The organism is Qipengyuania sp. L-5Y, assembly GCF_056859455.1.
The window spans coordinates 1-57,671 of the sequence record NZ_JBSXOM010000014.1 but is presented as its reverse complement, the minus strand read 5'-3'; the positions used below and the strand labels follow the sequence as shown (position 1 = coordinate 57,671).

42 protein-coding genes and 1 pseudogene (1 of these 43 running past the window's edge) are annotated in these 57,671 nt (G+C 61.7%); 26 read left to right on the top strand and 17 right to left on the bottom strand.

Features of this window, described 5'->3' with window-relative positions:
* Positions 1-538, top strand: the final stretch of a protein-coding gene (locus tag AC13F2_RS00975) for a PAS domain S-box protein (RefSeq protein WP_482964216.1). 3,359 nt of this gene lie to the left of the window's left edge; only the last 538 of its 3,897 coding nucleotides appear in the window; its start codon lies beyond the left edge, outside the window; its stop codon occupies positions 536-538.
* A 47-nt stretch (positions 539-585) separates the two neighbouring features.
* Here AC13F2_RS00975 and AC13F2_RS00970 read toward each other — a convergent pair whose 3' ends face one another.
* Positions 586-1,002, bottom strand: a complete 417-nt coding sequence (locus tag AC13F2_RS00970; protein WP_103024199.1) for a response regulator transcription factor — start codon at positions 1,000-1,002, stop codon at positions 586-588.
* A 164-nt stretch (positions 1,003-1,166) separates the two neighbouring features.
* Here AC13F2_RS00970 and AC13F2_RS00965 point away from each other — a divergent pair, with 164 nt between their 5' ends.
* The 9 genes and pseudogenes from AC13F2_RS00965 to AC13F2_RS00925 all read left to right on the top strand — a co-directional run.
* A complete protein-coding gene (locus tag AC13F2_RS00965; protein WP_301641528.1) occupies positions 1,167-1,766 on the top strand; it encodes a TetR/AcrR family transcriptional regulator in 600 nt (199 codons plus the stop codon).
* A 225-nt stretch (positions 1,767-1,991) separates the two neighbouring features.
* Positions 1,992-3,320 carry an efflux RND transporter periplasmic adaptor subunit gene (locus AC13F2_RS00960; protein ID WP_482964215.1) on the top strand — a complete coding sequence of 443 codons (1,329 nt, stop codon included), beginning with the start codon at positions 1,992-1,994 and terminating at the stop codon, positions 3,318-3,320.
* A 51-nt stretch (positions 3,321-3,371) separates the two neighbouring features.
* Positions 3,372-6,560 carry an efflux RND transporter permease subunit gene (locus tag AC13F2_RS00955; protein WP_482964214.1) on the top strand — a complete coding sequence of 1,063 codons (3,189 nt, stop codon included), beginning with the start codon at positions 3,372-3,374 and terminating at the stop codon, positions 6,558-6,560.
* Positions 6,561-6,571: 11 nt separating this feature from the next.
* Positions 6,572-8,002, top strand: a complete 1,431-nt coding sequence (locus tag AC13F2_RS00950) for an efflux transporter outer membrane subunit (protein WP_482964213.1) — start codon at positions 6,572-6,574, stop codon at positions 8,000-8,002.
* A gap of 221 nt (positions 8,003-8,223) precedes the next feature.
* Positions 8,224-9,519: an acyl-CoA dehydrogenase family protein gene (locus AC13F2_RS00945; RefSeq protein ID WP_482964212.1), complete on the top strand. Its 1,296-nt coding sequence runs from the start codon at positions 8,224-8,226 to the stop codon at positions 9,517-9,519.
* Between the two features lie 4 nt (positions 9,520-9,523).
* Positions 9,524-10,999 carry an MFS transporter gene (locus AC13F2_RS00940; protein ID WP_234003200.1) on the top strand — a complete coding sequence of 492 codons (1,476 nt, stop codon included), beginning with the start codon at positions 9,524-9,526 and terminating at the stop codon, positions 10,997-10,999.
* A gap of 8 nt (positions 11,000-11,007) precedes the next feature.
* On the top strand, positions 11,008-12,480 hold the full coding sequence (locus AC13F2_RS00935) for an MFS transporter (RefSeq protein ID WP_482964211.1): 1,473 nt from the start codon (positions 11,008-11,010) through the stop codon (positions 12,478-12,480).
* Positions 12,481-12,592: 112 nt separating this feature from the next.
* Complete coding sequence (locus tag AC13F2_RS00930) at positions 12,593-13,375, top strand: MFS transporter (protein ID WP_482964210.1); 783 nt, start codon at positions 12,593-12,595, stop codon at positions 13,373-13,375.
* A 12-nt stretch (positions 13,376-13,387) separates the two neighbouring features.
* Positions 13,388-13,846, top strand: a pseudogene (locus tag AC13F2_RS00925) (MFS transporter); the annotation flags it as partial.
* 208 nt (positions 13,847-14,054) lie between these two features.
* Here the strand turns inward: AC13F2_RS00925 and AC13F2_RS00920 are convergent.
* The 5 genes from AC13F2_RS00920 to AC13F2_RS00900 all read right to left on the bottom strand — a co-directional run bounded on the left by AC13F2_RS00920 (position 14,055) and on the right by AC13F2_RS00900 (position 23,018).
* On the bottom strand, positions 14,055-15,287 hold the full coding sequence (locus AC13F2_RS00920) for a TetR/AcrR family transcriptional regulator (protein WP_482964209.1): 1,233 nt from the start codon (positions 15,285-15,287) through the stop codon (positions 14,055-14,057).
* 82 nt (positions 15,288-15,369) lie between these two features.
* Positions 15,370-17,124: a class I adenylate-forming enzyme family protein gene (locus tag AC13F2_RS00915; protein ID WP_482964208.1), complete on the bottom strand. Its 1,755-nt coding sequence runs from the start codon at positions 17,122-17,124 to the stop codon at positions 15,370-15,372.
* The gene (locus AC13F2_RS00910; RefSeq protein ID WP_482964207.1) at positions 17,124-18,302 is read right to left on the bottom strand and encodes an acetyl-CoA C-acyltransferase; all 1,179 of its coding nucleotides are present in this window, start codon (positions 18,300-18,302) and stop codon (positions 17,124-17,126) included. The genes AC13F2_RS00915 and AC13F2_RS00910 overlap by 1 nt, the downstream gene beginning before the upstream one ends.
* Before the next feature lie 294 nt (positions 18,303-18,596).
* Positions 18,597-21,578, bottom strand: a complete 2,982-nt coding sequence (locus AC13F2_RS00905) for a TonB-dependent receptor domain-containing protein (RefSeq protein WP_482964206.1) — start codon at positions 21,576-21,578, stop codon at positions 18,597-18,599.
* A 30-nt stretch (positions 21,579-21,608) separates the two neighbouring features.
* Positions 21,609-23,018 carry a carboxylesterase/lipase family protein gene (locus tag AC13F2_RS00900; RefSeq protein WP_482964205.1) on the bottom strand — a complete coding sequence of 470 codons (1,410 nt, stop codon included), beginning with the start codon at positions 23,016-23,018 and terminating at the stop codon, positions 21,609-21,611.
* A gap of 152 nt (positions 23,019-23,170) precedes the next feature.
* Here AC13F2_RS00900 and AC13F2_RS00895 point away from each other — a divergent pair, with 152 nt between their 5' ends.
* Positions 23,171-24,022, top strand: a complete 852-nt coding sequence (locus AC13F2_RS00895; protein ID WP_482964204.1) for a TetR/AcrR family transcriptional regulator — start codon at positions 23,171-23,173, stop codon at positions 24,020-24,022.
* Here the strand turns inward: AC13F2_RS00895 and AC13F2_RS00890 are convergent.
* Positions 24,019-24,609, bottom strand: a complete 591-nt coding sequence (locus AC13F2_RS00890; protein ID WP_196847856.1) for a TetR/AcrR family transcriptional regulator — start codon at positions 24,607-24,609, stop codon at positions 24,019-24,021. The two genes, AC13F2_RS00895 and AC13F2_RS00890, sit on opposite strands and share 4 nt — an antisense overlap.
* A gap of 158 nt (positions 24,610-24,767) precedes the next feature.
* Here AC13F2_RS00890 and AC13F2_RS00885 point away from each other — a divergent pair, with 158 nt between their 5' ends.
* Entirely contained in the window at positions 24,768-26,261 is a 1,494-nt protein-coding gene (locus AC13F2_RS00885) for an MmgE/PrpD family protein (protein ID WP_482964203.1), read from the top strand.
* Between the two features lie 63 nt (positions 26,262-26,324).
* Here AC13F2_RS00885 and AC13F2_RS00880 read toward each other — a convergent pair whose 3' ends face one another.
* Entirely contained in the window at positions 26,325-27,503 is a 1,179-nt protein-coding gene (locus AC13F2_RS00880; RefSeq protein ID WP_375246138.1) for an amidohydrolase family protein, read from the bottom strand.
* 113 nt (positions 27,504-27,616) lie between these two features.
* Between AC13F2_RS00880 and AC13F2_RS00875 the strand changes: the two genes are divergently transcribed.
* The 5 genes from AC13F2_RS00875 to AC13F2_RS00855 are packed head-to-tail and all read left to right on the top strand — an operon-like array spanning position 27,617 to position 31,591.
* Positions 27,617-28,555 carry an acyl-CoA thioesterase gene (locus AC13F2_RS00875; protein ID WP_482964202.1) on the top strand — a complete coding sequence of 313 codons (939 nt, stop codon included), beginning with the start codon at positions 27,617-27,619 and terminating at the stop codon, positions 28,553-28,555.
* Positions 28,552-29,589 carry a phosphotransferase family protein gene (locus tag AC13F2_RS00870; RefSeq protein ID WP_482964201.1) on the top strand — a complete coding sequence of 346 codons (1,038 nt, stop codon included), beginning with the start codon at positions 28,552-28,554 and terminating at the stop codon, positions 29,587-29,589. The genes AC13F2_RS00875 and AC13F2_RS00870 overlap by 4 nt, the downstream gene beginning before the upstream one ends.
* A gap of 18 nt (positions 29,590-29,607) precedes the next feature.
* Positions 29,608-30,372, top strand: a complete 765-nt coding sequence (locus AC13F2_RS00865) for an SDR family NAD(P)-dependent oxidoreductase (RefSeq protein WP_221598751.1) — start codon at positions 29,608-29,610, stop codon at positions 30,370-30,372.
* Positions 30,369-31,181, top strand: coding sequence for an SDR family NAD(P)-dependent oxidoreductase (locus tag AC13F2_RS00860; protein WP_196847851.1), 813 nt, complete (start codon positions 30,369-30,371; stop codon positions 31,179-31,181). Before AC13F2_RS00865 ends, AC13F2_RS00860 begins: the two co-directional genes overlap by 4 nt.
* An 11-nt stretch (positions 31,182-31,192) precedes the next feature.
* Positions 31,193-31,591 (top strand): VOC family protein, encoded by a 399-nt coding sequence (locus AC13F2_RS00855; RefSeq protein ID WP_482964200.1) that lies wholly within the window; start codon positions 31,193-31,195, stop codon positions 31,589-31,591.
* 56 nt (positions 31,592-31,647) lie between these two features.
* Here AC13F2_RS00855 and AC13F2_RS00850 read toward each other — a convergent pair whose 3' ends face one another.
* Together AC13F2_RS00850 and AC13F2_RS00845 are read right to left on the bottom strand one after the other, a co-directional pair.
* On the bottom strand, positions 31,648-33,270 hold the full coding sequence (locus AC13F2_RS00850) for a carboxylesterase/lipase family protein (RefSeq protein ID WP_482964199.1): 1,623 nt from the start codon (positions 33,268-33,270) through the stop codon (positions 31,648-31,650).
* A 16-nt stretch (positions 33,271-33,286) separates the two neighbouring features.
* Positions 33,287-34,432 carry a dihydrodipicolinate synthase family protein gene (locus AC13F2_RS00845; RefSeq protein WP_482964198.1) on the bottom strand — a complete coding sequence of 382 codons (1,146 nt, stop codon included), beginning with the start codon at positions 34,430-34,432 and terminating at the stop codon, positions 33,287-33,289.
* 281 nt (positions 34,433-34,713) lie between these two features.
* On the opposite strand from AC13F2_RS00845, the gene AC13F2_RS00840 reads away from it, so the two are divergent.
* The 4 genes from AC13F2_RS00840 to AC13F2_RS00825 all read left to right on the top strand — a co-directional run bounded on the left by AC13F2_RS00840 (position 34,714) and on the right by AC13F2_RS00825 (position 40,069).
* Positions 34,714-36,240: a carboxylesterase/lipase family protein gene (locus AC13F2_RS00840; protein WP_482964197.1), complete on the top strand. Its 1,527-nt coding sequence runs from the start codon at positions 34,714-34,716 to the stop codon at positions 36,238-36,240.
* Between the two features lie 150 nt (positions 36,241-36,390).
* Positions 36,391-36,897 (top strand): 2Fe-2S iron-sulfur cluster-binding protein, encoded by a 507-nt coding sequence (locus AC13F2_RS00835; protein ID WP_196847847.1) that lies wholly within the window; start codon positions 36,391-36,393, stop codon positions 36,895-36,897.
* Positions 36,897-37,883, top strand: a complete 987-nt coding sequence (locus AC13F2_RS00830; RefSeq protein ID WP_482964196.1) for an FAD binding domain-containing protein — start codon at positions 36,897-36,899, stop codon at positions 37,881-37,883. Before AC13F2_RS00835 ends, AC13F2_RS00830 begins: the two co-directional genes overlap by 1 nt.
* A complete protein-coding gene (locus AC13F2_RS00825) occupies positions 37,880-40,069 on the top strand; it encodes a xanthine dehydrogenase family protein molybdopterin-binding subunit (protein ID WP_482964195.1) in 2,190 nt (729 codons plus the stop codon). Before AC13F2_RS00830 ends, AC13F2_RS00825 begins: the two co-directional genes overlap by 4 nt.
* Positions 40,070-40,186: 117 nt before the next feature.
* Here AC13F2_RS00825 and AC13F2_RS00820 read toward each other — a convergent pair whose 3' ends face one another.
* Entirely contained in the window at positions 40,187-40,555 is a 369-nt protein-coding gene (locus tag AC13F2_RS00820; protein ID WP_482964194.1) for a PilZ domain-containing protein, read from the bottom strand.
* Between the two features lie 182 nt (positions 40,556-40,737).
* Between AC13F2_RS00820 and AC13F2_RS00815 the strand changes: the two genes are divergently transcribed.
* Together AC13F2_RS00815 and AC13F2_RS00810 are read left to right on the top strand one after the other, a co-directional pair.
* A complete protein-coding gene (locus tag AC13F2_RS00815) occupies positions 40,738-40,959 on the top strand; it encodes a hypothetical protein (protein WP_222827889.1) in 222 nt (73 codons plus the stop codon).
* Positions 40,960-41,036: 77 nt separating this feature from the next.
* Positions 41,037-41,210 (top strand): hypothetical protein, encoded by a 174-nt coding sequence (locus tag AC13F2_RS00810; RefSeq protein ID WP_482964193.1) that lies wholly within the window; start codon positions 41,037-41,039, stop codon positions 41,208-41,210.
* A gap of 274 nt (positions 41,211-41,484) precedes the next feature.
* Here the strand turns inward: AC13F2_RS00810 and AC13F2_RS00805 are convergent, their stop codons facing one another.
* From AC13F2_RS00805 to AC13F2_RS00780, 6 genes are all read right to left on the bottom strand, one after another.
* Complete coding sequence (locus AC13F2_RS00805; protein WP_482964192.1) at positions 41,485-42,960, bottom strand: tryptophan halogenase family protein; 1,476 nt, start codon at positions 42,958-42,960, stop codon at positions 41,485-41,487.
* 20 nt (positions 42,961-42,980) lie between these two features.
* Positions 42,981-45,008 (bottom strand): glycoside hydrolase family 97 protein, encoded by a 2,028-nt coding sequence (locus AC13F2_RS00800; protein WP_482964191.1) that lies wholly within the window; start codon positions 45,006-45,008, stop codon positions 42,981-42,983.
* Complete coding sequence (locus tag AC13F2_RS00795) at positions 45,005-46,630, bottom strand: alpha-amylase family glycosyl hydrolase (RefSeq protein WP_482964190.1); 1,626 nt, start codon at positions 46,628-46,630, stop codon at positions 45,005-45,007. The genes AC13F2_RS00800 and AC13F2_RS00795 overlap by 4 nt, the downstream gene beginning before the upstream one ends.
* Complete coding sequence (locus AC13F2_RS00790) at positions 46,627-48,456, bottom strand: alpha-amylase family glycosyl hydrolase (protein WP_482964189.1); 1,830 nt, start codon at positions 48,454-48,456, stop codon at positions 46,627-46,629. The genes AC13F2_RS00795 and AC13F2_RS00790 overlap by 4 nt, the downstream gene beginning before the upstream one ends.
* Complete coding sequence (locus AC13F2_RS00785; protein WP_482964188.1) at positions 48,453-49,958, bottom strand: tryptophan halogenase family protein; 1,506 nt, start codon at positions 49,956-49,958, stop codon at positions 48,453-48,455. Before AC13F2_RS00785 ends, AC13F2_RS00790 begins: the two co-directional genes overlap by 4 nt.
* Positions 49,959-50,074: 116 nt before the next feature.
* Positions 50,075-52,831, bottom strand: coding sequence for a TonB-dependent receptor (locus AC13F2_RS00780; RefSeq protein WP_482964187.1), 2,757 nt, complete (start codon positions 52,829-52,831; stop codon positions 50,075-50,077).
* A 304-nt stretch (positions 52,832-53,135) separates the two neighbouring features.
* On the opposite strand from AC13F2_RS00780, the gene AC13F2_RS00775 reads away from it, so the two are divergent.
* The 3 genes from AC13F2_RS00775 to AC13F2_RS00765 all read left to right on the top strand — a co-directional run bounded on the left by AC13F2_RS00775 (position 53,136) and on the right by AC13F2_RS00765 (position 57,206).
* Positions 53,136-54,173: a LacI family DNA-binding transcriptional regulator gene (locus AC13F2_RS00775; protein ID WP_103023861.1), complete on the top strand. Its 1,038-nt coding sequence runs from the start codon at positions 53,136-53,138 to the stop codon at positions 54,171-54,173.
* A 116-nt stretch (positions 54,174-54,289) separates the two neighbouring features.
* Positions 54,290-55,822 carry an MFS transporter gene (locus tag AC13F2_RS00770; protein ID WP_482964217.1) on the top strand — a complete coding sequence of 511 codons (1,533 nt, stop codon included), beginning with the start codon at positions 54,290-54,292 and terminating at the stop codon, positions 55,820-55,822.
* Entirely contained in the window at positions 55,815-57,206 is a 1,392-nt protein-coding gene (locus AC13F2_RS00765) for an alpha-amylase family glycosyl hydrolase (protein ID WP_482964186.1), read from the top strand. The genes AC13F2_RS00770 and AC13F2_RS00765 overlap by 8 nt, the downstream gene beginning before the upstream one ends.
* Positions 57,207-57,671 lie beyond the last annotated feature (465 nt).

Here is a 57,671-nt window from a genome sequence, read left to right as displayed (position 1 = left end):
AATGGACGTGCAGATGCCGGGAACGGACGGGCTAACTGCAACCCGCGAGTTGCGTAATCGCGGTTATGGCCCGCAGGACCTGCCGATCATCGCGCTGACCGCCAATGCCTATCCCGACGATATCGCCCGGTGCCGGGCAGCCGGAATGCAGGCGCATATCGCAAAGCCGTTCTCGTATCGCGACCTCACCAGCAATGTGGAACGGTTTGCTGACAAGGCGGGGCGGATGGCGGCCGAGCCCGGCGTTTCGATCGATCCCGGTGTCTCGAACACGGCGCGGCTTCGCGATCGCTATATCAAGCGCAAGAACGACCTGCGTGAACTGATCAGCGCCATCGACGACAGCAATGTCGAAGAGCGCTGGCCCGAACTGGCGAGTGCCCTGCACCAGATTGCAGGCGTGGCCGCCTATTTCGGTGATGCGCATTTCGGCTCACTGGCGTCGCAAATCGAGCATGAGCTGGGCGAGGCGGGCGAAGCGGAAAGCCGCCTGGTGCTCGTCTCGCGCAGCCTGGCGGTTCTGGACGAGGCGGCCTGAAGGTGCGGGGGCAGGCCCGCCCTGCCCCGGAACATCAGGCAATTGGATCAGATGGCGCGGGCGCCGGCAGGCCTTTTTTCGAGTGCCTTGCGATCATGTGCTTCGGTCAACAGCACGTCGACCGTTGCGAGGAGCTTCTTCGGATCGAAGGGCTTGCGCATATATTCGTCGGCCCCGGCATACATGGCGAGGTCTTCATCGGATGCGCTGACGCGCGCGGTGAGCATCAGGGCCGGGATTTCCCAGAGATCATAGTCGATGCGCATCTGGCGAACGATCTGGACCCCGGTCATGCTGGGCAGGCTGCAATCGAGGATGACCATGTCCGGGCGCTTGGCCCGGATGACGTCGAGCGCGGCCGCCCCATCCTGAACCACACCCACGGCGTGTCCAGCCTGAATGAGAGTGTCCCGCACGATCTCGGCGACGATCTCGTCATCTTCAGCGACGATTATCCTGGGCATGCAGCATCTCCTTACTTGCGTAAGCGCTAGCAACAATATGGTATAGCAGATGCTTAGGCGCCCTACGGGAATACACGTGCACATGCGGTAAAGCTGCGCTCAGCGGACCGGCGCCGGGCGCGAAACGCCTTGAAAACCGGCGCGCATTTTCTATACTCTACGGTATGGAAAAAGTCGCAAGCCGAGGACGTCCCAGAGAATTCGATACCGAGCTGGCCCTTGGTGCGGCGCTGCGCGTGTTCTGGGCCAAGGGGTACGAGGGCGCTTCGCTTTCCGATCTCACCGACGAAATGGGCATAACGCGGCCCAGCCTCTATGCCGCTTTCGGCAACAAGGAAGCGCTGTTCCGGCAGGCGCTCGACCTCTACGAACGCGACAAGCTGACCTATATCGGCGATGCGATCGAGGCGCCCACGGCACGCGCCGTTGCCGAGCGCCTGTTGATGGGCTCGGTGGATGCCGCAACCACGGGCGACTGCAAGGGCTGCATGGGCGTGATCGCCTCGGTTGCCTGCCAGAGCGTGGAGCCTTCGATCAGGGACGATGTGAATGCACGGGCGGAATCCTCCCGGCGGGCGATCATCGCGCGGATGCAGCAGGCGATCGACGCCGGCGAATTCCGCGTAGCGACCGAGGCGGAGGCGATCACGCGCTATCTGCTGGCCATCATGCAAGGCATCTCGGTCCAGGCCCAATCGGGTGCAAGCCGCGAAGAGCTTTTGCAAGTTGCTGATTCTGCATTACTTTCCTGGCCGTCTGCATAACGGACATCTCAATCTGCGAAAATAATATCGGTCGGTACAGAAAAATACCTTGACCTGAACGCAGCATTACATACTTATCGGTACAGATTGTTGGTCGGGCCGACTCCCGTCGGTCACGCGTGATGATATGTGCACGCCCGATCCCGGAATAATTGCGAGTTCAATTTCGAAAGCCGCGCTTTCGAAAGCGATGTCGTGCGGCATAACAAGATCAGGGAACAGCGTATGTTCGATACCCCCTTCGACAGGTACCATGACGAAGCAGCGGCAGAGCGCCGCGAGCAGGAGCAGTTCGACGAGCGCGAACAGGACGGCGGCTACGATCCGGCCGAGGTGACGGCACGCCAGCCGAAGTCGCGGTTGATGCGCGTGTGGATCGGCGTGCTGATCGTCCTCGCCGCGATCACCGCGTGGTGGGTCCTGGGCGGCGGCGCACCTGCGCCTGCAGCAGCCCCCCTGCCCGTGGTCACCGTGGCGACACCGCTGCAGAAGGAAATCACCGAATGGGACGAATTCGTCGGCCGCTTCGAAGCGAGCCGCCGTGTGGAGGTTCGCCCGCAGGTGTCGGGGCAGATAACCGCCATCCACTTTACCGACGGCCAGTTCGTCCGGCAGGGTGCGCCGCTGTTCACGATCGATGCGCGAACCTATCGCGCCTCGCTGGCGCAGGCGCAGGCACAGGTCGCTCAAGCCATGACGGCGCTTGCCCTCTCGCGCGACAATCTGGCCCGTGCGCAGCGCCTTGTCGAGGACGACGCGGTTGCCGCCAACGAAATCGACCGGCTGAAAGCGGAGGTGCGCAATAACGAGGCCGGCCTCGCCGCGGCACGGGCGCTGGTATCGGCCCGCGCACTGGACGTGGGGTTCACCACGGTCCGCGCGCCGATATCCGGGCGGATTTCCGATCGCCGGGTCGATGCAGGCAATCTGGTGTCGGGCAGCGGCGGTTCGCAGGCCACCCTGCTGACGACCATCAACGCCGTCGATCCGGTCTATTTCGAATTCACCGGATCGGAAGCCTTGTTCCTGAAAGCCCAGCGCGAAGGGCTGGACAAGGGTACGCCCGTGGAAATCCGCCTGCAGGACGAAACCGAATATACCTGGCACGGCAAGCTCGATTTCACCGACAACGGGCTCGACGATGAATCGGGTACGATCCGCGCGCGCGCACTGGTCGACAATCCCGACGGATTCCTGACGCCCGGCCTGTTCGGCCAGATGCGGCTGGCCACTGGCGGCACGCACAAGGCGATGCTGGTTCCAGATACCGCCATCACGACCGACCAGACACGCAAGCTGGTTCTGGTGGTGCAAAAGGATGGAAAGGTCGCCGCACGCTCAGTCGAGCTCGGCCCCCAGATCGGCAATCTGCGGGTGATCGAGAGCGGCCTGAAGCCGACCGAGAAGGTGGTGATCAAGGGCGTCCAGATGGCCATGCCCGGTCAGCAGGTTTCCGCGCAGCAGGGGACCATTGCCCCCGCCCGTGCCGAGACACGCATGGCCAAATCGCCACCGGCAAAATTCCGCGCTGCGGCTGCGACCTTCGCCGAATAACCGGCCCGGTTTCCGCCTGACCAATCCGCAATTCACACCCGAGGTGCGTCCATGCGACTGTCACGTTTCTTCATCGATCGACCGATCTTCGCCAGCGTGCTGGCTGTCCTGATCACGCTGGTCGGAGCCATTTCATATTTCTTCCTGCCGATCAGCCAATATCCGGATATCGTCCCGCCGACGGTGACGGTCACAGCCGTCTATCCCGGCGCATCGGCGGAAACGGTTGCCGATACGGTCGCCAATCCGATCGAGCAGGAAATCAACGGCGTCGATGGGATGCTGTACCAGTCCAGCGAATCCACAGGCGATGGACGCATGACGATTACCGTCACCTTCGCGCCTGGGACCGATCTGGATGATGCGCAGGTGCTGGTGCAAAACCGCGTCGCCATCGCCGAGGCCCGGCTGCCCGAAGAAGTGCAGCGGCTCGGCATCGTGACGCGCAAGACGACGCCCGACTTCCTCATGGTGGTCAATCTGGTGTCGCCGGACGGGTCGCTCGATCGCGAATATATCTCGAACTACGCCCAGACGCGGATCAAGGATCAGCTCGCCCGGCTCGAAGGGGTCGGCGATGTGCAATTGTTCGGGCAGCGCGAACTGGCAATGCGCGTCTGGATTGACCCGGGCCGCGCCGCCGCCCGCGGCCTGACCGGCAGCGACATCGTGCGCGCACTGCGAGCGCAGAACGTGCAGGTCGCAGCCGGCACGCTGGGGCAGCAGCCGAGCCCTGAAAGCGCCTTTCAGCTCAACGTCGAAACGCAAGGCCGCTTCACCGATCCATCGCAGTTCGGTCAGGTCGTCATCCGCACAGATGCGCAAGGACGCCAGATCCGCGTCAGCGATGTCGCCCGCGTGGAAATCGGTGCGACCGACTACGCCACGTCGGCTTATCTGAACGACATGGATTCCGTCATCTTGCCCGTATTCCAGAAGCCGGGTTCCAACGCTTTGGAGGCGGCCGAGGGGGTCAAGGAAACGATGACCCGCCTTTCGGAATCCTTCCCGCAGGGGATGGAATACCGCATTGTCTACAATCCGACCGAATTCATATCGCAGAGCATCGACGCCGTCCTGCACACATTGCTGGAAGCGATCGTGCTGGTAGTCCTGGTGATCGTGGTGTTCCTGCAGAAGGCCCGCGCATCGATCATTCCGGTGCTGGCGATACCGATTTCGCTGGTGGGGACTTTCGCCGTGCTCGCCATGCTGGGCTATTCGCTTAACAATCTGTCGCTTTTCGGACTGGTGCTGGCGATCGGAATTGTCGTCGACGATGCCATCGTCGTGGTCGAGAATGTCGAGCGCAATCTGGAACAGGGGTATTCCCCTCTCGAAGCGGCGCGCCGGTCCATGGACGAGGTCGGGACCGCCCTGATCGCCATCGTCCTGGTGCTGTGCGCCGTGTTCGTGCCCACCCTGTTCATGGGCGGATTGTCGGGCGAATTCTACAAGCAGTTCGCGGTTACGATTTCGGCTGCGACGGCAATTTCCCTGTTCGTGTCGCTGACGCTCTCGCCGGCCCTTTCGGCCCTGCTGTTGCGTCCACATGAAGATCTGCCCGCCGATGCACCGCGTTGGCGGCAGGGGCTGGACCGTGCCGGACAGCGGTTCAACAATGCGTTCGAACGGTTCAGCGACTGGTACGCCCAGCTGACAGCGCGGCTGGTCGCCATGCCGCGCAGGATGATGGCGGCCTACGCGCTGCTGATCGGCCTTACCGCCCTAACGCTCAGCGCGACGCCAACCGGCTTCATTCCGCAGCAGGATCAGGGCTATTTCGTGTCCGTCATCCAGCTCCCGCCCGGGTCGTCGACCACGCGAACAGATGCCGTGATGAAGCAGGTGGCCGAGCGCGTCCTGCCGATCGAAGGCATCAAGGGCACCGTCATGCTGTCGGGCTTCGACGGCACGACGCAAACGCAGTCCGCAAGTTCGGCGGCCGCCTATTGGGTGCTCGACGAATTCGAGAACCGCAAGGGTAGCGGCAAATCGATCGACGAACTTATCGCTGCCGCGCAAGCCGCCACTGCGGACATCAACGAAGCACGCCTGATGATCGTCAAACCGCCCGTAATCCAGGGGATCGGTTCGGCGGGGGGCTTTCGCATGATGCTGAAAGCGGATTCCGGCCAGGGCTATCGCGACATGCAGCAGGTCGCCAATGAGGTCATTGCCAAGGCGAATGGTCAGGAAGGTCTGGCCGGTGTCTATACATTCTTCGACACGGGCACGCCCCGCGTGAAGACCGATATCGACCGCGACAAGGCCCAGATGCTGGGCGTGGCCCCGGCAGACATTTTCGATACGCTTTCGGTCTATCTCGGCAGCGCCTTCGTCAACGATTTCAACCTGCTGGGCCGCACGTACCGAGTGACCGCACAGGCGGAGGCGGACTATCGCGACGATGTGAGCGACATTGCCGGGCTCCATGCCCGCTCGGCCAATGGATCGATGGTTCCGCTCGGCTCGCTTGCGACGTTTACGGACACCACCGGGCCGTACCGCGTATCGCGCTACAACCTCGCCCCTGCCGTGGCCATCGATGGCGATACGGCGCCGGGCGGATCGACCGGTCATTCGCTGATGACCATGGAAAAGGTCGCGTCGACGACGGTTCCGCAAGGCTATTCGACCGAGTGGACGGGCATTGCATATCAGCAGGCCACCACCGGCAATACGGCGGCCTATGTCTTCGGACTGGCGGTTCTGCTCGTCTTCCTGGTGCTGGCCGCACAGTACGAGAGCCTGATCATGCCGCTGTCGATCATCCTGATCGTGCCGATGTGTCTGCTGGCGGCAATGGCCGGGGTGAACCTGATGGGCATGGACAACAATGTGCTCACGCAGATCGGCCTTGTCGTCCTGATCGCCCTGTCCGCGAAGAACGCCATCCTGATCGTTGAATTCGCCCGCCAGGGTGAGAAGCTGCACGGCCTTTCGCCCGCGGCTGCCGCAGTGGAAGCTGCGCGCACCCGCCTGCGGCCGATCCTGATGACCAGCTTCGCGTTCATCCTGGGATCCGTCCCGCTGGTAATTGCCACTGGCGCCGGGGCGGAACTGCGCCAGGCGCTGGGTACGGCGGTATGTTTCGGCATGCTCGGCGTCACCGGGTTCGGACTGGTTTTCACTCCCACTTTCTATGTGGTCTGCCGCGTACTGGGCGACCGCGTGGCCGAGCTGCGCAGCCGCTGGAGCCGAAAGGCACCCGGCCTGACCGTGCAGCCAGCCGAATAGGACATTTCATCATGGCATATCGCACCTTCATCCTTTCCGCCGTTTCCGCGCTTGCCCTGTCGGGCTGCGCGGTGGGGCCGGATCGCGTCTCTCCCTCCCCCCCGTCCCCGAGCGCGACTTCCGGCCCCTTCCTTTCCGCCCAAACCGATATCGTGACCGCCAATCCGCTGCCGCAGGACTGGTGGCGGCTTTACGAAGACCCCGTGCTGGACGGACTGGTTGCAGATGCGCTGGCCGCGAATACCGACATCCGGCAGGCGGTAGCGCGGATGGACCGCGCCCGTGCTGCCCTGCGCGGTGCGCGATCGGACCGACTGCCGACCGTCGGCCTGACCGCATCAGCCGCCTATTCCAGAACACCGGAATTGGAGACGCCCCCCGGAGCCGATCGGACGGGTACCGGCATTTCGCTAGGTGCTGATGTGTCTTATGAAGTCGATCTGTTCGGGCGGGTCAGCGGACAGATAAGCGCGTCTCGTAACGATCTGGCTGCGGCGCAAGCGGACGCCGATGCGGTGCGGGTCATGGTCGTAGCGGATACTACGCTGGCCTATGCCAATGCCGCCAGCGCTGCCGCGCGGATCGACGTGGCGCGATCGATCGTCGCCCTGCTCGACGACAGCCTTCGCCTCACGCGGCGACGCCACGAGGTGGGCATGGCAGACGGGCTGGCAGTCGCCCGTATCCAGAGCCTTCGCGACCAGCGGGCCGCCACCATCCCGGAAATCGAGGCGCAGCGCAGCGCCGCCCTGTTCGCGCTGGCGACGCTTACCGGACGCACACCAACGGAATTGCCCGCAATTTCGGGCGAGCGCTCGATCCCGCTCGAGATAGCTGCCCCCTTGCCCGTTGGCGACGGCACACAATTGCTGGCGCGCAGGCCGGATGTCCGCGCGGCAGAGCAGCGGTTGCTTGCCGATACCGACAGGATCGGGGTTGCCCGCGCCGATCTCTATCCGCGCATAACGCTGGGCGGTTCGGTCGGATCGTCCGCATCCAGCGTGAGCAATTTGTTTTCCGGCGGTCCGCTCGGGTTCATCCTGGGACCGTTGATCGATTGGGTCTTCCCCAACCGCGAACCGGTATTCGCGCGCATCGATGCCGCCAAAGCGGACGCGCGCGGATCGCTCGCAGCATTCGACGGGGCGATCCTCAATGCCTTGCAGGAAACCGAAACCGCCCTGTCCCGATATGCCGGGGCAATCGAGCGGCGGCAGTCTCTGGAACAGGCGATGCAGGCAGCGACCAAGGCGGCACGCATTACCCGCGCCCAGAACCGCGAAGGCGTTATCGATTCGCTGGATTTGCTCGATGCGGAGCGCACGCTTGCCGAAACGCGGGCCGAACTGGCCGATCAGGACGCGCTCGTCTCGAGCCGCCAGATCGATCTGTTCCGCGCTCTGGGCGGTTCATGGTCGGCCGAGCGGGAGACGGCATCGTGAACCTGAAGGCATTGCTGCGCCTGCATGCGGACGCTTTTCGGGCAGGCGCCGTGGGTTTCGGGGCGACCACCATCATCCTGCTGGTGACGTTGCTGTAGGTTTAGTGAGCGCCGGGCAAAGGTAATCACTGCTGCCCGGCGATCATTGCCTTGCCCCGATCTGAAAACTAGGTATGCTTGCAGGCGAACGCGCAAAAGTGCGTCGGTTGGGAGTATGTTTGCATGGCCTGGGATTTCGAGACCGATCCTGAATTCCAAGAAAAGCTCGACTGGATGGACGGATTCGTCCGCGAGAAGGTCGAACCGCTGGGCCTGCTGGGCATCCATCCCTATGACGTGGAGAACCCGCGCCGCAACAAGCTGGTCCGCCCTCTTCAGGAAGAGGTGAAGGCCAGGGGACTGTGGGCGTGTCACCTCGGCCCGGAGCTTGGCGGTCAGGGTTATGGTCAGGTCAAGCTGGGCCTTATGAACGAGATCCTCGGTGGTGCGAGTTTCGCCCCGATCGTGTTCGGCTGCCAGGCGCCCGATACCGGCAATGCAGAGATCATCGCCCATTACGGAACGCCCGAACAGAAAACACGGTATCTGCAGCCGCTGCTCGAAAACGAAATCGTTTCGGCATTCTCCATGACCGAACCGCAGGGCGGATCCGATCCGACCAATTTCATCACCAAGGCCGAACTCGACGGCAACCACTGGAAGATCAACGGCGAGAAATGGTTTTCGACCAACGGTCGCTGGGCGGAATTCCTCATCGTCATGGCGGTGACCGATCCCGATGCTCCCCGTCACGAACGGATGAGCATGTTCATCGTGCCGGTCGACACGCCGGGGGTCGAAATCGTCCGCAACGTCGGCGTCTATGGCCAGGAAGACGGTTCGGAAAGCTATGTGCGCTACACCGACGTGCGCGTGCCGGCGGATCATCTTCTGGGTGAACAGGGCGGTGCTTTCGCCATTTCGCAAACACGCTTGGGCGGTGGGCGCGTGCACCACGCCATGCGCACCGTCGGCAATTGTCGCCGTCTGCTCGATGCGATGAGCCGGCGTGCTGTCAGTCGCAAGACGCGGACCGGCACGATCGCCGATTACCAGGCGGTCCAGATGCAGATTGCCGACAGCTATATCGAGCTGGAACAGTTCAAGCTGTTCGTCCTGAAAACCGCGTGGATGATCGACAAATATCAGGATTATCGCAAGGTCCGCAAAGACATAGCCGCGATCAAGGCGCTGATGCCCAAGGTCTATCACGACATCGCGCACCGCTGCATCCACATCCACGGATCGCTGGGCGTATCCAATGAAATGCCGTTCGTCGGCAGCCTTATCGGTTCGATGGTCATGGGCATCGCCGATGGACCGACGGAAGTGCACAAGGTCACCGTCGCCAAGCAGCACTTGCGCAAATATCGCGACGTCGCCGATCCGATGTTCCCCGATTACTCGCTCATAGAGCGCCGGGCCAGGGCGCGGGACATGTACGACCCGCTCGAAGAACTGGTGGAGGCGGCGGAGTAAGCCGGTGCCGACGCCAGCGATGACGCGCGGACAGCGCCTGAGCTATGGTTTCGGGGCAGTGGCGAACGGCGTCAAGAACGCCGCCTTTTCCACCTATCTGCTGCTGTTCTACAATCAGGTGCTGGGGGTCCCGGCATCCATCGTTTCGACCGCGATCGCGCTGACGTTGCTGGTCGATGCAGTGGCCGATCCCTTCATCGGCCGCTGGTCGGACATGACCCGATCGCGGATCGGGCGCCGGCATCCGTTCATACTCGGATCCGCGCTTCCGACGGCAGTATTCTTCATCCTGGCATGGTTTCCGCCCGCCGGGCTGACCGACATCCAGATGGGTGTCTGGGTATTCGCCATCGCGGCCCTGACGCGCACCTCGATCAGCGCGTTCGAAATCCCCTCCAGCGCCATGAATCCCGAACTGACCGACGATTATGCCGAGCGCACGAAGCTGTTCGGCCTTCGCTACTGGTTCGGATATGTCGGGACCTTCGGCTTCACCGCCTTTTCCCTTGCCGTGTTCTTCGTTGCCACGCCCGAATTCGCCCGTGGCCAGCTCAACCCGGAAGGCTATGTGAAGTTCGCATGGCTCGGCGGCGCTCTCATTTTTGCCGCCATTCTGGTGTGCGGCTTTGGAACGCTCAGCCGCGTGCCGCATCTGCGCCAGCGCGACGAACCCGGCGAAGGCGCCACGCCGACGTCCCATTTCAAGGAGATGTTCAGCGCGTTCAGCAATCGCGGCTTCCTCGCGATCTTCGCATTCGGCGTCTGCAAATACACTGCCATTGGGCTTTACGCCGCAACGACGCTGTATTTCGGCACCTATGTCTTTAAACTCGGTGCAGGACAGCTGGCCCTGCTGACGTTCGACAGTCTGGTCGCTGCAACGATCGCTGCGCCGTTCGCCCCGAAATTCTCGCGCTGGCTGGGCAAGCGCAACACATCGATGTTCATGGCGATAGGTGGCATTCTGCTCGGCCTTTCGCCACTGCTGCTGACTTACCTCGACCTGTTCTTCCAGCCGGGCGATCCGATGCTGCTGCCCACGCTCTTCATCATCGGCGCAGTCTACGGTGCCATGATCGCGACCTCGCTAATCAACACCTCTTCCATGCTGGCGGATGTGGTGGAAGATCACGCCGTGCGGACCGGCCAGCATACCGCAGGGGTGTTCTTCGCAGCGTCCAGTTTCATGCAGCAATGTTCGACCGGCCTCGGCATCATGATGGCAGGGATCGTGCTCGAACTATCCGATTTCCCGACCGGGGTGGACGTCGACCAGGTGACGGTGGCGATGCAGAAGAGCCTGCTGATCCACTACATACCGGCATCCGGCGGTTTGTGGATCATCGGCGCGCTGTTCCTGCTGCTCTATCCCATCACAGAGGCCAGCCATCGTGAGAACGTCGATCGCCTGAAGTCGCGCGAGGCGCAGGCCCGAGAGCAAGCCATCCGCGATGGCGCATTTGGCTCCCCCGCCAGGTAAGGAAAATAATGATCGCAGATCGCCCAGCCCCCAAACTCGGGCTATCGACCAAACTGTTCTATGGCTTCGGTTCGGTTGGCTACGGCGTCAAGGACGTCGCCTTCCGCTCGTTTCTTCTTCTGTACTACAATCAGGTCATCGGCATCCGCGCCGATCTGGTGTCATTCGCAATCCTCGTCGCATTGTGCGTCGATGCGATTTCCGATCCGATCGTGGGGCAGTGGTCGGACACGGTCCGGACCAAATGGGGCCGACGCCACCCCTTCATGTTCCTGAGCGCGATCCCGGCCGCGGGCAGCCTGCTATTCCTGTTCTTCCCGCCCGAAGGGATGAGCGAGATGCAGACCTTCTGGTACATTCTCGTGGTCGGCTGCTGCGTCAGGACCTTCATAACCTTCTTCGAAATTCCGAGCAGCGCTCTCGCCCCCGAACTGACCAGCGATTACGACCAGCGCACTTCGATCGCCAGTTTCCGCTATTTCTTCGCCTATCTCGGCGGCGTCGGCATGGCGTTCCTGACCTTGCTGGTCTTCCTCGCGCCAACGGCGGAATATCCGGTCGGCCAGCTCAATCCCGAAGGCTATCGCCTTTTCGCGGTTGTCGGTGCGGCCATCATGTTTGCCGCAATCCTCATCTCCAGCCTGGGAACGCTGCATCGGGTCAAATACTTCCGCATGCCGCCTGCGCGTGAGAAGATCGGCCCCATCCGCACTTTGGTGCAGATGAAGAGCACCTTCGCGCACAAGGGGTTTCTGGCGATCGTCGCCTTCGGGGTGCTCAAATACACCTCCGTCGGCATGACCTCGGCGCTGAATATCTATTTTGGTACGTACCTGTGGGGGCTCAATTCGGCCCAACTGGCCGTGCTGACCATAGATTCGCTCACCGGGGCATTCCTTGCCCTGTTCATCGCGCCATGGGCTTCGCGTAAAATCGGCAAGCGCAACGCGGCGTTCGGCCTTGCCATCATTGCTGTGATATTCGGCAGCGCGCCCTACGTCCTGCGTCTTACCGGCAATTTCTTCGACAATGGCGATCCCCTGCTGGTGCCGGCCCTATTTGCATTTTCGACCGTGTTTCAGATGTGCGGCGTTTCGTCGGCAGTCCTGACCCACGCAATGGTCGGCGATGTCGTCGAAGAAAGCCAACTGGCCACCGGGCGCCGCAGCGAAGGCCTGTTCTACGCGGCGAACACGCTGATGCAGAAAAGCACGTCCGGGATCGGCGTGTTCGCTGCGGGCATGCTGGTTGCGTTCGTTGGCATCGTACCGGGAATGGAACCGGCCACCATCGATCCTGCCATTCCGCGACTTCTGGCCACCGTTTACGTGCCCACATTGATCGTGCTTTATATCGGCGGGGCGGGGTTCCTGTTCGCCTATCGCATCGACAGGACCACGCACGAAGCCAGCCTGGCCGAACTCGAGAAACGCGACCGCGCCGCTGCGAGCAATGCCGACGACATTCCGGATCCATCGTGAGGGTCGGGCAGATGGCTGGCACGGGCATTTCGCTCCAGGGTGAGTACTGACACTGGACCCGCTGGAAAATCCCGAAGGGCTGGAAGATCTGCGCACCGTGCAGCAGCGTGCGATGGCGGATCACGCGCGGTTCGTAGACGAAAACCTCAAGCGTAATTACCGCGCCAACTTCATTCATGGCGTTCTGGGGATGACCGGCTTTCGCCTGATCTATGCGCCCACCATCATTCCCGCCTATCTGTTGCTGCTCACGGGCAGCACGGCCGCAGTCGGCCTTGGCTCGGCGCTGCTGCAACTTGGCGCCACCATCAGCCCGATCGCCAGCGGCGCCCGGATAGAGCATCGCAGCCACATCCTGCCCTACGCCATCCGCGTCGGTTCCATGATGCGGCTGATGATCCTGGGCCTTGCGCTCACGGGATATTTCCTGACCGGCAATGTCCTGCTCTTTGCGACCTTTGCATGTTTCCTGATGCTGGGCTTTTTCACCGGTGCGCAGCGGGTCGCGTTCCAGATGCTCATGAGCAAGCTGATACCGATACGGCAACGCGGGCGGTTGCAGGGGTACCGCAATTTTGCCGGCGGCCTGATCGCCGCCGTTCTCGCCTGGGCGGCAGGCAATTATCTGATCGCCGACGAATGGCTAGGGAATGGCTACGCCACCACCTTCCTGTTTGCCTTCCTGCTGACCAGTGCAGGGCTCATCGTGCTCAAAACCATGATCCGCGAACCTGCCGCGCCCGCATCGCGCCCTCAGATGCCGATGAGAGAGCGCATCCGGCAGTTTCCGGAACTGTTGCACGACCGCGATTTCGCGTGGTTTCTCGTCGTCCAGTGCTTTGCCACCATGGCCCGTGTCGGCGCACCTTTCTGGACGATCTATGCCGGGACCTAGCTTGGCCTCGATGGGGCGCTGATCGGCGGCCTCAGCTTCGTGTTCCTCGGATCGGATACGGTATCCAACATCTTCTGGGGGCCGCTGGGCGATCGCTGGGGCTTCAAGATCATCTACGTATTTGCTCTGGCAAGTTCGATCCTCGGGGTCACCACGCTCATTATCGGCAATTCAGCCGTTCCCATCTATGCGGCCTTCGTCCTCCTTGGCGTTGGCGGATCGGGTTGGATGCTCGCGTCAACGACGATGGTTCTGGAATTCGGCAATGTCGAAGATATCCCGATGCGGCTCGCATTCGTGACGACGCTGGAAGGCGTAATCGCAGCGACCGGCCCCGTCCTTGCCGGAGTGCTCGTAGCGACCAGCGGCTTCAAGCCTCTGTTCGCCATTGTCCTTGCCGCGGTGGTAGCGGCCCTGATATTTCTGATCTGGAAAGTACGAGAGCCCCGCCACCGGGAGCCCGCGATCTAGGCCGCGACATATTTGGCGAGGAGCAGACTTTCCATCGCTCTGCGTCGCCCCAACCTCTCCCGACTTACTCGGACTGCTCGCCTGAATTGGTCATTTTCTCGACGATGGACCGTCTTTGTATCGGACCCGTTGCATCCGTCCGGCTTGTGTAAAGACCGGCAAGATAGGCGTGAGCAGGAAAGGCTGATCTTCGCGCTCTACTGACCGATTAAGAACTTCCCGCCAGCATGCCTTCGCTGAGCACGGACAGGTAGGTCCTTATCGCCTCCGCGCGATCCTCGAAACGCGATGCCCAGCGGCGCGCTTCATAGGCACCGTTGAGTGTCGACATGATGATCTGGCTGGCCACCAGCGGATCGATCGCTCTGACGGAGCCGTCTTCGAAGCCATCGATCAGAAAGCCCGCGAAGCGCCGGGCCAGACGGTTCGAGCGCATCACCACGTCCGTCTTGTGATCGCTATCCAGCGCCTGAAGAGCGGTCGTTCGCAGCAGCGGCATGGGATCGAAGAACTGAAGGTCCATCAATTCGTTGAGGACACTGCACAGCTTCGTCCAATATGAACCAGGCACGTCGTGACCGGCCATCTGAACCTTCGACAGGCGGTCATAGCTGCGCTGGAAGCAATCCATCACCAGATCGTCCTTCGCATCGTGATGATGGTAGAAACTGCCCTTTGTCACGTTCAGCGCTTCGGCAATCCTGTTGACCGATGCCCCGCGATACCCGCGCTCGTTGATCATCAGCGTTGCAACGCGGAGAAATTCATCGTTTTGCGATGGCGCGGCATCTCCATCGCTGCGCCAGCCGCCATCGGGCAGTGGGGACGGCGCCCATTCGCCCTTGCTAGCCGGAATGCCGTTGCAGAGGATTTCGACAATCTTCTGTTCGACGCGCGGGAAGTCGAGCACGGAATATCGCCGCGACCAGACGGGCCACCACAGCATCGCCTCGATCAGGATGTGCGAACGCGCGGAATAGAGTGCCCGTTCGGCTTCCGTAGCCGGGTCACCAAAGAACATCCTGACATCCTGCACGACATCGCGATATTTCTGGAGCAGTTCGTCCTGCTGTTCCTGATCGAGCGAGCGGATTTCCGACAAGGCCGCGATGAGACCGTGTTCCCCGCGGCGGATGCGGTCCCGCAACTGCACATGAAGCTTCACGAACTTGGCGATCCGCTCGCGCGGCGTCGCCTCCGCCAGTGCCTCTTCTGCCGTCGCCTTCATCAAGGCGATGGTTTCGGCATAAACCGCAATGATCAGCTGGTCCTTGCGCGGAAAATAATAGGTAACGCTGGTCGCGTTGAGCCCGATTGCGCGCGCAACCTTGGTCAGGGTGGTCGCCTGGACGCCGGTTTCGTTGATGAGCACAGATGCCGCGTGAACGATCGCGCTGCGTTTTTCGCCAAACTTCTTCGTCACATCGGGCTTCTTTGCCATCCAATTCCCCACCTCAACCGCTTACAGCAGGTACCGCTGCCCGTCCAATGGGGCAGGCGCGGCAATCCTCAGCGAATGTTACCTATGTCTCGAAGAAGCTTGAGAGTTCCTTTTTGAGTATCTTTCCGTTCGCGTTGCGAGGCAGCGTGTCAGGCGTGAACGCGATCCTGACCGGGACTTTGAACTTGGCGAGGCGTTCTGCCACCCACTCCTGCAATTCGGCCTCGCTCGCCTGCATTCCCGGCGCTAGGTGGACGACGGCCGCCGGCTCTTCGCCGAGTTGCTGATGCGGCAAGCCGATCAGGGCCGCGTCGGTCACGGCCGGGTGGTCGTAGAGCACATTCTCCACTTCGGATGAGTAGATGTTCTCGCCTCCGCGGATGATCATATCCTTCGCGCGGTCTGCGATATAGCACCAGCCTTCTTCGTCGAGGCGGGCAAGGTCGCCGGTCTTCACCCAACCGTCGACGAAGGTTTCGGCAGTGGCTTCGGGATTGTTCCAATAGCCTTTGACTACCATCGGACCCCGGGCCCACAATTCGCCGATTTCGCCTGTCGCTAGTTCGCGGGATCCGTCTTCGCTCATGATCTTCAGATCGGCCACTGCTACCGGCGGGCCGCAGCTGTCTGGGCGGTTGAGATAGTCTTCCGACGAATGGCCGGTCACCGTGGCCATCGTCTCGGTCATGCCCCAGCCATTGCCGGGCAAGGCTCCGAATACTTCCCGGATCTTGCGAACCAGTTCAGGCGCAGCGGGCGCCCCGCCATAGGCGATCGCCTCGATACTGGAGAGGTCGTAATTCTTGCGTTCGGGATGTTCCAGCAATTGCCATGCGATTGTCGGCACACCGCCAGTCGAACTGACCTTCTCGCGTTCGATTATCTTGAACGCTTCGACCGGATCCCACTTGTACATGTAGACCATCGTATTGCCTGCAGCGATATTGCCCATCAGCCCGGCAGAACACGCGGTGACGTGGAACAGCGGGATGACGGTCAGACCGGTCTTTGGCTGCGGTTCGGGCAATGGCTCGCCGCGCCTCAGAACCGCGCAACCGGCATTGTAACCGCTCGACAGGATATTGGTGCAAAGGTTGCGATGCGTGCCCAGTGCTCCCTTGGGCCGCCCCGTCGTGCCGCTGGTGTAAAAGATGGTCGCATCGTCTTCGGGCAGGATTTCGACGTCGGGGAGGGTCGCCTGAGGCAGGGAAGCGTATTGCTTGGGTGTCCCGATCACCGATTCCAGCGTGTCGGCCCCGTTCAGTGGGTGTTCGGCACGCGTAACAAACGTATGATTGACACAGGAAAAGTCGTTCCGCCGGTCCTTCAGGCGGTCCCAGCGCTCTTCATCGCATATAAGCAGCTTGGTACCGGAGTTGGAAAGGCCGAAAGCCAGTTCATCACCGGTCCACCAGGCATTCAGTGGCACGCAGATCGCGCCGATCGTTATGGCGGCGAAGAAAACCACCGGCCATTCGGGCAGGTTGCGCATCGCCAGCGCAACCCGATCGCCCTTCTTCACGCCCCGCGCCTGGAATTCGTGCGCCAATCTTGCGACAGCACGAAACCAGGCATCGTATGTCATGCGCTCGTCTTCATAGATGACGAATTCGCGCGCACCATGCGACTGTCCAAGCAGAGCGATCGCGCGCAGATTGGGCGGCGCGTTCTTCCATGTGCGAAGCCGTACGCCGCGGATGTCGACCTCTTCCATCTCGAAGCGCATGCCCGGTGCGGTAAGGATCGCCTTGCATTCAGCCCTGCTGCGCGCTGGCCAGTTCGCCGGTGGAACCCAGCCGATCGCCGACGCGAGGTCCTGTTTTGCTTCCGTCGCCATCACAGCACCTCGAACAGGCCGGCTGCGCCCATGCCGCCGCCGACGCACATCGTCACGACGACATATTTGACGCCCCGCCGTTTGCCTTCGATCAGCGCATGGCCGACACAGCGTGCGCCGGTCATGCCGAACGGATGGCCGATCGAGATCGACCCGCCATTCACATTGAGCCGATCGTCCGGAATGCCGAGCTTGTCGCGGCAGTAGAGCACCTGCACCGCGAAGGCCTCGTTAAGCTCCCACAGGCCGATATCCTCGATCGACAGATCGAAACGTTTCAGCAGCTTGGGGATCGCGAATACCGGCCCGATGCCCATCTCATCGGGCTTCGTACCCGCCACCGCCATACCGACATACCGGCCGAGAGGTGCGAGCCCCCTCCCCTTGGCGACTTCCGCTTCCATCAGCACACTCGCAGCGGAACCGTCGGCAAGCTGGCTCGCATTGCCAGCCGTGATCGAATAGCCCTCGCCCATGACGGGGTCGAGCCTTGCCAACCCTTCGATGGTGGTGTTGGGGCGGTTGCAATCGTCCATCGCAATGGTGACGTCCTGCTGCGACACCTCACCCGTTTCTCGGTCCTTCACGTCCATCGTAGTCGACACTTCGATGATCTCGTCGCTGAACTTGCCCGAAGTCTGCGCCGCCGCCGTACGCTGTTGGGATTGCAGAGAATAGGCATCCTGATCCTCGCGCGAGATGCCATACCTTTTGGCGACCACTTCGGCAGTGCCGATCATCGGCATGAAAATATCCGGATGCATGCGCAGTAGCTCTTCATCACGCGCTGGCTTGGCGGTGTTGTTCCGTATGGCGGTGATCGATTCAATGCCGCCGGCAACGCAGACATCCATCCGGTCCACGATGATCTGCTTTGCTGCAGTAGCAATTGCCATCAAGCCGCTGGAGCATTGGCGATCGATCGTCATACCCGCGACATCGACCGGAAGGCCCGCGCGAAGGGCAATCTGGCGTCCGATATTGAACCCCTGCGCCCCACCCTGGCTGGCCGCTCCCATGACTACGTCTTCGATCTCGTCGCCATTGATCCCCGCGCGCGCGACCGCGGCCTCCACGCTCCAGGCACCGAGCTGGACCGGATGGGTTGCGTTGAAGGCACCGCGGATGGATTTTGCAAGAGGAGTACGTGCGGTAGACACAATGACAGCATCGCGCATTTTTCAGATTCCTTTCCCGTTATAGCCATGAGGCAATTTTCAAACGGGATAGCCGCATTTACCCGCCGGACGCAAGCGCACACCGCCAATGTCTAAAATATTGGTATGGGCTCTTTTGAACCAAGTGCCTGAGGCGCGATCTTAACGGTAGAATATGTGGTACGCATTGAAGTTTGAGCATTTGCTTAGGCACGATGGCCAACAGCCTGCCTTCCGGCTCCACCAAATAAAAAGGGGCGGACAGCCTCAAAGCCCCCCACCCCTTTCCGAATTTTCGCTTCTGGGAGAGAAGGATCAGAAGCGAACTTTTGTACCAAGCCTGAATGTGCGTCCGATCGCAGATCCGATGAATGGATCGTATCCGTATTCCAGACGCGCGCCTGCGGGGTCGCGATCGAAGAGGTTCTCGATGCCCCCGTTGAGCGTGACGTCGAGGCCACCCAGGTCGAGTTCAACCGATGCGAGCAGATCGTGCTGCATGAAGCTGCCGATGCGACGGCCGAAGTTGGTGCCCCCGAACTCTGTGACAGCACAGGGATCGATCAGCGCACCCGTATCCCGGTTATAGCAGCGGTTGTCGTCGACACCGCTGATATAATTCACATTGTATGTCAGGGTGACCGGTTCGAAACCGAGCGAGGCAAAAGCGTTGCCGCGCCATTTCGAGACCGTCCCGGGGTCGCGGCCGTAATTGGCCCAGCCGGATGCCTCGTAACCGTTATCGAACTGCAATCCGTTGAACTCGAATGCGTCGAACTTGTATTCGAGCACATAAGTCGCATTCGCGCCGAAATTGAATACAACGTCACCGAAATACCGCTGATAGTTCAGCGTGAAATCCAGACCGCGGGTCGTCACATCGGGCCCATTGACCGTTTGCGTGCGAATTCGGGCGATATCCCGAGCAATGGTCACGCCTTGGGTGCACTGACCGCCCTGGAACGTGATATATTGAGTGAACGGGCTTGAGCAATCGACCAGCTGAGTGCCCGACGTACCGGGCGCGACCGCATTGGCAATCTGCTGGAACGGCAGATCGGCGAACTGGCCTTCGAACTCGTAAGTCCAGAAGTCGACGCTGAAAGTCAGGTCTCCAGCCGACAACACGGCTCCGATGTTATATGTGAGCGCTGTTTCCGGGTCGAGGTCCGGATTGCCGCCGGAATCGGTTGCGCGATATTCGTTATTGATCGCGTTGATACCGGTGACAAAGCTCGCTCCGGATGGGCTCAGATCTCCAGGCAACGGCCCACGGAAGGTCGTTCCGATAGAACCGCGGAATGCGAGAAAATCGGTTGCCTGCACCCTTGCGGAGAATTTTGGATTGATGGTCGATCCAACCGGATTGCCGTAATCTTCAAACCGCACCGCACCGACAAGTTCGATGTCGGGCGTGGGGTTGACCTTCACTTCCGCAAATAGCGCGTTGATCGATTGCGTCAGATTGGCGGACGGATAATTGCCCAGGAACGAGAATGCACCAACGGGCACCAGATTGTCCGTCGGATCATCGAGGCAGCTGCGATCCCCGTCGACAGCGCAGGGATAGGCATCCGGATCGCTGAAGCGATTGATCGGCTGCGAAACGAAGGTACTCTGCCTGTGCTGGCCGCCGAATGCGTAACCGACATCCATACCGCCAATCTGGGTCTCACCGCTTACGACGAGGTCAGCGGTCCAGAGTTCCTCGAACCCGTTGGTTCCATTTCTCTGACGCACCCAGTTGATCAGTTCTTCGCTGTTTTCCGATCCGGGAACATAGGCTGGGTTATTTAAGCCAAGCGCAGCATTGCCTGGCGACTGGCTGATAAAAGGGTTCCAATATTGGCATCCGTTCGTACCCGGTGTGAGGGTGTTGCAGTTGGGCCCGCCGAGACCGTTGAGGGCACGCTGCAGACGGTCGCTGACAAAATCCATGGAATAGGCGGTTCGGTTGCTACGCAGGAACAACCCGTTGAGGTTGACCCGCATATTATCGGATAGTTCCTTTTCGAAGCCGCCCGAAATGCGCCAAGCATCGTTGAATGCGCCGCCTTCTCCGGCACCGCGTGGATCCAGCGGGTTGCCACCCGATCCGAACGGCCGCCACAGCACGATTACCGAATAAGCAGATGCGAGATCCGGCAGCGAACCGGGGCCAAATGTCGTATCGATGAAATTCTGATAATTCGGATTGCTGCGCGGTACGATGAAACGTGAACTCGTGCCTGGCCCACGTGGACTCTGCGTTACCGGATAGCTTGGCGAATAACCGAGTTCAGGTAATTCGGTATGCGAATACAGAGCGTCTGCGCGGAAGCTCAGCGTGTCCGAAAGATCGACAGTAAGCTGTCCGAAGACCTGATACCGGTCTTCCTTCTCGATCAGGTTCACGAATGGGATGTAGGAATACCGGCAGGTCTGGAAGGACGAAATCGGCACTTCGATCCCGCCAAGACTGTTGCAGGCATCCAGCAAATTGCCGTCGATCCCCGGCTGTGCCAACGATATCCCCGTTGCCGTCTGCGGCAGATACACGCCTGGATTGTTCAGCGGTGACCAGCCCGAGGGGTTCACCTCATAGGGACGCTGCGTGAAATCGCGTTCGGTTGCTGGAAGTTCGGATCGGTGCTGATATCCGGCACCGACCATGATGTTGGCCGATCCGAAATTCTTTCCGACCAGAATGCTGGCCTGGTAATTATCGTCCGACCCGTCGACGAACTGCCAGTTTCCGGCAACTTCGACCCCTTCGAAATTGGTGCGGGTGATGAAGTTGGCCACGCCCGCAATGGCATCCGAACCATAGGTGGATGCGGCGCCATCCTTCAGTACTTCCACGCGCTGGAGGGCGAACATCGGGATGAGATTGGTATCCGCAGCACCGTCGCCTGGTTCGGGGAAGAAACGCTGCCCATTCATCAGCACGAGTGTGCGTTCACGGCCGAGGCTGCGCAGGTTGATCGAGCCGACGCCCTGGCTGCCGCCGGCGGCATACTGGTTCGAATCTCCGAGCACCGGGCCGACCGAAGGCAGGGTCTTGATGAATTCGAGCGGACTGTCGATGCCCCGCTGGCTGAGTTCATCGACGCCGAAGACGTCGACCGGGAGAACACCTTCTTCAGACGTACCGCGGATGAAGGACCCGGTCACCACAATCGTGCTGGCGTCCTGCGTCGCGGCGGGCTGATCCGCCTCAGCCGGCACCGCGGCATCCTGCGCGCTGACCACGTTTGCTGCAAGCAAGGCCGGGACAGCCAGCGTCGTTCCCAAGAGGTATCGTGTCTTCCGATTCATCGTTCTCTCCCAATCGCTTTTTGTTTGATCTTATTCTGTTTTTCCCGGTCCATCCGGCAATGCGTCTGCCGGAGCCATGCGGAGCCCGTCCGTTTCGATGAGGGCTGCCTGGCCACCCTTCTCGTATGGCTCCCAGACGAAACCGTCGGCACATTCGAAGCTTTGCGCGCCGGCGGGCATCTTGATGAAGGCCACCCAGCAGCCGTTGACCTTCTTCGCCAGCTCGCGGTCGGCGGCGTCGGCCCGCTCCCCGCCCCAGCTCGACTGATCGATGGAATCGAATGCGAACATGAGTTCCGCCGAATGCACCGGGCCGTTGGTCCATTCCTGTGCGCGGAAGGCGGGCGTATGGTCGAAGCGGTACAAGAAGGCCGGCGCGCCCTCATCGCCTGCCAGTGTCGCAAAGCTGCGCGCTGCGCCAAAGCCGCCCTCACCCCTGTTCGTCCCCACCAGCAGCGGCACATCGGTTTCTTCTCCCGCCCGCAAAGCATCGATCGCCGCTTTCGGCTTGAATTTCGCGTCGGGCGTGAAGAAGAAGCCGGCCCGCAGATCGTTGGACGCGGCAAAGGTCTGAGCAGAGGCACTGCGCAGGTCCTCAGCGGTAGCGTCCGCACCGATGCCGATGCCAGCCAGGGCATCCACGGCCATTTCCTCCGCCTTTTCGCGCGGACGGTCAGGAAGCAGCAGGCTGCCCGATTCCACGATGGCCTTGTCGAACAGACCCTTGGCGGATGGCAGTGCGAGCAGATTGGTGACGATGCCGCCACCTGCCGACTGCCCGGCAATCGTCACACGGGAAGCATCGCCGCCGAACGCAGAGATGTTGTTCTTCACCCATTCGAGCGCCGCGACGCTGTCCTGAAGGGCATAATTACCCTGAGGCTCATCCGGATGCTGGGCCGCAAGCGCTGGGTGAACGAAATTCGCCAGCGCGCCCAACCGGTAATTTACGCTCACGGTGATCACGCCCTGCCGCGCATTCGCTGTCCCGTCATACGATCCAAGGCTGCCCGCACCCAGAAAGAAGGCCCCGCCGTGAAACCAGACCAGCACCGGCGCTCCGCTGGCATTCTCCGGCGCAGTGATCGTCAGATACAGGCAGTCCTCCGCCTGCGCGCCATTGACCCCGCCGAAATTGGCGACGGTCGTGTCGAGATCGACAGGCTGCGTGCAGGCCGGTTCGTGCGCAGTGGCCGAACGTACGCCCGACCATGGCTTGACCGGCTGCGGCGGACGCCAGCGATATTCCCCGGTTGGCGGGCTGGCATAAGGCACGCCTCGAAAAACCAGTACGCCATTTTCGCGTGACCCTTGAAGGGCTCCGGCGGTCACATCGACAGTAACCGCATCGATCGGTTCGGGCATTTGCGCGTGAATTGCAGGTGCCTGGAATGCCGTTATCAGCATTACACCCACGAGCGCAGCCGGAGTCCCCCGCATGTCTCTCTCCCATTTCCTCACCATCTGCTTAGCGCGATATTTACGATCTAACAACAAAGATTTTAGAAGATCGGGTACGAAATGAAAACTGGCTGCTGAAACCACGGTCCCGGCGGTAGACAGACCGACCGGATCGGGCGTATCTTTCCCTCATGGAAGTCACTCGCGCAGAGCTGTTCAACTCGGTCTGGTCGGAACCGTTGGGGAATGTGGCATCGCGTTACGGCCTGACCGGGAATGGGCTTGCGAAGATTTGCGATCGGCTGGCCATTCCGCGTCCGCCCAGATCACACTGGACCAGAAGCGTCGAAGCACGCGACGCCCAGCCCCCTTTGCCCCCGGCACCGCTTGGCCTGAGCGAGACATTCGCTTTGGGGAGCCGCCAGCCTCGCCAGTCGCCCGGCACCCGCACGCGAATGTCTGCGGAAGCCCGGCGGCAGCAATTGCTCGATGCCGCCGGGAAGATCGCCGTTCGCAACGGAATATCGGCGGTCACCATGCGCTCGGTCGCCAGCAGTGTCGGGATCAGCGAAACCCAGGTTCACAACTGCTTTGGCGGACGGACGGATCTACTGGCAGCCCTCGCGCGCCGGGAAATCGATGCGCAGGAAAGCCATCGACGAAGGAATATCTCGCGCGGATCGTCGCATCACACCCGGGTGATGCTGTCGACGATCGGCTATCTCCACGAAGCCCATCGCCGCGGGCCGCTGATGCAGATGCTTCTGCACCTGCCGGAGGTGCGCGAAGCATTGAAGCACGAACGCGCCTCCAAGGGCGAAGCGGCACGTGAGCCCATCCTGAAGCAACTCGTCGCGAGTGGCGGCATGGATCTTGCCAGCGCGAAGGCGTCAACGGCCGCCCTGACCGCGGTCTCGTTGAAGGCCGGTGGTATCGTTGCCAGTCGCCGGGCGCCCTTTGCGACGGTGGAAGCGATTTGCCTTCACATCGTTATGGCGGGTACCGAGAGCGACGAAAGGATAGCGTCCGGCAAAGCCGGTTAGTGCGTCGGCCTCAGGGCGAAAGATTGCAGCGATGCCGCTATCAGCCGCTCGCAGGTCTGTGCGGCAGTTTCTTGATCGATCTCTCCACTGCGCACGAGACGGGCCAGCGCTTCCGGGATGGCCCCATTCAGCTCTATGAGGACGAATGCTTCGCGCGGCTCCAGTGCGAGCGCATGGCAGGTTTGAGTGGCCAATGAACGCGCCAGGCGCATGAACCGTTTGCGGCTTTCCTGTCCCAGCGGGCTATCCTGATTGCGTTCCCTCAGGATCAGCTGGAGCACCGGCCCTGCTTCCACCAGATAGTGAAAATATGCCAGATTGGCGCCGATCGCCCTGCGCTCGAAGGCCTCGCCATCATCACCTTGCAGGGGCAGGTGCTCTTCCAGCCGGCCAAGATGAATCTGGAAGATCGCATCGAGTATGGCGGGAACCCCGTCGTAATAGACGTACAGAAGGCTGCGGCTCACTCCGATACGGTCGGCAATATCATTTAGTGTCAGGCTGACCGATCGCGTTTCGAGCATGATCGCCTCGGCCACCTCCAGTACCTGACCGGCCCGATCGCCCCCATCCTCGAATTCCGTCATGCGGAGGGTGTGAAACCAGCGGCCATCGAAGGCAAGGACCTTTCTCCAATCGTGCCGGAAATCCTTATTGGTTTGACTGTCAGGCGACCCTGGGGCACCCTCGTTGCTGAACAAGATGGGAGAAAACCGTGGCGCTAGATTTCACGAGAAGAGGTTTGATGAAGACCGGGTATGTTGCAGCCACGGTATTGGCGACCAAGGCATCGATTGTCAGCGCACAGTCCGACGCGGGCCAGAAAACGATGGAATCTCCCGGTGATAGTGGCTGGCTGGACATCACGCCGGACCTGACGAACTACATTTCAGGCGCGGCGACACACACCGTTCCTGCGGCCATTCGGGAGCGCGCAAGACTGCACATTCTCGATACGCTGGCCTCGATCATTGCCTGCAATTCTCTGGAAGCGGCAACGCTGGGCCGCGCTTATGCCGCTGCAATGTCTCCCGATGGACAAAGCCCCATCCTCGGCTCGCGTCAGGCGGCTTCGCCCGTCGATGCAGTCTTTGCGTCCGCCATGACTGCGCACGCAGCAGAAATAAACGACTTCATTCCTTCCGCCTATGTGCAGCCGGGCCCGGCGATCGTACCTGTTTCGATCGAAGCAGCACGCGCAAACGGTCGAACCGGTTCGGATCTGGTCGGCGCGGTGATTGCCGGATACGAGATCGCCGGTCGCCTGCCCAAGGCTATCGGGACCCGCAATCTCTACCTTGCCGGGCTCGCCAATCATGGCATCGCACCAACCTTTGGCGCCGCATCTGCCGCGGCAAGCCTGATAGGCCTGTCACCGGAACAGGTCGATCACATGCTCGCCTACTGCTCGCAGCAGGCGTCGGGCTCTTGGCAATGGCTGCTCGATGTGCGTCACATCGAAAAAGCCTTCGTTTTCGGCGGCATGGGAGCGCGCAACGGATTGCAGGCCGCTTATATGGCGCAGCTAGGCTTTACCGGCGTGCCCGAAAGCTTCGACAATGAAAACGCATGGTTCCGCTGGCGCGCATTTCAGGGCGAAGGCAAGGACCATGCATCGCTCGTCGATGGTTTGCATGAACGGTACGAACTCTCGCTCGCAGCGATGAAACGCTATCCGGTGGGCGGCCCCACGCAGCCCGCCGTGCGCGCGCTGCTTGATTTACGCGAAACCATCGCTCCCGATCAGGTGGAAAAGATCGTGGTCGCCATGCCGGGTGAAGCGGCCACTTTCGAACGCGCGAACATGCCCGCGCTCAATATCCCCTATCTCGCTGCGATCATCATGCTCGATGGCCGGCTCGATTTCGTGGACGCGCAGTCCCTGAGCAGGCAGGAAACGGACGAGCAGGCGAGAGCTTTTGCCCGCAAGGTTACCGTGGTCCGCGATGAAGCGCAGGAAATGGGCGAAGGCGAGGACCGGACGGAAAGCGCGCGCGTAACCGTCGCCCTCAAGGATGGCAGAACGGAAGAACGTTATGTGGCTTATGTCCCCGGCTTCCCCACGCATCCGCTCGGCAAGGCAGAGGTAGAGGAAAAGGCCATCGAACTGATCGAGCCGGTGCTGGGCCGGTCGAAAGCAGATCGACTGGTCGCTCTGTGCGACGGTCTCGACGATGCGCCGAGCATCGAACCGATCATCGATCTCATGCGCTTCGACGGAGGTGCCGCCCGCAGTTGAGGCGGATTAAAAAAGGGGGCACCTTCCGATGCCCCCTGAATTCACATTCCACTCTGTTCGTGGTTACTCGGCTGCTTCGGCGAGCGGCTGGCTCTCACGAAACATCATGTGATCGTAATTCGTCCGGTAGAACATGTCTTTCACGTCCTCGTCGAACCCTTCGAGCGACGTCTCGAACTTCCCGTAGGGATCGCGCGTTCCTTCGGGGTGCGGATAGTCGCTGGAGAACATGTAAAGCTCCGGCGAACTGTCGCGTATCATCCGGCCGACATCTTCGTTCGGGAACGGCGTGAACCGGACGGCGCGCTTGAGATATTCCGACGGCATCAGATCCATATCCTTCAGGTACTGATCAGTCTTGCTGAAGGAATGCCATCCGTGGTCGAGCATGCGGAGAAACTCCGGAACCCAGCCGGCCCCGCTTTCGATAACGCCGCCGCGCAGTTCCGGGAAGCGCATGAATACGCCGTCATAGACCATGGCCGTAAGGAATTCCTGCGGTGCGAACCACAGGCACAGGAAATCCGGGAAGCGGAGGTTCTCGCCGCCGCCGTGGAGATCTGCCGCCCGGTCACGTCCATTGTTCTTGAACTTGGGCGGCTGGGTTTTCGTGCCGGGCCCGATATGCAGCATGAACGGGATACGGCTATCCTGCAGGAACTGCCAGAACGGGTCCAGATCTGGATGGCCAGGGCTTTTGTCGCCCGCCGGACCCGCACTGAACATTACGGCCTTAGCGCCAGCGCCGACCGCCCGCTTTGCTTCCGCCAGGGCCCGATCGGGATCGTCAAGCGGCGCGAAGGCGACACAGTCCATCCTGGCATCGGCATCGCAGAAATCCTGCTGCGCCTTGTTGAGGGCGGTTGCCGCGGCATATCGCTGATCGTCATCCGTGGCCTTGGTGATAGCTCCCAGGCCGAATGTCGGAAATACGAGCTGGCTGTTGAACCCGAGCCAGTCGAGTGCCTCGACACGCTCATCCTTGTCGAAACCGCCGTAGCCCAGCCAGCCCTTGGCTCCTTCGATGGGATTTTCCAGCGCCTTCGCCCGCGCTTCGGGATCGTTCTTACGGGCCTTGGCCGCGTCGATCATCTTGACGATGCGGTCGCCGCCTTCCCGCTTGGAATATACCTGCGAATACATCTCCTTGTACTCGCCTTCCAGATAGGGGGCCAGCCAGTCCTGGGTTTCCATGGTGTGGGCATCGGCGTCGTTGACGATTCGTCCGGCGGTGTACGTCATGCTTGTCTCCTGAACATCTGGCACGCTTATCTCACACTATTTGTTAGTTCGTCAAACGCATTGTGGAAATTGATGTCACGGAGGAGTCCGAAGATGCCCGGCGAATTCCGAGCTTGAAGGTCGGACATTGTTCGAATATCGGGTATGCAGAGGACGGGAGAGGTCTAATTATTCACCTACCGACGATACTCGGCGTCGAGCAGATCGCTGCCGACACCTATGAAGGCGGGATCGGGCCTGCCATCGGGCCGCGCCTTTTCGGCGGACAGGCTATCGCCCAGGGACTGCTGGCGGCGTGCGAAGCGGAAAGCGAAGGGCGTCTTCCCCACTCGCTCCACGCCTATTTTCTGAAAGCCGGGTCCAGCGCGCATCCCGTTTATTATCGTGTCACCACGCTTTCGGAAGGCCGCAGCTTCGCAACGCGCCGCGTGGAAGGATCGCAGGAGGACTCGCTGATTTTCTCGATGATCGCGTCCTTCCATGTGACCGAGCAGGGGTTCACCCATTCCGCCTCTGCCCCCGCCGACATGGATGTATCCGCAGCGCTCGACGCGCTGGAAAGCTGGCGCCGACATAATAGCGAAGCCAGCAGTTCGCCGATCATCGACCGTTTGCAGAACCGACCGATCGAAATCGTCCCGCTCGATCCGGGCTCGCTCTTCGGTTCGCGTTCGCGAGAACCGAAAACGGGCGTGTGGATGCGCCTGCGTGATACGGCGGACACCGATCCGCTGCTGCAACGCGCTCTGCTCGCCTACGCCTCCGACATGATGTTCCTGCGCAACGCCATGCTGCCCCATGCCGTGCGTCCGGGAAGCCCCTCGGTTCAGGCGGCCTCTCTCGACCACGCGATCTGGTTCCACGAAACGCCCGACTTCAACCAGTGGCATCTCTTCGCGACCGACAGCCCCTGGGCGGGCCACGCACGCGGCTTGAACCACGGTCATTTCTTCGATGAAACCGGGCGCATGGTGGCAACGGTCAGCCAGGAAAGCCTGATGCGCCCCAAGGGGGATGTGCTCGACAGACTTCGGGAAGGCGAAACTCCATGAGCAATGACGACACCGCCCCCGATTTCGACATCGCCGCGCTGGAGCGATGGATGGCGCAGAACCTCCCCGCTCCATCCCCGGTCGAGCGGATCGAGAAATTTCCCGGCGGGCAATCGAATCCCACCTATCGCGTGCTGACGCGCGAAGGCCAGATGGTCCTGCGCCGCAAGCCCTTCGGCAAACTGCTTCCTTCCGCCCATGCGGTGGACCGGGAATATCGCCTCATCGATGCCCTGCACCCGACCCCGGTGCCCGTCGCGCGCCCGATCGCGCTGTGCGAGGATCCCGCCGTCATCGGCGCCCCCTTCTACCTGATGGAAATGGTCGAGGGCCGCACCTTCTGGAAGGGCGAGCTACCGGACTGCGATCCGCAGGAACGGCGCGCCATCTACAATGCCATGATCGATGCCCTCGCCGCGCTGCACGCGGTCGACCACGAGGCCGTGGGCCTCGGGGATTACGGCGCGCCGGGCAATTACTTCGCCCGCCAGGTCGGCCGCTGGACGAAACAGTACCGCGCCGCACAGACCGACGACATCCCCGAGGTCGAACGGCTGATCGAATGGCTGCCCCGCACCCTGCCGCAGCAGGATCGCACCTCGATCATCCATGGCGATTACCGCATCGACAACATGATCTACGCGCCCGACCGGCCCGCCATCCTGGCGATCATCGACTGGGAACTGTCCACCCTCGGCGACCCCCTGGCCGATTTCGCCTATCTGGCGATGAACTGGGCGATGCCGCATGGCGGGCGCGGCGCGCAGCTCGGCGGGCTCGACCTGCCCGCGCTCGGCATCCCCACGCTGGAGGAGATGACCCAGCGCTATTGCGCCGCCACCGGGCGCGACAGCGTTCCCGATCTCAACTGGTTCTTCGCCTACAATCTGTTTCGCCTCGTCGGCATCATCCAAGGCATCAAGAAACGCACGCTCGACGGCAATGCGTCCAGCGCCAATGCCGAGGCGGCAACCGCCCGCATCGTTCCGCTGGCGCAGCAGGCTTGGGCGTTCGCACAGCAGGCACAACACTGACATGCAAGGGAGAGCACCATGTCGCTATTCGATCTGACCGGTAAGGTCGCCATCATCACCGGCTCCAGCCGCGGCATCGGCAAGGCTATCGCCCAGCAGCTTGCTGCGCACGGCGCAAAGGTCGTCATTTCCAGCCGCAAGCAGGAAGCCTGCGACGACGTGGCCGCCGCCATCAATGCCGAACACGGCGAAGGAAGCGCCATCGCCATCGCGGCGAGCATTTCGGAAAAGGCACAGCTGCAGGACCTTTTCGCGCGCACGAAAGAACAGCTCGGCGCCGTCGACATCCTCGTCTGCAACGCCGCGTCCAACCCCTATTACGGGTCGATGGACGGCATCGAGGACGAACAGTTCCGCAAGGTTCTCGATAACAACATCCTCTCCAACCACTGGCTCATCCAGCTGGCCCTGCCCGATATGCGCGAAAAGCAGGATGGGGCGATCATCGTGATCAGTTCGATCGGCGGCCTGCGCGGATCGACCACCATCGGCGCCTACAATGTGTCCAAGGCGGCGGATTTCCAGCTCGTTCGCAATTACGCCGTCGAAAACGGCCAGCACGGCGTACGCATCAATGCGATCGCGCCGGGGCTGGTGAAGACCGATTTCGCCAAGGCGCTATGGGAAAATCCCAAGGCGCGCGAACGGGTGGAAGGCCAGCTTCCCATGCGCCGTATCGGCGAACCGGAAGATATCGCCGGGGGCGCGGTCTATCTCGCCTCGCCTGCCGCCAGATGGACCACCGGCCAGATGGTCGTGATCGACGGCGGCGCCACGATATGAGCGGCCGGCTCGAAGGCAGGGTCGCCGCCATCACCGGCGCGGGTTCGGGTATCGGCCGGGCCAGCGCACGGCTCTTCGCTGCCGAAGGCGCCCGCCTCGTGCTGTTCGACAAGACCGACGCGGTGGAAGAAACCGCAGCCATGGTCGAATCCGCGGGCGGACATGCGCTGGCGATGGTCGGCGATGCCGGCGAGGAACGCGATGTCGCAGCGCTCGTCGCCAGGGCCACCGACAGCTTCGGCGCCCTGCACGTCATGTTCGCCAATGCCGGTATCACCGGCGGCGTGCGCGGCGGCTTTTTCGATGCCACGCCGGAAGTCTGGGCGGAAGTGCTCCGCGTCAATCTCATCGGCCCCTTCCTCGCGGTGAAACACGCCGCGCCCGTCATTCGCGATTGCGGCGGCGGATCGATCGTGTGCACCGCTTCGGTCGCCGGCCTGCGCAGCGGTGCAGGCCCGGCGCAGTATTCCGCCAGCAAGGCAGGCGTCGTGAACATGGTCCAGACCGCGGCGCAACAGCTTGCGGGCACCAATGTCCGCGTCAACGCGGTGCTGCCCGGCCTTACCGAAACCGGCATGACCCAGCCGATGTTCGACGGCGCGCGCGCTGCGGGCAAGGAACACAAGATCGGCCAGCTCAACCCGCTGCTGCGCGGCGGTCGCCCGGAAGAGATCGCGCATGCCGCGCTGTTCCTCGCCAGCGACGAGGCAAGCTATGTCAACGGTCAGGCGCTGGCCGTGGATGGCGGCCTGTCCAGCTCGCACCCGACCTCGCGCCCGCCGGGCGATCCCGCCCGCCCCACTTCGTGAAGGACAAATCCTTGGACGACACCGATCCCGCCCTCTTCTCTTTCGTCAAGCTGACCGTATCCGATATCGATGCGGCGACCCGCTTCTTCGTCGATGCATTCGGCATGACCCATGCCGATACGGTCGATACCCCAGCGTTCCGCGAACACATGATGACGGGCCGGAAAGGTTCGGCAACCATCGTGCTGTTCCACTGGAAGGATGGGCGCGCCATCGAAACCGGCAATGGCTATGGCCCGGTCGGCATGCTGACCCGCGACCTCGATGCCGATCTGGCACGCGCGGTGAAGGCTGGGGCAAAACAAAAGGGCGAAACCGTCAGCTTCGGCCCCGCCCGCATCGCTTTCGTCCTTACGCCCGACGGGCATGAAATCGAAATGATGCAGATGGCGGCAAAAGCCGCCGCCTGATCGCTCGGTAAATCGCCGTCCCGGACTATTGCCGGGACGGCGTCGATCCAGGGGACCTAAAGCGAACGTCCTTCAGGCAGCAGGCGCTGAAGCAATTCGCGCTCTGCGCTGTCCGGGTCGTTCACCACTTCGGGGTCGACATCGAAGATCATCGTCGCGCGTTGCTGGACATTGTAGGCCGGCCATTGCGGCAATGCGGCCGTGTTCGGATTGCCCGTACGCGCAAAGGCGATCCAGGCATCCGCCATCAGATCCGCCATGCGCTTCGTTTGCGCGGTTTCCGGTCCGGTATAGCTCAGCGAACGCGCCACATTGTCGAACACGAACGCGATATCCAGTGCGTGGGGCGTTTCCAGCCGGCCGCCTTCCACCGGTGTCTTCCAGTCCAGCCGGTACATGTAGACCGGCGCCGCCTGCGCGCTCTTGCGCTCCGCCTGGCGCAGCGCCGTGTTCCGGTAATTGCGGAACGTGGCCACCTGGAAGAACACGTCGCTCGCATCGTAATCGGGGTGGGCCTTGCGCATCCCGGCGATGATTTCGCCGACATCGGCATCGTCCACGAATGGGGTCAGTTTCGCGGGCAACTGCTCCCATGTCAGGGCGAAGTTTTCCGGACTGCCCAGCCCGCCCTGCAACCGCATCTCGTTATTGTTCGTCCCCACCAGCAGCGGGATGTCCGCCGAAACCGGGTTGGCGTCGGGCGCATAGGGCTGCCGGGTCAACGACCGTCCATCGACCACCGGGCGATAGAAGGCCGCCTTGCTGCGCGATTTCATCATCGCTTCCACGAAATCATCGATCGGCATGGCCGCCAGTTCTTCCACGCTCGACACGCCGGCCGTGGCCATCAGATCCTTTGCCAGCGGCGTGGCCAGACGCGGCGTGAAACCGGCCAGCGACATCGAACCCGATTGGGCGATGGCGCGCTGGAACAGCCCCCTGGCCTGCTCCATACCCATCAGGGTCGATACCTTGGCTGCCCCGCCGCTCTCGCCGAAAATGGTCACGTTCCCGGCATCGCCGCCGATCTCGTCCGCATGATCGCGCACCCATTCCAGCGCCTTCACGATGTCCAGGCTGCCAAGGTTGCCGCTATCGGCATATTTCGGATCGTCCGACAGGCCGGCCAAATAGCTGTATCCCAGCCCGTTCAGGCGGTGGTTCAGCGTGACGACCACTACATCTCCGCGCTCGGCAAGGCGCGATCCGTCATAACCATTGCTGGATCCCGATCCGGTGACGTAACCGCCGCCGTGCAGCCAGACCATGATCGGGCGTTTCTTCCCGTCGCTCAGGCCGCGCGTCCACACGTTCAGGAACAGGCAGTCTTCGCTCGTCCCAACCGAATTTTCCCATGATTTGAACACCGGCACATCGCCCGATGGACGCTGCGGGCATTCGCTGCCGAACTCCGTCGCGGGGCGCGCAGTCGTCCACGGTTCCGGATCGGCGGCCAGCTGGAAGCGCCGCCCTTCGGTCGTGGCGGCATAACGGATACCGCGAAATACGTTCACATCGTTCGATGCGCCTTCGCGCGATCCCGTCACCGCCCCGTATGCGGTTTGCAGTTGCGGCACATTGCCGGCCGATGCCGTTGCCCCTGCCCCGTCCATGGTGGTGCAGGCGGAAAGGCTCAGTGCAGCAGCAGCCACTCCGATCATTGCAGCACGTAATCTCATGTTTCTCCCCTTCGATTCATTGTTCGGAATAATATGGCAGATCGCTCAGATCGCTGGCCCGCACACCGCGTGCCCAGGCGGCCCTGCCGACCACGAATTGTTCTTCCGGCGCCTCGGTGGGCTCCAGTCCGGATGCGATGAAGGCCGCGCGCATGCCTTCACGTGCCCTGGCGTCCAGCACCGGGATCGCACCTTCGGGTGCGTGACTGTCCCGCGGCAGCAGGCCGCCGTTTCCGCCTGCCAGCCATTGATAATAGCGATTGTGCTGCCAGGGATGTGCGCCCTTCCTTATCACCGGGGCTTGCACGGCGAAGAAATGCGACAACGCGGGCTCTATCTGCTGTGCCAGCGCATCGATCTGCGCCGCCTCGCCTGCAGCACAGGCGTCCAGCAGCCGATTGCCGAGCTGTTGCTGCGGGGTCTGCACCGCCTCCGCGTTCCACTGACCGCTCCAGCCGATCCGGAAATGGCGCGCCAGCAGCGGCAGGAAATCGAGATTGACCGGCCCCATCGACAGCCGATCGCCCAATCGCTCGCACAGCTGCATGGTCGATGTCAGCGATACGGGCTGCGAAATTTTCACCGCCACGACATTCTCGAGATCGGCAATGCGGTCGTAAACGTCCAGCGGCTGGCCAGCGGGGCCAAGATGGGGAAACGCACGCCTGCCCGTTGCCGCATACAGCATGACGGGCAGCCCGGTCGCCGAAATGCGCTGCGCCATCAGATCGTATAACTGATCCGCGCTGCTATCCGCTGGATAGGTCGATGCCAGTAGCACAAGGCTGGTTCCGATCTCTTCCAGCTTCTCCAGCAGCGCCTTGTCGTTTTCTACCTCCCGGCTGGCGATAATGCCATGGACAGGAAGATCGGTGCCCGCCTCGTCGATGACGATGCGATAGAATTCGCGCCAGTTCGGATCGCCGGGAAGCGTCCAGTTGATCATCGGCATGGTGCCGGAAAACCCCTGCGCGATCGCATGGCGGACATCGTGACGGATCGCTTCTTCGTCCAGCGTCCGCCCGTCTTCGCGAAATGTCGGCAGGAACAGGTTCATCAGTCCACGAAGATGGCTTTGCCCCCAGACCCGCTGGCTGGAATTGGCAGCGGGCGCGATGCGGTCGGCAACCGGGATACGGGCCGCAAGTCCAGGCGCCGCCATCAGCGCGGCACCCCCGCAAAGCGCCGCTCGGCGCGAAAAGCCCAAACCCTGCAAATTTCCGCTCTCCCGCGTTGTCCGGCACACTCGACCACCGAACCTGCCTTTCAGAGATATAGCTTCATATCCTTGGCTTTGGATATTTCACCCATACTCGAAATACGAAAAAGGCTTAACACGCACCCACAATTGGTTCTAGTGTCAATCGGCAGGACAAGGGAGAATTTGACATGATGACTCGGCGGCAGACTTTGGGATCGGCTTTGGCTCTTGGCGCAGCGGTAATGGCCAAACCCGCCCTGGGGGCCACGATGTTCCCGGTGGTCGAAACGGCCCGCGGCAAGCTTCGCGGTCTGGAATCGGGTGGCATCTCGATCTTCCGCGGGGTCAGCTATGCGGCCGATACATCGGGCGAGAACCGCTTCATGCCGCCGCAACCGGTCGAACCGTGGTCGGGTGTTCGCGATGCGCTCCACTGGACCGATGTCGCCCCGCAGATCCCGGGCGACCGGCGCCATGTCTATGCCGATCTCATCATGGTCGATCGCAATCCTTCGGGAATGGGGGAAGACAATCTCTCGCTCAATCTGTGGACACCAAAGATCGATCCTAATGCGAAAAAGCCGGTCATCGTGGTCCTGCACGGCGGCGGCTTCTATTCGGGGTCGGGCAATTCGGTCGGCATGGACGGCGAACAGATGGCGCGTTTTTCCGACAGCGTGGTCATCGCCATCAACCATCGCCTCGGCGCGTTCGGCTTCCTCCATCTGGCCGAATTCGGCGGGGATGACTTTGCCACCTCGGGCACGGTGGGCATGCAGGATATCGTCGCCGCGCTCGGCTGGGTGCGGGAAAATGTCGCGGCCTTTGGCGGCGATCCGGATCGCGTCCTCGTCTACGGCCAGTCGGGCGGCGGCGCCAAGACCAGCGTGCTGATGGCGATGCCGGGCGGCAAGGGGCTGTTCCAGCGCGCCGGCGTCATGAGCGGGTCTGCGCTCAGGATGATGCCTCCCGAAATGGCATCTGCCACGGCAAAGCGGCTGCTCGACGCGCTGGAAATCGCGCCCGGCGATGTGCGCAAGCTGCAACAGGTGCCTTGGACCACCCTGCTCGAAACGCAGGCCGGGCTCGAAGCGGCCGACCGTGCGCGCGGGGAAGCGCCTCGCAGCTTCGCCCCCGTCGTGGACGGCATTACCCTGCCGCGCCACCCGTGGGACCCGGACGCGCCCTCCATTTCGGCCGACGTGCCGATGATCGTCTCCTCCGTGCTGGACGAACGCTCCTATCGGATGGGGGATTTCGCGATGGACGAAGCGGGCCTCCTCGCTTTCGCGAAGGAACGCCTTGGCGAACGGGCGGCAGATGCGGTCGCCGCCTACCGGGCGGAAGATCCCGATGCCAAGCCCTTCCTCCTTGCCGCGCGCATGGATTCCGATCTCACCTTCCGCAAGGGCGCTTTCGCGCAGGCTGAACTCAAGGCCCGGCAGGGCGGTGCCCCGGTCTGGACCTATCTGTGGACCGAACCCAGCCCCGCGGTCGATGGCCGGTTCGGCGCGGTGCACGGCATCGATGTCGCGCCCAGCCTCTACAACACGCGCGGCGCTCTCAACGGGTCCAGCCCGTCCGCCAACGAACTGGCCGCCGCCATCGCCGGAAGCTGGGCCGCCTTTGCCGCCAATGGCGATCCCAACAACGACCGCGTGCCGGAATGGAAACCCTATTCCGCGCCCCAGCGCACGACCATGATCTTCGATCAGGACCTGCGGGTCGAAGATGATCCGCGCGCCGAATTCCGTAAATACTGGCGCTGAACGCACGATCCCGAAATCTGCCGGACACTGCCGTTTCAGCGGTGTTCGGCAGCCTGATCATACGTATGATTGACATGCTTTCGGGGTGTTTTTTGCTCGCTCCCGGACCCTTCGCGCGCGACCGCAGTTAGGTCAGCAAGGAGGCCCCTTGTGAGCAAAACCATCACCGTCAACGGAACCGAGCGTCCGATCCCCAGCGACCCTCGCGTGTCCCTTCTCGATTTTCTCCGCGAAAATGAAGGGCTTACCGGAACCAAGAAAGGCTGCGACCATGGCCAGTGCGGGGCCTGCACCGTCATCGTCAACGGCATGCGGATCAACAGCTGCCTGACCCTCGCCGCCATGCACGATGGCGACAGCGTCACCACCATCGAAGGCCTCGGCACCCCCACCTCCCCCTCCCCCCTACAGGTCGCATTCGTCGAACATGATGGATTTCAATGCGGCTATTGCACACCGGGCCAGATCTGTTCCGCCACCGCGATGCTCGATGAAATCGCCGCCGGCTTCGCCAGCGATGCGAGCGAGGACCTGCTCGGCGAAATGCAGGCGAGCCCCGAAGAGATCCGCGAACGCATGAGCGGCAACCTCTGCCGCTGCGGCGCCTACGCCAATATCGTCACCGCCATCCGCGAAGTCGCGCAGGGAGACGCCTGATGAAACCATTCGACTTCCAGCGTCCCGATAGTCTTGCCCACGCGCATGAACTCACCGCGCCCGAAGAAGCCACCGCCGTAGCCGGAGGGACGAACCTTCTCGACCTGATGAAGCTCCAGGTCGAAACGCCCGAAAGACTGGTCGACATCAATCGCCTCGGCATGACCGAGATACAGGAAACCGCCAACGGCGGCCTGCGCATCGGTGCGCTGGCGACCAATACCGCGACCGCCAATGACGAGCGGGTCCGGGCGGATTATCCGGTCCTTGCCCGCGCTATTCTGGCTGGTGCAACCCAGCAGTTGCGCAACCGCGCCACGACCGGCGGTAATTTGTGTCAGCGCACGCGCTGTTATTATTTCACCAATATCGATCAGCCCTGCAACAAGCGCGAGCCGGGATCGGGCTGCGGCGCCATCGACGGTATCGCCCATCTGCATGCCGTTCTGGGCACGAGTCCAAGCTGCATCGCGACCTATCCGGGCGACATGGCCGTGGCCCTGAGCGCGCTCGATGCGACAGTGGAGATCGCAAGCCCAGAAAACGATGAGCGCGCCGTTCCCGTCCGCGACTTTCACCTGCTGCCTGGCGACACCCCATGGCGGGAAAACGTACTCGAACGCGGCGAGATCATCACGGCGGTTACCCTTCCTCGTCCAGTCAAGGCCAAACACCTCTACCGCAAGGTACGTGAGAGATCGTCCTACGCCTTCGCCTTGGTGTCGGTCGCCGCCATCGTGGCTGTCGAGGACGGCGTCATCGCCCGAGCCGATCTTGCCTTTGGCGGGCTGGCGCACAAGCCTTGGCACGACGCTCGTCTGTCCGAACTTCTGGTCGGCGAGGCGCCATCTGCTGCGCTGTTCGACAAAGCGGGCGACCTGCTGCTCGAAGGCGCGCGCGGATACGGCGAGAATGACTTCAAGATACCGCTTGCCCGCCGCACCCTTGCCGCGGTGATGGCAGAAGCGACGGAGACCGAGATATGAGCGCGCATCTGAAGCAGGATGAACCTGTCACGTCGAACCGGCTGGATGGGATGAAGCAGGGTATCGTCGGCCAACCCCTTTCCCGTGTCGAGGGTCTGGCCAAGGTTACCGGCACCGCCCCGTATGCGGCAGAATACAAGATCGATAATGTGGCCGAAGGTGTTCTGGTCACTGCGCCGATAACCCGCGGTGAAGTCACATCCATCGACAAGGACAGCGTCCTTTCGATGCCCGGCGTCCTGGCGGTCCTAGACGATGAGCGCCTTACAACTCGCGCAGCGCAAGGCACGGCTAACGAGGCGCCGAAACAAGACCCGGCAACGGTTTGCTATTGGGGTCAGCCGATCGCGGTAGTGGTTGCAGAAACGTTCGAACAGGCGCGCGATGCGGCGAAGCATCTCAAGGTGGAATACCGCGTCCACGAAGGAGCGCCGCTCGATCCCCATCAGGTTACGCCAGAAGAGCAGGATGACGAGACCGTCAATCAGGGCGATCTCGATGCCGCCATGGCTCAGGCCGCGCATACGGTCGATGTGGAAATTGCGACCGAGGGGCATGCGTCCGCAGCCATGGAACCACATGCAGCCATCGCCGAATGGAGAAACGATAAGCTCACTGTCCATGCATCTCTCCAAATGCCAAATTACAATATCGCCGAACTGGCCGACAGTCTGGGGATGGAAGAAAACGATATCCGCCTCGTATCCCGGTATGTCGGTGGTGGCTTCGGATCGAAACTCGGCATCAGCGAAGAGACCGTTGCCGCAGCGATCGCTGCACGCGAACTCGGCCGCCCGGTCCGCGTGGTAATGAGCCGCCAGCAGGTATTTCAATGCATCATGCGCCGCTCCGAAACGACGCAGCAGCTACGATTGGCAAGTGACGAGGAAGGGAAACTCGACGGCTTTGCGCATCATGCGCTGGTGTCCAATCTCCCGGGCGAGGAATTTGCCGAGCCTGTGCTGCAGTCATCGCACTTTCTGTACGGCGGCGAGAACCGGCAACTGAAGCTCGAAGTTGCCCGCATTCATCGAATGACTGCTGGCTCGGTCCGTGCACCGGGCGAAGCCGTTGGCATGCCCGCTCTCGAAGTGGCGATGGACATGCTCGCCGAAAAGTCGGGTGTGGACCCTGTCGAACTGCGGCTGCGCAATATTCCGGATCGCAACCCGGAAGAAGATCTGCCCTTTTCATCGCATAAGCTGGCCGATTGTTTGCGGCAGGGAGCAGAAAAATTCGGCTGGGACAGCGGTCCCAGAAAACCGCGTCAGCAGCGCGAGGGCGAATGGTGGATCGGCACCGGCATGGCGAGTGCGGCGCGCGTCCATAATGTCGGCGAAGCAAAGGCACGTGTGACCCTCAAGAGCGATGGGACGGCCGTGGTCCAGAGCGATATGACCGATATCGGTACGGGTACCTATACGATCGTGGCGCAGATTGCTGGCGAGATGCTCGGCATCCCAATCGAAAAAGTGTTGGTAGAACTCGGCGATACAAATCATCCCCGAGGCCCGGGTTCCGGCGGTAGCTGGGGCGCGGCGTCGATCGGATCGGCCGTGTACGTCGCCTGCGAAGCGCTGCGCGAAAAGCTCGCCCATCGAGCGGGAACAAGCGAAACCGAACTGGACCTGCGTGACGGCTCTGTCGTCGGAGGCAAATCGCTTGTCGAACTGCTGGACGGCGAAGACATCTGCGAAATCGGTCATTACGAACCCGGCGACATCGCGGACAGCCACACCGCATCCGGCTTCGGCGCATTTTTCGCCAAGGTTCGAGTGAACCGCTTTACGGGAGAAACACGCATCGATCATATGCTGGGCGCCTTTGGTTTCGGCCGCGTACTCAACGAAAAAACGGCGAGGTCCCAGTGCCTGGGCGGCATCACCTGGAGCATCGGAGTCGCATTGACGGAAGCCCTGCTGTTCGATCCTGTCGACGGACATCTCGTCAACTGCGATCTGGCCGAATACCACGTACCCGTAAATCGAGATGTACCGGATGTAGATGTCCTGATGCTGGAAGAACGCGATCCCGTTGCCAGCCCCATTCAAGCCAAAGGCATCGGCGAACTTGGAATGTGCGGGGGCGCGGCGGCAATCGCCAATGCAATATATAATGCATGTGGCGCGCGGCTCTTCCAATATCCCATGACACCGGATCGCGTATTGGCTGCCTTGCCGGATTGAATTGCTGACGATTGGAGGAGCCAAGGTTGTCGACCGGCACTGTCACTGCCGACCGTGCTTACTCCCAGCAATCCCGGAGCCTAGCTAAATTGCGCATGAGAAAATTTATGCGATTGATCAACGGTTTCGGCGCCAGTGCCAGGGATCGCCTTCTACTGGCGCGAGAAAACGTCCGTCACTTCGCACCCTGATTGCAGCCTTTGCCAGCAAAGTGTCGAGATCGATCGGCTCGAACGCATGGATTGCAAAGCGGCGATGCGCCGTACGCACCACCTCACCGCGAATGGAAAGACTGCGATGTCGGATCTCAACGCAATCGCCCAAGGCTGGCGTGATCACGGCCTTCAGCAACAGGCCGCTTTCGGACACGTTCACAATCAGAATATCCTGCCATCCATCACCGGATCGCATTTTGACTGGCATGGATACCATCTTGCGCTGGGACCTCTCGGTCTCTTTCGGAGTGCGATCCCAAAGCCAAGCCATGATTGCCCTGTACTCTTGTCTGGTTAGGCGCAGCCTAGCGTTAGCCTAAGCAATTATGCCTACCTTCTGGCATCGAATGCTCCCAGTTCCGGGCGCCAACTCCGCCGCGGACCGTTTGATTGGAACTTAACCAACTTCCCAATCGCTCTTCAGCTAGAGAGCAATCGGAGAAAGGAAAGATCATGGGCGAGTATGAACCCAACGATTCCCGCAATGTGACACAGACGAAATCGAATGTGCCGGGCGAGCCCGAACGAACGGGGCCGCGCGAAGGCGAGACGCGCGATCCACGCAAGGACGCGGACGAGGGCCAGATCCAGCGGAGCGGACACACGCCGGGCGGCAAGGACCTATCACGAGGGTCGGAGCCGGCGACCGGCGCTGCCAGCAGACACCGTCGTTGACAAGCGACATTGAGCGGGCGCCCTGATGGGCGCCCGCTTTACCGATGAAGGTGGATAGACAAGGCGGAGAGCGAGGCATGGGCCAAGATAATCGCAAGCATCCCGATGAGGGTGGCGCAAAAGAACGACATCCCAAACATGAAAAGAGTGACAAGAATCCGGCACTGAAAGAGGAAGACCGGCAAGCTCTAAAGAACCAGAGCAAGGCTGATCCGGAAGATTATCCGGACCGAGGCATTAAACCAGCCTGATCCGATTTCGGCCTCCACCGGCCGAAGACCTTCAGGTGCCACACCAGAGTGGCAGAAATCGACAAGGGTGCATGTTCAATTGGCGCACCCGACATGAATATGATGGGCACTGGAATTATTGGGAAATCCTGGTTTCCCTACCCTCATAACGGCAGCTTTGCGCCCTCATTTCGACCGTATCAGGAACTATCCAAGAGTCCCGCAAGCAGTCATACAGAATTGGCGTTTCGCATATCTAGCGGACCAAAAAGCGGCTTCAGCCTTGGTCGGCTGGTTAGTCTGACAGGGGAGCATACCTCAAAAAATTGGTCGCACACGCGGAGAGCATTCTACGCGTATGATCTACCTCTGCCGTTACCAGCCCGGTGGGAGTTGGCACCATTTTCGCTTCGGGTGGGAAGGTGCCGTAACCGGCGAACAACGCATGCCAGCTCATACTCGCATAGTGCGGATTGCCATCGTGTTGGCGCAGGTTGACCTCGCGCAGGTCCTTATGGGTGAACCAAGCGGTAATCATGCCTTTCAGATTCTCCGACAGCGCGTCGTTGGCCGCATTGTCTCGCCAGTATTGCGTGTCGCTGCGCTGGTTAAGCCGGTAGTGCGCGACGATGTAGTCGCGGATCCCTTCGTACTTGGCAGCGATACGCTGGTTGAACATATCGCGATGCGCTGACCCGTAGCCGCCCTTCTCGTAGGCATCGGCAAAATCGAGCGCAGTGGCGATGACGATGTGCAACGCGGTCGCTTCGAGTGGCTCGATGAAGCCTTGCGACAGGCCGGCAGCGAGACAATTGCCGGTCCAGCTCTCGGCGATCCGACCAACCCGCATCTCCAGAATACGCGCTTCGCCCTCGTCCTGCATCCCAATCGCTTCGCGCAATTCCGCTTCGGCGTCTTCGTCAGATACGTATTTCGATGAATAGACGTAGCCATTGCCGACCCGCGTCGTCAGCGGGATCGACCACCGCCATCCGGCGCGCATCGCGATACTGTCGGTCTGCGGCTTGAAGCGGGCACTATGCGCAGAAGGCAGAACCACCGCGCGATCGTTGAACAGGTTGTCGCCGAACGGAATGAACTGTGCACCCACCGTCTGTTGCGCGAGGACCGAGCGGAAGCCGGAGCAATCGACGAAGATGTCGCCCTCGATCCGTGTCCCGTCCTCGCAGAGGAGCGCGGCGATCTCGGTCTGGGCATCCTGCTCCACATCGGTCACCTTGAGGGGCCGGTGCAATACGCCGCGTTCGGTCGCCCAGTCGCGGAGGAACTGACCCAGCTTGTGCGCATCGAAGTGGTAGCCGTAACTTGGCATGAAGGGGAAGTTGTCCCGCGGGTGCGGGCCCCTGTGTTCTTCCGCCAGGACCTTGGCGAGAAACCAGTCGTCGGGATGGGCGGGCACATCGAAACCCCGCCGGCGAAGCGCGCAATTATGTACGAAACCCGGTTCGGTATGCAGGTCGACGGGCCCCGGAAAGGGGTGGAAATAGCTCTCGAAACCCGGATGCTCGCTCCAGCCGGTAAAGCGGATACCCAGCTTGTAGGTGGCATCGCACGCGGCCATCCAGTCGGCCTCGTCGATGCCGAGATGGTCGAAGAAAGCTTTCAGCTGCGGAGTCGATCCCTCTCCGACGCCGATTATCCCGATTTCGGGACTTTCGACGACGGTGACCTGTCCGCCGCGCGAATGCCAACGGTGGTGCAGCAGGCAGGCGGTTATCCAGCCCGCGCTGCCCCCACCCAGCACTACCACGTGTGGAGGTTTGCTTTCCGTCACCCCTCGATCGGTACCAGCCGCACGGCAAAACCGCCACCGGGAGCCATGCGCAGGTCGAGGCGATCGGTCGCGGTCAGGTCGCGTTGCTCGATGACGATATCGAAGCGGGTGGGTCCTTCGAAATGCGCCGTTGCCGCATCGCGGTAGATTTCGGCGCGATAGGACTTGCCCGGATCGAGGAAATCGAGCGCCAGCGAGACCGAGCGCTCGCTCGCATCGGTGCCGCCACCGATATACCACTCCGCGCTGTTGCGGTCCTTGCGTGCGGTAACGACGTAGTCGCCCACCTCGCCTTCGAGGATGCGGCTTTCGGCCCAGTCGGCCGGGACGTCCTTGATGAACTGGAAGGCATCCTTGTGCTCGGCATAGTGCTCGGGCAGATCGGCGACCATCTGGATCGGGGAGTAGACCAGAACATATTCGGCCAGCGCGCGCGCCATGGTCATTTGAAGGGGTTGGCCGCGGCCCTCCAGGCTGAGGATCCCCGGCGTATAATCCATCGGGCCTGACAGCAGGCGGGTGAAAACCATGGTCGGGATATGGTCCGGACCGTTCGCCGGAACGCCCCAGGCGTTGAATTCCATGCCCCGCGCACCCTCGCGGCTGACCCAGTTGGGATAGGTGCGCCGCAGCCCGGTATCCTTGACCGGCTCGTGCGGATTCATCGCGATTTTGCGCTTCGCCGCTTCGGTCACGACTTTCAGGTGGTGGCGCTGCATCACCTGGCTTTCGGTGCATTCGCGCGTCTCGTGACCATCGGAATGCACGTAGCGCAGGTTGCAGGCGTCGGTGACGTAGCCGGACTTGATGGTCTTCACCCCGCGTGCGGCCATCAGGTCGAGCCCGGCTTCGAGCTGGCTTTCGTAATTGCCGACATCTCCGCTGGTCTCGTGATGGCCGACGATCGGCACGCCCTTTTCGGCAGCGTAGCGAGCAAGTTCCTCAAAGTCGTAATCGGAATAGCTTTCGGTGAAACTGAATTCGCTGCCATTGAAGAACCAGTTTCCGTCCCATCCGATATTCCAGCCTTCGACCAGCACGCCCTTGAACCCGTTTTCCGCAGCGAAGTCGATGTAGCGCATCACGTTCTCGGTGGTGGCACCGTGCTTCGGGCCCGAACCCCAGGTTTCCTCCTCGAGGTGGAGCGACCACCATACGCCGACATATTTGTGCGGTTTGAACCAGCTGACGTCACCGAGCCTATTCGGCTCGTTGAGGTTGAGCTCCACGAGGCTCTCGGCAAGGCCCGCGGCATCGTCGGCGACGCGGATCGTGCGCCATGGCGTTGCAAAGGGCAGGTCGCGTTCGGCACGTGCCGCGCCTGAACCCGTGGGCGCCAGTGTTGCACGGAAATTGGTCCCGGTGGTGCGCTTGATCCACATCCCTGCGAAATCGACCAGCGCAGCCTCGTGAATGGCAACATGCGTGCCATCGTCCATGCGGAAGGTGATCGGCGTGTGCGCCATCGACACCGCGTCGATCGGCGTTTCTTCGTAGAGATATTCGTAGCGATTCCACTCGCCACCGGGAATCCACCAGGCCGTGCCGTCCTGCGCGAGATTGAATTCGGTCAGCTCATCGGCGACCCGCAGTGTCTCACCCATGCTCCGGTCGTCAAAGACATAGCGAAAGGCGACTGCATCGTCGAACACGCGGAAGGTCACGCCGAAACGCCGCTTTTCGTCGCTCTCCTCCTCGAACCGGACGGTCAGTTCGTTGTGATGATCGCGAACGAAGCGTTGCTCGCCCCATGGCTGTTCCCATGTTTCGTCATGGCTTGCCCGCGTCGCGCCGGTAATGGCGAGGCGCCGTTCGAGCTTGTCCTGATCGGTCAGCAGGAAACCGAGCCGGCTTTCCGTGAAGACGGCGTTGCCTCCCTTGTCGATGCGGTAGAAAGGCCGGCCCTCGCCGTTGACATCGACCGTGACGGTGATGGTGCCATCGGGCGAAGCCACGACTTCTTCGGCCAGCGCAGGTGCGCCAAACATCATGGCAAGGAAGGCGAGGAAGGGCAGGAATTTCATAATTCGATCACCATGGCGCTGAGGGGGGGCAGGTTGGCCGAAGTCGCCCCGTTGATGGCGGCCAGCACAGATCCGGTCGCAAGGTCGCCGGGCGCCGCAGCCGTCCTGGGCGCCAGATTGAACAGGCAGCGAACGGTCTGGTTTTGTGCGCGGCGTTCGATAACGAACAGACCGCCGACAGTTTCGCAGCGCACGACTGCGCCGTGATGCAGTGCGGGGGTTGCGCGCCGCAGGCTCAGCATTGCGCGGGTATGGTGGAGGAGCGAGGCATCGTCCCCCTCCTGCATCTCGACCGAACGCGCAGCATTGTCGTTACCGACGGGCAGCCAGGGTTCGCCCTCGGTAAATCCCGAATGTGCGGATGATGCATCCCAGGGCATCGGTGTTCGTGCGCCATCACGGCTGAGCGTAAGTGGCCAGTTGGCAATGGCTTCTGGGTCGTGGAGCTGTTCGAACGGAATATCGACCTGTGTCAGGCCCAGTTCCTCGCCGTAATAGAGGATGATGTTCCCGCGCAGGCAGGCGAGGAGCATCATCTTCATCCGCGCCGCATCGGCGCGCTGGGCCGGCTTCCACCAGCGGCTGACGGCACGGGGCGCATCATGGTTTTCGAATGCCCAGCTCGGCCAGCCTACACCCTCCTCGTCCGGCCATTCGGCCAGCGCGGCGCAAATCGAGCCGGGCGTCAGTTCTTCGGCATAGAGGAAGTTGAAGCCGTAGGCCGAGTTGAGATGCTTCTCGCCCCGGGTGAAAGCCTTCATTTCCACCTCGGCCTCGTCCCCGCCGACTTCGGCAACGGTGAAAATCCCGTCGTAAGCGTCGGTCAGCGCGCGGATCCGCGCGATGAAAGTCGGGATGTCGGGATGCGACATGTTGTACTTCTTGAGCTGGAAATCGAACGGTCGCGAGCGCGGCCTGTCGGTTGCCGGAGCAGGCGGATTGTCGCGCAATTCCGGGTCGTGCATTGCGAAGTTCAGCGCATCGATGCGGAAGCCATCGACCCCGCGATCAAGCCAGAACCGCATCGCTGCAAGCATGGCATCCTGCACCTCGCGATTGTGCATGTTCACCTGCGGCTGCGAATTCAGGAAATTGTGCAGGTAGTACTGACCGCGCCGTGCATCCCAGGTCCAGGCGGGGCCACCGAAGACCGACTGCCAGTTGGACGGCGGCGATCCATCGGGCTTGGCATCGGCCCACACGAACCAGTCCGCTTTCGGGCTGGTCCGGCTCGACCGGCTTTCGACGAACCACGGATGCTCGTCCGATGTATGCGAATAGACCTGATCGATCAGCACCCTGAGCCCAAGCGCATGCGCGCGTGCGATAAGCGTGTCGAAATCCGCCAGCGTGCCGAAGATCGGATCGACGTCGCAATAGTCTGCAACATCGTAGCCGAAGTCCTTCATCGGCGAAGTGAAGAAGGGCGAAATCCAGATGGCATCGACGCCGAGCGAGGCGACATGTCCCAAGCGCCGCGTGATACCGGGCAGATCGCCGATCCCGTCACCGTTGGAATCCTGAAAGCTGCGCGGATAGATCTGGTAGATTGCCGCACCCTTCCACCAGGGCCGATCGGTTGCCGGGGCGGCAACAGCCTCGAATGCGTCGGCGCGGTTCATTCTGCCACCTCCGACACGCGGCATACGGCCCAGCCGAAGGCGGGCAGCGTCAGCGCGGCGCTCCCCGGGGCGGAAACCTTCGCCGGGCACGTACCGGCCAGTTCGTCGAAGCTGCGGGCATCGTAGCCGACGACGATGTTGGCACTGCGTTCTGCATCGGAGGTATTGAAAGCTGCCAGATATTCCTCGCCCGTGTCCGGGTCGAAGCGACTCACGGCAAAGATGCCCGGTTCCTGATCGTAGTGCCGCACAACCTGCCTCCCGCGCGAAAGCGCCGGATTCGCGCGGCGTATGGCGGAGAACTGCGCAATCAGTTCGAACAGGGGGTGGCTTTCGTCGAAATTGCTTTGCGCCGTGGTTGCATCGGTGCCGATCAGGTCGTTGTCGTTGTAGCTGGCCGTGCGGGAGGGGAACATGTCCTCGCGCGCGGCCTGATCGTTACCATCGCCGACGAAGCCTTGTTCGTCGCCGTAATAGATGACCGGGCTGCCCCGCAGGGTCAGTAGCATCGCATGCGCAAGCTTTACCCGCGCGAGCAGTTCCTCCTGCCCGATCTCGGGCCAATCCGCCTTCACGAGGGTCGAGAAACGGCCCATGTCATGATTGCCGAGGAAGGTCGGTAATGCGAGCGCGGCCTCTTCGCCGCCTTCATACAGCACATCGCCATCGAACATTTCTGTCAGGATATTCGTGCCCTTGCCCTGGCCCACGGTTTCGCGCAGCGCCTGTGCGAAGGCGAAATCGAGCACGGCGGGGAAGCCATCGCGCCGCGTATATTGCGCGATATACCCATTGTCGGGTGTGTCGCGGTAGACCTCGCCGAAAATGTGGAAGTTGGGAATTCCTGCATCGTCGGCGGTTTTCAGCATGGCCGGAACGAAGGCCTGCCAGAATTCCGGGTTCACATGCCGCGCGGTGTCGACGCGGAACCCGTCGATCCCGAAATCGCGGATCCAGTTTGCGTAGATTTCGATCATCCCTTCGACGACACGCGGGTGTTCGGTGAACAGATCGTCGAGACCTGCGAAATCGCCGAACCGGCTGCTCTCGCCGGTAAAGGTCGTGTCGCCGCGGTTGTGGTAGTAGATCGTATCGTTCAGCCAGTCGGGAACCTTGCTCTCCGCTTCATCCGTCGGGACCACCGGCGTGTAGGCATAGGACGGGTCCGTCAGCCTGGCGAAATTGCCTGCGCTACGGTCTTCGTCGCCCATGAAACCCGGATTGACCGGCGCGCCATCCACGCCGCCCCACCGCGAATAGGGAAAGTCCCCCTTGCTGCGATAGACATAGTCCGTCGCATCACCCTCGGCATAGCGGATTACGTCGGCGGTGTGGTTGGTGATGATGTCCATGTAGACTTTCATTCCGCGCGCATGCGCAGCGTCGACGAAGGACTTGAACTCGGCACGCGAGCCGAAATGGCCGTCGGGCCGTGTGAAGTCGGTTACCCAATAGCCGTGATACCCGGCACTCTCATTGCCTTCGGGGCCCTGTACCGGCTTGTTCTGGAAAATCGGCGCAAACCAGATGGCCGTTACGCCCAGCCGATCGAGATAATCGAGCCGCTGCGTCAGGCCTTTCAGGTCACCCCCATGGAAGAACCCCTTATGTTCGGGGTCGTAACCCGTCTCCAGACGGTCCCCCACGAAATCCCCCCGATCGTTGGAGGGATCGCCATTCTCGAAGCGGTCCGGAAGCACGAAGTAGACGATCTCTTCGGACGGCGGGCGGCCCCGAAAGTTCGTTTCGCCGGCATTGTCCTGAGCCTGCGCAGGCGAGACGGACGCAAGACCGAGCGTAAGCAGCGGGAGGACGAAACGGATCATGCGGCAGTGTTCCTTTTGGCGGGACGGGCCATCAACCTGCCCAGCGTATCTGCGTGGTGCGGCATGGCGGCAGCGGCCTGCTCGAGCTGGCGCTCCTGCGATGCCAGAAAATCGAGGAGGTCCTGTTCGGCCATGGCATCGGCCAGCGGATTGTAGTGATTGGCCAAGACGCCCTGTCCAGCGAAAACCTGGAACCAGGCGACCTCGGTAAACAGTTCCTCATGCTCGCGATGGATGTGGCCCGTATCGCGCCACTGGTCGATCTTGGCCTGCAAGGCGGCAGGCAGGTCGAGCGCGCGCATGGCATCCCAGAAGGGATCGCCTTCGCGCCCGTTAGCCCAGTAATGGAGAACGAGAAAATCCCGCACGCGGCTCCATTCGAAATCGGCCTGTGCATTGAAATGGTCGATCGTAGACGGCGTGGACCTGCCGGCGGGCAGAAGTTGCAGAAACCGGGCAAGCGCGCTTTGCACCAGGTGGATACTGGTAGATTCGAGCGGTTCCATGAATCCCGCAGCCAGCCCCAGTGCCAGGCAATTGCCAATCCATTGCCGCCGCCGCTTGCCGGTGGTGAAGCTCAGCAGACGCGGGGTCCCATCGGGACTTCCGTCCAGATTGGCCAGGAGCGTATCGGCCGCATCGGCCTCGCTGCAGAATTGCGAACTGAAGACGTAGCCGTTTCCGATCCGGTGCTGCAGCGGAATGCGCCACTGCCAGCCGGCCTTGCGCGCCACCGCGCGGGTGTAGGGGGTGAAATCACCGCCGCTGGCGCAAGGCACCGCGAGGGCGCGGTCGCAGGGCAGCAGGTTCGACCAGTCATCGAACCCGGCCTCCATCGCCCCCTCGATCAGAAGCGCGCGAAAACCGGTGCAGTCGATGAAGAAATCGGCTTCCATGCGGCGGTCGCCATCCAGCACGAGTGCCGCAATATCTCCGGTTTCGCCGTCGCGCTCCACCCGCTCGATCACGCCTTCGGTGCGCACGGCACCCCGCGTTTCGGCATAATGGCGCAGGAAAGTGGCATAGAGCGAGGCGTCGAAGTGGTAGGCGTAAGGCAAGTAGGCCCCGCCCGGCCCTGGCATGCGCAGATTGCGCGCGGCCACCTCATTGGGCGAATAAAGCGCCAGGTCCTTCGCATGGCCCAGCGCCTTGGCGCGCAGCCAGTAATGGCGAAAAGCGATGAGGCCCGACGACTGACCGACCGGGCCGAACGCGTGCATGTAGCTTTGGCCTTCACCGCGCCAGCCATCAAACGCGATGCCGAGCTTGAAGCTGCCTTTGGTCTCGCGCAGGAACTCGGCCTCGTCGATGCCCAGCGCCTGGTTGAAATGGCGGATCTGCGGGATCGTCGCTTCGCCAACGCCGACCGTGCCGATTGCCTCGCTTTCGACCAGCGCGACCCGGTAGTCCGGAGGCAGGAACCGGGCCAGCAATGCCGCCGCCATCCAGCCAGCGGTCCCGCCGCCGGCGATCAGGATACGAAAGGTGCGATTGTCATTCACGGCTCAACCCTGTTTCCCGAGACGGCAAGGTGTGGCGGCGCGTTTGCCTGCGAAACCTTGGAAAGGATAGGGCGGCATGGCCGCGCGGAACCGCGCCGCCCTTTCCGGGAGAAACACTAGAACTTGTACGTGAACCCGGCCAGGAAACGGCGGCCGTATTCCTGATAGTCGATTACCGCGCGTGGTTCGGGCACGTCAAACTGCGAAACGAAAGGTGCATTGGTCAAATTCTGGCCCTGGATGTAGAGCGAAAGGCCTTCGAGCGCGCTACCCGACTGGAATTCGTAACCGATCTGCGCATCGAAGATGGTTTCCGCTCGCGCCAGGCGGCGTGTCGGCGATCCTCCGAAACCGGTAAAGTCGGCCAGGAACTCGGACCGGTACCGCACGCTGCCGCGCGCGCTGAAGCCGTTGAGATCGTAATAGAGCGTGCCGTTGGCGACCCATTCGGAATATCCCGGGATCTGGTCGGTATCGCCGTTCGCATTCTCGACCTTGGTCTTCGTGTAGCCCGCCCCGCCGGTAACGCCGAAGCCGTTGAGCGCACCGGTGAAGACATCGAACGGCACCGTCGCGGCCAGTTCGACGCCGTAGAAATTGCCGCCGCCCGTGTTCACTTCGGAATCGAGGAAACCGATCGTGGTGGCCGGGGTCTGCCCGGCCGGCTGCGGGAACGGCGCGTAGTCGAAGATCACGCGAGACCCGTCAATATAGCTGACCAGATCCTTGTAGAAGACCTGCGCCGCGATCACCCCGGCGCCCCCGGCGAAATATTTTTCTATATTCAAATCGACAGCATTGGCACGATAGGGGCGCAACAGCGGATTACCGCCGCCGCCACTGATGAAGGGCGCTTCGCCCGTCGGACTTTCACCCGCATTGTTATTGATGCCGTAGCTGATGGCGACACGCAGGTCGTCGAGTTGCGGGCGCTGGATCTGGCGGCTGGCGGCCACACGGAACACCCATCCACTATCCGTGCGCAGAGACAGGTTGGCACTGGGCAGGACGTCCCAGTAATTATCGCCGAGCGAAAGATCGACGCGGTCTGCCGCGCCGTCGCCATCGATATCGGCGAATGCGACACCGGTCGAATTCTGTTCGGTATTGATTGCCTGCACGCCGACATTCCCGGTCAGCACGCCCACGCCCATTTCCTGCTCGATATCGAGCTGCAGATATGCGGTCATCAGCTTTTCGGTGATGCCGTAGGCCTTGGCCGGAACGTCGTTCGACGGGTTGGGATCGAGCACAAGCGTGCCGTCCGCGATCAGGTCGCGCACATCGTAGCTGACGATCGGGCCTAGACCGAGATAGCCAAGGTCGGTCTCGCGCAGCAGCGCGCTATTCGGGATGGCCACTTCGGTCGCGCCGTTTGCGGGGGACACGAAAAATTCGTCCGGAGTGAGGTTCTTGGATCGATCAGTATAGGCGAGGCCGAAATTGATCTTGGAGAAGAAGCCACCCAACTCCTTGCCCACGCCTAGACGATACTGGAACAGCTCATCTTCCACGATACGGTCATTGTAATATCCCGCCTGGATCCGGTCGCCGCCCCAGCCGAGCGGATCGGTCAGCACGATCAGGTTCGGATCTCTGTAATCGAGCGTAGGTGAAAAGCTGGTACCTTCTGTCCCAGAGATGAAATCGATCGTATCGGTCGCACCCACTCCGGCGCCGTAACCGGTACCCGAGTAGCTTTCGATGCTGAGTTCTTCACGGTCGGTGCGCGAATAGCCGAAATCGAAGAAGGCATTCCAGCCGTCATTGCCTTGGTAGTCGAGATTGATGCCGCCCGAATAAAGATCGGCCTTGCGCTGGAATACGTCATTGCGAACCACGCCCTCGACGTTTTCGAACGTGCCCGCCTCGGCAAAACCGCCGAATGGGCCATCGACCACGGTGGTATTCGTGGGCGCACCGTTGAAGCCCAGAGGCAGTTCGATTCCGCGCTTGGACTGATCGTCGTCGAAGTTGGAATAGAAGCCGTCGACCGTAACCATGAAAGTCGGGCTGGCTTCGAACTGCACCGTGCCGTTGACGCCGAAGCGCTTGAGTTGAGTGGAGGTGACGAAGCTCTTGTTACCGCCGATCACGAAGGGATTGCCTGTCGTTCCGTCACCGGCATAGCCCCAAGCGTTGAATTCCTGCAGTTGATAGGGCTCGTCGGTATAGGCGGCTGCCAGCGCCACGCCCAGCGTATCGTCGGCGAACTGGTCGACAAAGGTCGCATTTACACGGTAGCCGAATTCCTTCGACCCGGCATTGAGCGCGCCCAGATCGGCATAGGACCCCTTCGCACCGACAGCTAGGATACGTTCGTCTGCCTCGAGCGGACGGATGGTACGCACATCGATCGTCCCGACGAGGCCCTGGCCGATAAGGCTGGCCGATGGTGTCTTGTAAACATTGACTTGGTTGACGACTTCGGAAGGGTATTGGTCAAATTCGACCGCCCGGTTGTCGCCGGTCGAGGTCTGTTCGCGCCCGTTCAGCAGCGTCTGGGAGAAGTCGGGGCCGAGCCCGCGAATGGCGATGACGTTTGCGCGGCCGTTGAGGCGCTGCGAAGTGACGCCAGGCAGGCGGGCGATCGATTCCCCGATGGAATCGTCGGGCAGTTTGCCAATGTCTTCTGCCGTTACCGATTCCAGGATCAGGTCGCTGTTGCGCTTGGTGCTGACCGAAGTCGCCAGCGACTCGCGAAAGCCGGAAACGATGATAACATCGTCGGATTGCGCATCGGCGTCCGCTTCCGCCTCGACATCGACGTTCGGATCGACGTCCTGCGCGACTGCCGGTGTCGCCATCGCGGCCAGCGAAACGGCAAATGCCGACATGCTGACGGTGGCGGTAAATCTGTTGCGATTTGCCATTTCAAAGCTCTCCCCAAAAGGCCCGGAACCGTTCTCGGTTGCCTGGGCCGCAGTCCAATTCTCGACAGGTCCTGCGTGGTGCAAACAACCTGTACGGCGCTGGCATATGTCGGGATCGGCAAGTCGCGATAGACAGCATACGTATGTGATTGCGCCGCAACACGGCTTGGTGCAATTTTGTCATAGCCTCGCCAAAATAGCCGATCCCCGCGGGACCCGAGCGCTTCAAGTTGCCTGTCCCGTTCCGTGTACCTATGGTCGCGGGCGAAATAGTATGGGAGCACTGCCCCGGAGGAGGAGAGCGATGGGTCGAAAGCCGACGGGTCGGCCGACCAGTTTCGATATCGCCTATGCCGCAGGGGTATCGCAGCCCACGGTGAGCCGCGCGCTCCGCGGCGACAAATCGGTCAGCGCCAATACCCGGGCAAGGATCGAAGCCATCGCTCGCGATCTCAATTATACGGTCGACAAGAACGCCTCGTCATTGCGTAGCCAGAGGTCGAATACGATCGCGCTGCTGTTTTTCGAAGACCCGACTCCCGACGAGAGCATGATCAACCCATTCTTCCTCGCGATGCTCGGCTCGATCACCCGGGCCTGCGCCGACCGCGGTCTAGACCTGTTGATATCGTTCCAGCGCATGGAGGATGACTGGCACGTCCAGTACCAAGACAGCCACCGTGCCGACGGGCTGATCCTGCTGGGCTATGGCGATTACACCAAATACCGCGAAAGAATGGAGCAGCTCGTCCGACAGGGCACGCATTTCGCGCGCTGGGGTTCGGTTTCGAGCGACACGAGCGGCGTCACGGTCGGGACGGATAACGTCACCGCCGGCAAGCTCGCCGGTCGGCACCTGATTGAGAGTGGACGACGGCGCATTGCTTTTCTCGGCCATGCCGACGACCACTATCCGGAATTTGCCGGCCGGTACCGTGGGTTGCTGGAAGCAATGCAGGACGGGGGAATCGCAAAAGACGCGGCGCTCCAGTTCGATGCGCTGACAACCGAAGAAGAGGGCTGGACTGCCGCGAAAGGCCTGCTCGACAGCGGCGCACAATTCGATGCGATTTTCGCGGCCAGCGACTTGATCGCCATTGGCGCAATGCGGGCTCTGGCCGAGGCCGGCCGCCGCGTTCCGCAGGACGTCGCGGTGGTCGGTTTCGACGATATCCCCGCGGCCAGCCTCACGACCCCCCCGTTGACCACGGTGATGCAGGACATTCGCGGCGCGGGGCAGGCGCTTGTCGAGACGCTGCTGGCACAGATCGAGGGACGCGACCTCCCCCCGCGAAAACTCCCTGGAAAGCTGGTTGTGCGCGGCAGCAGCGGTAGAACTTAGCGGGCCAGCGTATTCGTATACGCACTTGGCGCGGACAGCGCGCCGTGCCAGCGTTCGTCACGAGCAATGCTGCAGCGGGCACAAAGACCGGCGTGGCCAGGGACGAGGGACTTCGCATGACGCAGGCGCTGCGGGAAAAACCGCGCCAGAATTTCGCCGGGCTGTGGAATATCAGCTTCGGGTTTTTCGGCATCCAGATCGGCTTCGCACTACAGAATTCAAACATGAGCCGCGTCTTCCAGACGCTGGGATCGAGCATCGACGACCTGCCCGCACTGTGGGTGGCGGCACCGCTTACCGGCCTGCTCGTGCAGCCGATCATCGGCCACCTTTCGGACCGCACCTGGAATCGCCTCGGGCGCCGCCGCCCCTATTTCCTCACCGGGGCCATCCTGTCCGCCATTGCGCTGTTCCTGATGCCGTTGAGTCCCGCTTTCGGCGCTCCACTGTTATTCGCCGCAGCAATGCTCTGGATGCTCGATGCGTCTCTCAACATCTCGATGGAGCCCTTCCGCGCCTTTGTCGGCGACATGCTGCATGCCGATCAGCACGCCGCCGGCTATGCGGTGCAGACAGCCTTCATCGGCGCAGGTGCCGTGGTGGGATCGATCTTCCCCTGGCTTCTCGAACAGGCCGGCGTCAGCAACGTGGCGCCGGACGGAGGTATCCCGGATACGGTTAAGTTGAGCTTCTGGGGCGGCAGCCTCGCGCTCTTCTCGGCGGTCATGTGGACCATCGTCACGACGAAGGAATACAGTCCGGACGAGCAGGCGGCCTTTGCAAGCGGAGAGGTCGATCCGCCAACGCAGCCGGTCCGCGCGCTTGCCAGCAAGAGTTATGTCGGCAGCACCCTCTGGGTGGTTGCAGGTCTGCTTGCGGTCCTCGCCGTCGACGCTCTCGGGCTCGAGAAAGAAGTCCTTTTGCTCGGCGCCTTGCTGGTTGCCTACGGCTTTCTGAGCGCAATCGGGATCACACTCGCCAAGCGGGGCCGGACAGCCAACATGCTTTCCAGCATCGTCGGCGACTTTTCGGGCATGCCCGAAGTCATGAAACGCCTGGCGCTGGTGCAATTCTTCAGCTGGTCGGCGCTTTTCATCATGTGGATCAACACCACGCCGATCGTCACGCAATACGTCTTCGGCAGCACCGATACCGCGAGCGTCGCCTACAACGAGGGCGCAAACTGGGTGAACGTGCTCTTCACAGTCTACAACGGCGTTGCCGCCATCGCCGCCCTTGCGCTTCTACCGGCGATGAGCCGCCGTCTCGGCCAGGTCATGACGCATTCAATTTGCCTGGCGCTTGGCGCGGCGGGCTTTTTGATGTTCTTCTTCGTGCGCGATGCCGGGGCATTGCTGCTGGCGGAGGTGGGCATCGGCATCGCGTGGGCCAGCATCCTGGCCATGCCTTACGCCATTCTCGCCAGCAACCTTCCGCAGGCAAAGCTTGGCATATACATGGGCCTGTTCAACGTGTTCGTCGTTGTCCCGCAGCTGCTGGTCGCGACCGTCATGGGCAGCATCATGCAGGCGTACTTTCCGGGCGAGCCGGTGTGGACCATGCTGTTCGCGGCGGCGAGCTGGCTGATCGCGGCACTGGCCATGCAGCGCGTGAAAGCCGTGATCCCTTCGGAGAAATCCCATGCATAAGCTCGTCGCTACCGCCGCGGCGCTAGCCGTTCTCGCAAGCGGGACAGACGCGCGTGCCGACACCTCCCCGCCGACCGGTTGGGAAGCCCAGGACAAGGTGACACTGGCGCATCCCGAATGGGCGCGCAACGCGGTGCTTTATCAGATCAATACCCGCCAGTTCACAGCCGAGGGAACCTTCGCCGCTGCCATGCAGGAACTGCCGCGCCTCAAAGAACTGGGCGTCGATATTCTCTGGCTCATGCCGATCCACCCGATCGGCGCGGAACACCGCAAGGGCACCCTTGGCAGCCCCTATTCCGTGCAGGACTATTACGCGGTGAACCCCGAATTGGGTACCGAGGAGGACTTTCGCGCCTTCGTCGATGCCGCGCATGCACAGGGCTTCAAGGTGATCCTCGATCTCGTCGCGAACCACACCGCCTGGGGCAACGAACTCGCGAAGCAGCATCCCGACTGGTACGAGAAAGACTGGAAGGGCGACTTCCGCCCGACCCCCTGGTGGGACTGGTCCGACATCATCGACCTCGACTGGTCCAAGCCCGGCGTGCGCGAGCATGTTGGCGGGGCCATGGAATATTGGGTCCGCGAGTTTGGCGTCGACGGATATCGCGCCGACGTGGCGGGTTACGTCCCGCTCGATTTCTGGGAGACCGCGCGGGCGCGGCTCGACGCGATCAAGCCAGTCTTCATGCTTGGCGAGGTGCAGCAGGCCGCCTTTCACTACGCCGCCTTCGATGCGACCTATGCTTGGGACTGGAACAACACGTCGAAGAACGTCGCGAAAGGCAAGGGCGATGCGACCAGCTTCTACGGCTATTATGCCGAGAACGAGAGCCTGTGGCCGCGCCAGGCCATGCGCATGACTTATATCGAGAACCATGACAGCAACGCGTGGGAAGGCACGACGCAGGAGAATTACGGGGCCGCACTCGATGCGATGACCGTGCTTTCCTTCACCGGCGAAGGCCTGCCGCTGATCCATAACGGAATGGAAGCCTGCAACGCTAAAAGGCTCGAATTCTTCGAACGCGATCCCATCGACTGGGGCCGCGGCGAAGATTGTGCCTATGGCGATCTGCTCCAAAACCTGATTGCCTTTCGCAAGGCCAATCCGGCGCTCGCCAACGGTCAATGGGGCGCACGCATGCACAAGTTGGAAACCGACCGTCCCGAGCGGGTATTCGCATGGGTCCGGACGGCGGGCGAAAACCGGGTCGTCGCCTTCTTCAACTTCGGCGATAAGCCGGTGACGGTCACGCCCACAAGCGCGCTTGCCGATGGGACTTATGAGCGGTTCGGCACTCCCGAGCGAGTAGTCCTGCGAGAAGGGCAGGAGCTTCGCCTGCCGGGGTGGGGCTATCTGCTCCTGGCCCGCAATTGAAAACATGATCGGTCGTCCCCCATCGAATCCGTTTCAAGTGATACTCGGCGGTAGAAGAACGGGCCGCTCTTTCCTGTCTGATAGTGAATATGCCACCTGAGTTGCCGTCCGATCGGCAGTGATTACCCGTATCGTCTCAAGCTGCTGCATGCGTAATGGCCGGTTCCTCTGTGACAGACGCCAAAAGCGGACCGACAGCAAACGGCCCATTTCTGGACGCCACCGACGCTGCCACTATTGTAAATCTACAAACCTAGAGCACAAAATAGGGCCGAATCCATTGGGCATAAAGAAGACCCTGGACGTCATCCAGTGATGAACGAATTCACCCCAGTTTGGCAAAGTTGGCCACCCCCGGTGCCGGCTGTCGTGAGTGGCGTATCGGTGCGGGAGACAGCCCGCCAAGTCCCCCCGCCGCATCGACAACCTTCGAAAGCCTGTCATCATCGATCCGGTAATAGACAA

What these genes read in the sequence shown, in the direction of transcription:
- AC13F2_RS00970 (WP_103024199.1), bottom strand. Translation starts at nt 1,002, where the DNA reads ATGCCCAGGATAATCGTCGCTGAAGATGACGAGATCGTCGCCGAGATC.
- AC13F2_RS00965 (WP_301641528.1), top strand. Translation starts at nt 1,167, where the DNA reads ATGGAAAAAGTCGCAAGCCGAGGACGTCCCAGAGAATTCGATACCGAG.
- AC13F2_RS00960 (WP_482964215.1), top strand. Translation starts at nt 1,992, where the DNA reads ATGTTCGATACCCCCTTCGACAGGTACCATGACGAAGCAGCGGCAGAG.
- AC13F2_RS00955 (WP_482964214.1), top strand. Translation starts at nt 3,372, where the DNA reads ATGCGACTGTCACGTTTCTTCATCGATCGACCGATCTTCGCCAGCGTG.
- AC13F2_RS00950 (WP_482964213.1), top strand. Translation starts at nt 6,572, where the DNA reads ATGGCATATCGCACCTTCATCCTTTCCGCCGTTTCCGCGCTTGCCCTG.
- AC13F2_RS00945 (WP_482964212.1), top strand. Translation starts at nt 8,224, where the DNA reads ATGGCCTGGGATTTCGAGACCGATCCTGAATTCCAAGAAAAGCTCGAC.
- AC13F2_RS00935 (WP_482964211.1), top strand. Translation starts at nt 11,008, where the DNA reads ATGATCGCAGATCGCCCAGCCCCCAAACTCGGGCTATCGACCAAACTG.
- AC13F2_RS00930 (WP_482964210.1), top strand. Translation starts at nt 12,593, where the DNA reads ATGGCGGATCACGCGCGGTTCGTAGACGAAAACCTCAAGCGTAATTAC.
- AC13F2_RS00920 (WP_482964209.1), bottom strand. Translation starts at nt 15,287, where the DNA reads ATGGCAAAGAAGCCCGATGTGACGAAGAAGTTTGGCGAAAAACGCAGC.
- AC13F2_RS00915 (WP_482964208.1), bottom strand. Translation starts at nt 17,124, where the DNA reads ATGGCGACGGAAGCAAAACAGGACCTCGCGTCGGCGATCGGCTGGGTT.
- AC13F2_RS00910 (WP_482964207.1), bottom strand. Translation starts at nt 18,302, where the DNA reads ATGCGCGATGCTGTCATTGTGTCTACCGCACGTACTCCTCTTGCAAAA.
- AC13F2_RS00905 (WP_482964206.1), bottom strand. Translation starts at nt 21,578, where the DNA reads ATGAATCGGAAGACACGATACCTCTTGGGAACGACGCTGGCTGTCCCG.
- AC13F2_RS00900 (WP_482964205.1), bottom strand. Translation starts at nt 23,018, where the DNA reads ATGCGGGGGACTCCGGCTGCGCTCGTGGGTGTAATGCTGATAACGGCA.
- AC13F2_RS00895 (WP_482964204.1), top strand. Translation starts at nt 23,171, where the DNA reads ATGGAAGTCACTCGCGCAGAGCTGTTCAACTCGGTCTGGTCGGAACCG.
- AC13F2_RS00890 (WP_196847856.1), bottom strand. Translation starts at nt 24,609, where the DNA reads ATGACGGAATTCGAGGATGGGGGCGATCGGGCCGGTCAGGTACTGGAG.
- AC13F2_RS00885 (WP_482964203.1), top strand. Translation starts at nt 24,768, where the DNA reads ATGAAGACCGGGTATGTTGCAGCCACGGTATTGGCGACCAAGGCATCG.
- AC13F2_RS00880 (WP_375246138.1), bottom strand. Translation starts at nt 27,503, where the DNA reads ATGACGTACACCGCCGGACGAATCGTCAACGACGCCGATGCCCACACC.
- AC13F2_RS00870 (WP_482964201.1), top strand. Translation starts at nt 28,552, where the DNA reads ATGAGCAATGACGACACCGCCCCCGATTTCGACATCGCCGCGCTGGAG.
- AC13F2_RS00865 (WP_221598751.1), top strand. Translation starts at nt 29,608, where the DNA reads ATGTCGCTATTCGATCTGACCGGTAAGGTCGCCATCATCACCGGCTCC.
- AC13F2_RS00860 (WP_196847851.1), top strand. Translation starts at nt 30,369, where the DNA reads ATGAGCGGCCGGCTCGAAGGCAGGGTCGCCGCCATCACCGGCGCGGGT.
- AC13F2_RS00850 (WP_482964199.1), bottom strand. Translation starts at nt 33,270, where the DNA reads ATGAGATTACGTGCTGCAATGATCGGAGTGGCTGCTGCTGCACTGAGC.
- AC13F2_RS00845 (WP_482964198.1), bottom strand. Translation starts at nt 34,432, where the DNA reads ATGGCGGCGCCTGGACTTGCGGCCCGTATCCCGGTTGCCGACCGCATC.
- AC13F2_RS00840 (WP_482964197.1), top strand. Translation starts at nt 34,714, where the DNA reads ATGGCCAAACCCGCCCTGGGGGCCACGATGTTCCCGGTGGTCGAAACG.
- AC13F2_RS00830 (WP_482964196.1), top strand. Translation starts at nt 36,897, where the DNA reads ATGAAACCATTCGACTTCCAGCGTCCCGATAGTCTTGCCCACGCGCAT.
- AC13F2_RS00825 (WP_482964195.1), top strand. Translation starts at nt 37,880, where the DNA reads ATGAGCGCGCATCTGAAGCAGGATGAACCTGTCACGTCGAACCGGCTG.
- AC13F2_RS00820 (WP_482964194.1), bottom strand. Translation starts at nt 40,555, where the DNA reads ATGGCTTGGCTTTGGGATCGCACTCCGAAAGAGACCGAGAGGTCCCAG.
- AC13F2_RS00815 (WP_222827889.1), top strand. Translation starts at nt 40,738, where the DNA reads ATGGGCGAGTATGAACCCAACGATTCCCGCAATGTGACACAGACGAAA.
- AC13F2_RS00810 (WP_482964193.1), top strand. Translation starts at nt 41,037, where the DNA reads ATGGGCCAAGATAATCGCAAGCATCCCGATGAGGGTGGCGCAAAAGAA.
- AC13F2_RS00800 (WP_482964191.1), bottom strand. Translation starts at nt 45,008, where the DNA reads ATGAAATTCCTGCCCTTCCTCGCCTTCCTTGCCATGATGTTTGGCGCA.
- AC13F2_RS00795 (WP_482964190.1), bottom strand. Translation starts at nt 46,630, where the DNA reads ATGAACCGCGCCGACGCATTCGAGGCTGTTGCCGCCCCGGCAACCGAT.
- AC13F2_RS00790 (WP_482964189.1), bottom strand. Translation starts at nt 48,456, where the DNA reads ATGATCCGTTTCGTCCTCCCGCTGCTTACGCTCGGTCTTGCGTCCGTC.
- AC13F2_RS00780 (WP_482964187.1), bottom strand. Translation starts at nt 52,831, where the DNA reads ATGGCAAATCGCAACAGATTTACCGCCACCGTCAGCATGTCGGCATTT.
- AC13F2_RS00775 (WP_103023861.1), top strand. Translation starts at nt 53,136, where the DNA reads ATGGGTCGAAAGCCGACGGGTCGGCCGACCAGTTTCGATATCGCCTAT.
- AC13F2_RS00770 (WP_482964217.1), top strand. Translation starts at nt 54,290, where the DNA reads ATGACGCAGGCGCTGCGGGAAAAACCGCGCCAGAATTTCGCCGGGCTG.
- AC13F2_RS00765 (WP_482964186.1), top strand. Translation starts at nt 55,815, where the DNA reads ATGCATAAGCTCGTCGCTACCGCCGCGGCGCTAGCCGTTCTCGCAAGC.